We start from the raw sequence: 57,671 nt of genomic DNA, 5'->3' as shown, positions 1-57,671 counted from the left end.
CTGTAGAAACGATACCCCTTCGCCTTCCAGGATAAATACATCGGATCAAGCGGAATGCAGTGGCCTCCAATACCCGGTCCTGGATAGAACGGCATAAAGCCGAACGGCTTCGTTGCTGCAGCGTCGATCACCTCCCAAATGTCGATGCACATCCGATCGCACATCATCGCCATCTCGTTAATGAAGGCAATATTTACGCTGCGGAATGTATTTTCCAACAGCTTTGACATTTCCGCCACCTTCGTTGAGGATACGGGTACAACACTTTCCACAATATTTCCATACAGTGCAGTTCCCAGCTTGAGGCATACTGGCGTTGTTCCGCCAATTACCTTCGGCGTGTTAAACGTATTAAATTTCGGGTTGGACGGATCCACACGCTCCGGAGAGAAGCAGAGGAAGAAGTCCTCTCCTGTCCGGTATCCTAAAGAGGCTTCGATTTCATGTTGAATCAGCTCCTCTGTCGTGCCTGGATACGTTGTACTTTCCAGTGTGATCAGCAGGCCCTTCCGCATATATTTCTTAATTTGTTCCACAACGCGTGTAATATAGGAGGTGTCCGGATCTTGATTCTCACTAAGCGGTGTCGGCACACAAATACTGACTGCATTCAGCAACTGAATATGACTGAATTCGCTCGTAACGAACAATCGACCTGTGTTCATGCACTGTGTCAACGTGTCATCGCTTATATCCTTAATATAGGAATGTCCGTTATGGATACTCTCAATCTTGCGTGAATCAACGTCAATTCCGACAACCTGGAAGCCTTGCTTGCACATTTCAATGGCAAGTGGCAGGCCGACATAGCCTAACCCGATGACTCCGACTACAGAAGTTTTGTGTTCAATTGCGTGTTGTAAATTTGCAGCATACATGTTCACAGTTGTTCACCCTTCCATCCACTAGTTAATTGTATATAGTTATGACAAACAGCGGCTAAGCCGTTCATCAAGTTCTACCGGCGAAAATGGTTTTGTAATATAATCGCTGACGCCCTGCTCGAAGCAGTAATCAATCGTCTTCCCTACCCGCTGTTCGGACAAAATCACGATCTTCGGCTGCTTCTCCAAATTCATCTTCTGAATGTGCGAAATGAACGGCAGACCGTTTATTCCATATAAATTCAACTCCGTTAAGATTAAGTCGAATTGCCCTCCATCAATGAGATTCAGCGCCGTCAAAGCATCTTCTGCCTCGTGCACCTCGTAGCCCTGCATCGTCAACCATATATTCAAGAACTCTCTTACACTAGCATCATGATCCACGACCAGAATCCGCTTCGCAGCTTCGAGTTCAAGTTGATCATGGAGAATCCGAATATGGGAGGAGTCTGTAGCCGGCCACTCGTTCCAGCGACCAAGAATAATGTCCTCTGCCTCCTGAGAATCCGCCACTGCTGCAACCGCACATACAATTGGCGTTCCTGCCAATTGCTCTTCTACCATGCTCTTCAGTACAAGCGCATAGTAGTGGGTCTGATCCAGCGTCGCGCGCGGCAGCATTACAGCAATGACTTGCTGGGCATCGGCAATCATTAGCTCGAATGGGATCTGCTCTCTCTCCAGCGCAGAGCGGAGCTCCTTCTCCCACGTCTTGCCGAGCGGATTCGCATGGATGAAAATAATGCCTACGTCATGTCCGGGATAGCTCATCACCAGATGATTTACGGTTTGCTTAAATGTCGGTACAAATCCAAATTCCGCATTTCGTTCCACCAATTGCAGCATGTGCCGTTTCCACCTTTCCCATCGCCTGTTAGGCGGTTTTCGTTTGTTCTCCTTCTTCCTTCCAGCTTTGGCGCGTCATGGCGCCCCAAGAATTGTTCTTCTGGAAAAATTGAATATGTCCTTGAATGCGCCACAGGCTGCCGAGCTGCCGGTATCCGAAGAACATCAGCACGCTGAACACAAGCATACGCACGAGATCACTGATGCGCGGATATCGCTTGAACGCAATCTCCTCCAACAGAAGTGAGCCTACAGCCAACAGTAAACCTGATAAGAAGTTTATTAGCATAAATATCAAGACAATTTCCCAATGGGTCATGTCATACAGCGCATAACCGATCAGGGACATCAATCCCGTCACTTTAAAATAAGGATTGAGCGCTTCAAAAATAATCGTGTATGGCATCGACAGAAGTCCAAATACCTTATATTTCGGCCTGAACGTCATATCATAGTTTTCGATCATGTTCTTCAAATTGCCTCGACCCCAACGCTTCCGCTGGTTTGATAGGATATGATACGTATCGGGCGCTTGGGTCCAGCAGACTGCCTCCGGACAGAAGGCAATTTTATAAGGCAATTTATTTTCCAGCATATAGCGGTGAAGCTTGATAATGATGTTCATGTCCTCGCCGGGATACCCATCTCGGTACCCGCCAACCTTGATTACGTAATCCTTGCGGAACAGCCCGAATGCCCCCGATACAATAATGAGTCCATTGAGCGCACTCCAGCCGATCCGCCCCCCAAGGAACGCCTTCAAATACTCCAGCGTTTGAAACATTGGCCACCATTTCTTCGGCAAACGAACTTCCTTCACCGTTCCATTTTCGATCGTGCATCCGTTGGCAATGCGCACATTGCCCCCAATCGCTACATATTGTTCCGGATCGGACATATACATGGTCGTCATTTGAATCAAAGAATCTTTCTCCAACAGCGAATCCGCATCAATTGAAGAAATAAGCGGATAATGCGAGAAGTTAATCCCTGCATTCAAGGAATCCGCTTTGCCCCCATTCGCCTTATCAATGACGTACAGGAACGGATATTCCGGATTATGATAAACCGCGTTAATCTTCGTGCAGTTCACGGCGTACCGAATAGACAGGTTATCCATCCGATATAAGCCAAACTCTTCAATCAGCACGTTCAAGGTCTCATCATTGGAGCCGTCATTAATGACAATGACCTCGTATGTCGGATAATTAAGTGTCATTAACGACTTCACATTTTCAATAATAGTCAGCTCTTCATTATAGGCAGGCACGAGCAGCGAGACAGGAGGAACATGCTCCGATCCCGCTATCGTTCCGCTTAGTGCGTATCGCTTCCTGCGAACGATCGAGAATATATTTTTAAAAGAGAACAGCATAATGCCGAAATAAATACTATTAACGACGATGACATAATACATGGCGAACAGACCATATATGAGAAGCAAATCTCTAAGCAGAATAATCGCCTCCTACACTTCGGAATATCGGTGCGGCCGCTGCCTTGCCGAAATACTGTTCATACAGCATCCGCTTTGTCGCTTGGCTCGCCTTCTGCTTGCGTCGCTTGGCAAAATAGTGCTCGCGCAGCAGCTCCTCGTGGATGCGGTCTTTGGCCATATCCGATTTGTAAGGGTCGTCTTTTTCGAGCGCCGCCTCACACAATGCCCGGAAGCCCTCATCCCCCATCGTAGCTAAGCTCTTCGAACTGTAGTAACGAACCCACCAGTTGGTGTCGGTCAACGCTTCCTTCAGAATGACAATACTAACAACATGGTGGTATGTACCGAGCGACTCCGCAACCGCCGCCCGAACCTCCCATTCCGGATCCTTGAACCAACTGCATAATCTATCTTTCGTCAGTACGCTGCCAGTACGAACGAGCAGTTTAATTGCCAAGGAACGAATATCCTTATCTTTGTTGTCCGCAAGCTTGAGCAGCGCCGGTGAAAGCTCCGGTCCCGCATGCCCGCGCAATGCAAGCAGAACCGTTTTGACCAAACAATTATTGTTATCACCTAAGCATTTGACAAGAAGCGGAGTAACATCTATAGATGATTCCTCCAATATTTCAGCGGCAAACAGCTCATTATGCTGCTCGCGACCCGCAAGCTCACGCAGCATCACTTCCAAGGAAGTTGCATCGTCCGCACATTTGGCTATCGCCCGGGCAATGACACGCACCAGTTCAGCCGCCTTCTCTTGTCTTAGCAGTTCCAGCAGCTGTGGTACCGCTTGGGGCGATCTCATGCCTCCCAAGCGGAAGGCTGCTTGCATTTGCTTCGCGTAGAACATACTGTTCAGTTTCTTCAAATCTGCTTGAACGAGCCCCATATCCTCACACAGCCTCGTCAGCTTTTCCCGCTGCTTTCCACGGAATCTCTCTATCCATTCCATCAGTTTGTCCTGGATGACCCTAGCCTCCAATTGAGTTACCGCCCCCTTCGGCGGCTGGAAGGAGCCTTCGTCCCCAATATGGCGCTGCAAATAAATGAAATAGGGTTTGAATTTCTTCATAATCGCGTCCTGTTGCTGCATCAGACGTATATTCCTAGCTTTCATGATGAGCAGTATGAATACGCCGACACTAATAAGGCCAAGGCAAACGTAGATGAAAGATACAGCAAAGTCCAACTTGGTATACATGTAACGTGTGCCTCCTTTGTTTCACGAAAAATGACAGTCCTAAAGCTCCCTGTTGGCCTTGCAAGCTGCATGGAACTCAGAACATCATTAGGAAATCGTGTGCAGCCTACATATGGCCGCTTATGTCATGGAAGACGATGAAATATTTCCTTCATGTCGTAATAACTTTGCTTCAAGCGTTCAGTGTAACCAACTTTATCCCACTGTTTCCATGTGTAAACTTGGATATTGTGTAAAGAATAGTTCTTCAGTGCACGTGTCTGTGCCCCAGCCATGGATTTCGTTTCTTTGTCGACTACCCAAGGCAAAAATCGAATGCCTTCTGTCTGTATCGTTGACAGATCGCGCTTACGCTCTACTTTCCCGTAAGAAATCACTTGTTTCGTACTTGGGTCGGCGAAGCCAAGCAGCATCCACGGAATTCGAATTTCGACGATGTTATCCTTCGCATTCCAAGTTGCTAACGAATTGTATGACTTACTGTTCGGATCGTTCGTCCCTCTTATCAGCTTGCCTACGACGATATCCTGGAATGGATGGGCAGATCTCGTATCCGGCGGCTCCATTTTCAAACTGACGGCCAGCTTCCATGGATTGAACAGTCCTGAGTTATCCTTCATTTCCTCCGGCTTTGGTTCAACCATCCAATAGCCGGAAGGGCCATATAAACGGTTGTTAAAGTCATAATTTGAAGCGATGCGCACCTCGCTATTTTTACCGATAACGGTCAGCGTTTCCAGCCCTTCATCCAGCTTCAAGCCAGGAAGCTCCTTCATCGCGCGATTGCCGCCAGTCTGCGTATGCGCTCCGATGTACAAGGTCTGCTTCTCTGGATCGAACGGCTTATCCAACTTAAGCATCGTATATACATAGCCTTCGTCATGGGTCGCCCACATCTCCTGGACACCCGGCAAATCTGGCTTCAGCAGCATCTTCTCTTCGTCAGGAATTGCATCCCAATCCTTCGCGTCGCCATCAATAACAATGGCGTCTTCCTTGCTCGGATACATTCCTAGTAGCCCGAACATTTTCTCATTCGTCAATACGTTGAGCCAGTATGGCCTGCGATCGGCTGGAACTTCGATTTTCATCGTATTCCATGTCTTCTTAAACCACTCGTCCTGCCACATGAACAATATGGCTCCCGCATAATGCTCATCATAAATATCCTGCGTGAGCGAAGCATCGATACGCCCTTGTTCCCGCTCATCATGGCCGCCTTGATTGCGCCCACCCATGCCTAAATGGGAGATTCCAATCGAAGACGGTACGCCATATTCCGTTATCATGACTGGCAAGTCCTTGAACTCCGCCTTCAGCTTGCGCAAATAAGCCTTATACGTATTGAACTGTCCCTGCTTATCGCGTATCGTCTGCAATGAAGCATCCAAGTGGAAGAAGTCCGGGTAATACGGATAGACGTGATAGGCAGCAAAATATCCCGCATTCCAAGCCTTCGGCTGAATATGTCTTGCATCGACACTTACCATATCTTCCTGAAACAAGGGCTCTCCCGGATGCTTTAGCACATCCGTCGTCACCCAATTCGTGAATGTCATCGGATGATGCCAACCATATTCGTTCTCCACCGCGGCAGTGTAATCAAGCATTTCGGCGAGCCAACTCTCGAATGGACTCGCTTGCCTTGTGGCGCTAAAATGAGCGCCGGTATAGGCCTCCACTTTGTTATGCTTCTTATTCGTCTGATCAACCATCACAGGATCCCACTCTGTGCCGATATGCCAAGCCATCAAGTAGTCTCCTGCATTTGTTCGGTACTTGCCCTTCGCTGTCCCGGCATTGTCGGGGAGCGTGACATCTCCGTATACGGCGCGAACGACCTTTTCGATTTCACGCTTGAACTTATCTTTGATGTTCGGCAAATAAGCATCCTGAGATTCGATAAGCTCTTCTTCAGGTGACCATATGCCTTGAATAAAATAGAGCGGGCGCTCCGCCTTATCGCGGTTAAACTTTACAAGCGCTTCGTAAAATACCGGATTATGCACCGTGTATACCCGAATCACATTCGCGCCCATATCATGTATCTGTTGGAACCAGCGCAGATAATCCTCCTCTTGAATCGGGAATTCCCCGGGGAAATAACCTGGCAATGTTGCGCCTAAGTTGACTCCCTTGGCAAAGATCGGCTCAAAGCCGCCTTCTTTGTATTCCAGAATGCGGTCGCCTTCCGTCTTGAATTTCAGCTTGATGCCATCCTCACCAGCATAGGCAACAGGCTTGGAAGACAGCAATTCCGGCATCCAATACAATCCGCCTGCAAGTATGATCACAATCGGCATCAGTATGCCTATTATTAGATTTCGTTTTTGTCTACGGTTCATGAATATTCGCCTGTTCACCCTCTCTGCGAGTGTTGTCCGCAACCTTATCTACTATCTAACCAAGTTTTTTTCTGGAATAACATGGTTATTTAGTCGCGTTTTGAAAACTAGGACCCTGATTTTCCATGATTAATTGCAGCGTTGAAGTAGTGAAAAAGCCTATTGTAAAGCGATTTATCCCCTCCTTTCTCGATATGATAAATGGATCGTTTGGAGAATTTGTAAATCGACTTCATTTGTCATCATTAGACGCTGCAAAAGCAAAAAGGTTTCGTTTTTGTAACCATTTTACCAATAATATGTATTTCTCTCGGACTTTGGTCACCCCTTTTTTAGTAAAGATCCGTCCATCTGTACCACAGCCATTTGGTGCACACAAAAAAACAGGAGGACAGCTCCTCCTGTTTTATTCACCCTTTTTCCGGCTGTACCATAGCCATACGCGCGCAACGTCCTTTTCTGAAAAACAATTCGCGGTATAGGTATGTCCGCTCATAATCGTAACACGCAGAGAGCGGATGCACCACTGCCGCTGAAAATAATTGTCCTTCGCCGAGATAGATACGATATGCGGTCTCAGCATGTAATGCGACTTTCTCGCGATCGCGCGAGTACGAATCATGAGCTGCTTGTCCTGAATCCCCATTCCCGCGTCCTTTAGTCGCAGTGTCCCCATTCCAAGCAATATCGGCATCAAGAGCCACAGCCAATGGGCCATCGTCCCCTGCCACCAATAGAGCAGGCCATAAGCAATGAAGAAGAGCAGCAGTTCCATGCGAACATAGTACCACCAAGACCGTCCAGGAGGCCGATGCTGCACTGTATTCTGATCCATATTGACTTGGGGTACAAAATGAGCTACTAAGTCCGGGATATCCCGAACTCGCACAAGCGGATGAAGCAACAGCGATTCCTTCTTGTCCGCTGACAGAACTCCTACCTCCACCTGCGCATAACCGAGCAGTTGCCGAAGCATGCCCTCTTTCACGATAATCTCTTGTACACGTCCTGGTTTAAAGGCGTTCACCTTTTTTTCGAACAGCCCATAGGAAATGACGATTTCCTCTCCCTGTACAACTGCCGTAAAGCGGTAGTATTTCGCAACGAAAAGCAGTGTTGAGATGAACCAGGCAAGGATAAAGCCCCCAACTCCGAGCACAATGTAAGTCAGGTGACTTGGAAGCAAGGACATGACCTGATCCATAATTTTTTTGAGAAGTCCTTCGGGCAAAATCAACTTCAACAAATCATCTGCGAAATTCGTAATCGCCACATAGAAGGCAAGCAGCATGCCCAGATGGATCGTTGTCGCCGAAGAGAGGAATAACGTTCCTATCCCCAGCCTTATGTCCCGTGCCGAGAAGCCCGTGCCCTTCGTCTGCCTGTCCTGATCCATCTGATCCACGCCCGCTGTCGCACGGACATTGTTACTAGACTGCGAATCAACGGCTTCCGCTATCGTCATAGTTGTAGGTACATCGCCGCGTTCCAGGCCGATATGCTCGGTTCCTTGCTTGCGCAGCATCAAGACTGTACGCAGCTCCTCAGCATGTGCAAGCGACAATGTAGGCAGCACGCCGTCTCCATCCGCCTCTCCGCCAGGTGTTTCGATCTTTAGTTGAGCCGTACGGCTTAAGCGCTGCAGGAAGGACTGCTCCAAGCGTACCGAGTGAATGCGCCGATAAAAAATCGTTTTTTCTTCCCGAACAAAAATTCCTTTATTGATGACGAGCTTATCTTCCTCAAAGCGGAAGGTAAACCTTCTCCAATCCAGCACCGCATCTATGAGCGCATAGACAACAATGGCAGCAAAAAGCATCTGTATCCACAAATGATCCTTAGCCTTCCATGCGTAGAGAATGAGGAAAGGCCATATGGCCTTGGCTACCTGTAGAATCGAAAATCCCATGTGCAGCGGATGAAGGCGCATCTCCTTATTCTTCATGGTCATCCACCTTCGCCAACTGTGCGATTCTTGCTTTCAACCACTGGGCCTCCTCCTCCTGCACTGCAAGAATATGATGCGTAGTGGCTGCCGTCACAACAGATACCTGCGACAGTCCAAACTTGCGGAGTAGTGGGCCGCGTTCTGTCTCCACATGCTGTACCCGATTCATAGGTACAATCGTATGTTTCAAATAAATGACCCCTGACTGAATATGCAATTCTTCCTCAAACACTTCAAATGCAAAATAACGATAGGTTAATGACGGCTCAATCCATACGAACCAAACGAATGATAATCCCCATAAGCCTGCTGCAATCCATGCAGGATACAATATCCAGCCCTGTATAGAAGCAATTATGGCATATGCAGCAATAATCGCAGCCAGTATGACGTGGGCAATTACACCTGCAATTCGAGATGCTTTCTTATAATCAGGATGCAGCCTGTGCCGTAGCTTGATGTCCATATCCATATCCATATCCATCCCCTTCACCAGCAGGAAACTTATTTGCTCATACCCTCTGCAATCTTGATCAACTCTTCTTGTCCCACATCCGGATTTGTAGGAATTAATGTATATCGGAAGCCGCCTTCATCCCAAGTTAGCGAGTGTATTTCATCCCAATACCATCCCGTCGTACCGCGTACCTCAACTGCCGTCCCTCGATCCCTTTTGGAGTCGGCAGGCGTTTTGAACAGACTTTCATTTATATAAGACACATTGTTTTTATCATACTCCAAGGAGATTTCCGTGCGCTTCATTTCTCCCTCCAACTGCGTCAACTCCGTCTTCTTTAATGAAAATTCCTTATCTTTTATTTGTAGAAATGGGGCTCCTGCCGCTTGCTTCGCTTCTTCCAAGGATACCAGCTTCACCGGATTCAGCTCATTAATATCACGTACCGGAATGTCTTTCGGTATGCTCAACTGGAACGTACCTGCCGTAAACTTCGGCGCCATATCCAGCTTCGTATATTCGAACATGGATTTGACCGCACCGCTATCGATTTTGCTCTTTATCACCATCCAAGAAGACTGATCGACCCATAACTCCATTTGCTTCAGCAGGGCATCCTTCTTCTTGGATGCAGCCTTAATATGAACCGTTTGATGCTCGCCGACTTTCTCTTTCCCCATCGATTCAATATGATATGATTTGTTTAAATGCTCCAGCATACTTTTCAACTGCTCCCGCTGTGACATCGGCCGCATCCCGTCGCCTACTTCCATTTTGAACGCCTGCTGATTATGCTCATCCCATACCGTAATCAGCTTGCCGTCACTCACAGATACAGCCCGTTCGTTATCCTTGATTACTTCTTCTCGTTTTTTCTTCGTCTCTGCATCCGACCACTCCTTAATCGCATAACGCTCTGTTTCCTTCCCGTTCTCGTACGTGACCATGACCCCTTCCGCATAGTACGATAGTTCTCTTTTTCCTGCTTCCAGCGCCTGGCTAACGAGCTGCTCTCCGCTCCATTTCGCACTATCGGCACATCCGGTAAAGATCAAGCTGCTTGCCAGCAATAAGCTTCCTGTTATTCGGAACATCTGCTTCATCCTTCCTCTATTTCTGATTCCCGTTCGGACGAAAATCGACATGCTAACAACGTGCCATGCGGTGCGGCCGACCAAACGCCAATGCACCCGCCATGCCGCTCTGCAATCATGCTTGCGATACTAAGTCCGAGCCCCGATGATCCCCCAGTATGAGATTTTGTCCTTGCCCTGTCAGCCTGGTAAAATGGCTGGAACAGCTTCTCCAAATCCTGCGGCGCGATCGGCTCCCCTTCATTCTGAACGAGCAGCACTAATGAATTTCCTCGCCAAGCTTGTACACTGTCTGCAAATTCCGGGAACAACCATTCCGGCAATGCCTGATTCTCTGAAAAGGCCCCCAGCCAAATCCTCTGTTCGCACGGTGTATAACGTATGGCATTGCCCATCAGGTTATCTGTCAGCCGCACCATCTGCTTCGCATGGAACGGGTAGACACCCGACACCTCATTGCTCACTTCAAGATGAATGCTGCGCTGCGCGCATATCGCATCATAACCCGAAAACAGCATATCGAACAGTTCTTCTCCATCGACGAAAACACGCTCCTGCTCATTTCCTCTCTCTGAAGTACGAAGCGCTGTGTAGGTTGCCAAATCGTCCAGCATCTGTTGCATGTAGCCGATTTTGTCGAACATAATGTCGAAGTATTCCCGCTTCTCTTCCTCCGTTACCTGCTTGTCCTGCTGCAACGATTCTGCATACGCTCGAATCGAGGTAAGCGGCGTCTTCAAGTCATGGGACAACGATGCGATCATATAGTCCCGCTCCCGCTGTTCCGCAGCAATTTGCCCTCTGGCCTGCTCAATCTGCTCCTTCATGCCGTGAAAATGTGCGATCAAGGCCCCCATTTCGTCCTTTGTAGTGCGGCCCATATCGGGAACCGGTTCATTGCGGGCAAAGGCTGTCATTTGCCGCATCAGTTGCTTCATCGGCTGATTCAGCTTTCGCTGAATAACCACGAGCGCACCGCCATACAGGGCAATAAAGAACAGCACGGCACAGCCGATGACGGTATACGTGCGGTACTGGAAGGCATTAAGCCACTGTTCGCGCACCATCGTGATTTCATAGAACCCAATGAGGGTTCCTTTCTCGAACACCGGCTTTTTCACCATATACGTATCATGGCTTTGCTCCAGCTTGTACAGGTTCTCGTACAACTGCTCCGGATTAACACGGTATATAGAAGGAAGCAGCCTGTTCTCCATTGAAGTGAATACTTGAACACCATCTGCTCGATACAGCGTGATCTTAAGCGAGTGGCTTGCGACTCTACTGACCGTTAGGAACTTATCCTGCGGCTGGATGTGATACAGCGAAGGTGATTCTATCACCTGCTCTACTTCACTTAGGCGCTTCATCACATCCATATATTCGGCTAGTCCCTTCGTCTCATCATAGGACTGCAGCAGCCCAAATAAAGCAGCGAATGCCACAAGCGGCAAAATCATAACGACAAGACAGGTGATCATCAGCCAATGAGTAATTTTCATGTGCACCGCTCACCAATGAATCGATAGCCCGTTCCCCATACCGTCTGTATATATGTGGGATTGCGCACGTCATCCCCGAGCTTCGTGCGCAGGCTCTTAATATGAACGGACACGGTATTGTTGCCTTCCGCATCTGCCTGCTTCCATACATATTCATACAATTCCTTCTTCGTAAAGGCGCGCTGTGGATGATGAGCAAGAAGTACTAGAAGCGCCCATTCCTTGACTGTTAAGGCGATGGGCTGACCTCCCACGCTAGCGAGTTGCTGCTCTTCATCAATGGCGAGTCCGCCTTCGAAGGACAATCTGTTCGTTGAGACCTCAGACCCATCCGCGTACCGTTTGAATCTTCGCAGGTGCGAATCAATTCTAGCCGTAAGTTCGGACAGACTGAACGGTTTTGTTACGTAATCATCTGCTCCGAGCTTCAAGCCCTGCACCTTTACCTCATCCTCAAGCCGGGCACTTAATATAAGAAGCGGAGCGTCGCTCGACAGCCGGATATTTTTACATAATGTGAACCCATCCATCTCCGGCAACATCAAGTCAACGATAGCCATGTCATACGAACCGCTGCGAAAGTCCTCCCAGCCCTCCAGTCCTGTGGAAGACCAAGTAACTTTGAATCCTTCCCGGCGCAAATGATCTCCAACAATTCTCGCGATTTCTCTATCATCTTCGACAAGTAATATGTTCGCTTTCATGTGTCCCTCGCTCCTTGTCTACATTATAGTTGTCTCTGTGCGCATTCTTTCGGATTTTATACTTTCTTTATAAGCGATCCGAATTAGATGCTGACATAAATACCTGCGATCTCTTTTACTTTCGAGCAAAATAATAGATATAGCAGATCCAACTTTCGGTTCCTATTTCTGTAATTCTCTTATTTCCATTTCCAACCATAAGATATCCATACTTCCTATCATAAAAAATGGGCCCGCCCAGCAAGTAGATTCTCTACTTACAAGACAGCCCATTCGTATCTTCCTATAAATATGTTACATAAGTGCCGTATGCTTACACGTTCTCAAAATAAAGCTGCTGCTTTACCTCATAGCGTTCAAGCGCCAGTTGAATCAAGCGATCCAGCAGCGCACCGTACGCAAGCCCTGTTTCCTTCCACATGAGCGGATACATGCTGAACGGCGTAAAGCCTGGCATTGTATTTACTTCATTGATGAACACCTGCATATCTGAACGGCGTACAAAGAAGTCTACGCGAGACAAGCCGGAGCCATCTATCGCACGGAATGCGGTAACTGCCATCTCACGAAGGCGATCCAACAGCTCTTCGTCCAGCGGCGCAGGAATGACAATTTGAGATTTGCCGTCGAGATACTTTGCCTTGTAATCGTAGAACTCACCCGAGGACACAATTTCCCCTGGCACGGATGCGTCTGCTTCGTCATTGCCAAGCACGCTTACTTCTACTTCGCGAGCATCTACGAACTCCTCTACAATAACCTTGCGGTCATAACGGAGCGCAACCTCAATCGCTTGTTTCAGCTCCACATCATTGCGCGCCTTCGAAATGCCTACCGACGAGCCCAGGTTAGCTGGCTTAATGAAGCATGGGAAGCCAAGCTCTGATTCAATATTAGCCATAACATCAGCCTGATGATTCTTCCATTCACTGCGAATGAAATGAACATATTTGCACTGAGGCAAGCCCGCATGCGCAAATACCTGCTTCATCACGGCCTTATCCATACCAACAGATGATGCCAGTACGCCTGCGCCGACATAAGGTACGTTTGCCATTTCAAACAAACCTTGGATCGTGCCATCCTCTCCATTCGTTCCGTGAATCAGCGGGAACATGACGTCGATCCGCTGCTCCGCTATCCCATTGCGATCCACTCGAGCGAACAGCATTTCCATTGCATCCTTCGTGTGCCCAGCAGCCTCTTCTAATGTAAGTTCCGATTTATCGCTAAACGGTTGATGGCGCACTTCTCCTATGCGCCATTCCCCTACCTTCGTAATATAGAAAGGAATAATTTCATATTTCTCGTAATCCATTGCTCCCATAACGGCAAATGCCGTCGATAATGATACTTCGTGTTCTCCTGATTTGCCGCCGTACACCAAGCCGACGCGCATCTTCTGCTGTTGTCCCATAATTCCCTCCGTCAGCGCATCAAGCGCCTGTTGTCCCCCTACGCTGTCTTCATTGTCCTTTTATAAGGCATCGACAATATGAAGGAAGCGATATTGCGTCGCCTCTGTCCACGCGTAAGAATCCTGATAGTCCCAATAACGGTGGCGGCTATTTGTCGTATGTGCATTGATGAGCGGCATGCCGTTCACATCAAATGCGGTAACGATCGTTGTATGTTGGTAATGGCCGTTGCCATCCCAGTCATATGCGATAATATCGCCGAGCTGCAGCTCTGTTGGCTGTTCAACCAGTTCCGCCCGCAAACCAGTTCCACTATTCGCAAGCAAACGCTCCAGGCTGTTTGCAACTGCCCAGCTATAGCTCCAACCTTCTTGACCGTTGACCATCCCTTTATACCACCAGCCCGCTTCTCTTCTACCAGTATAGTTCATAGGCACTCCCCCTGCAAAGAGACATTGGGAGACATAATTGGTGCAATCGACCTCAAACGACAGAAAACGGGGATTGGGCTCATTCCACCACTGCTCTGCATATTGTACAGCCTTCTCCCGGCGATACGGAACTGATTTCTGAGGCCGCATATTACCTAACACATCACGATTTAATAAAGGTACAGAGCGGCTCTGCTTTTCGGCATAACTTCTCGTCTCTACTAGTTCGCCTTCTACTTGATTGCCATGACGCTCATAGGCCGGTGTTTCTACACGAGTAATAATCCACCTGTCACCGTCACGGTTCAAAATTAACCGCTCGATATCGATTCGCTCATCGAATAAGGTCACGCCCTGCTGGTCATATTCGCGCTGGACATGAAACTCTAAATCAACAGCTACCTCTCCGTCGCCTTCATGCTTGCGCACAATCTTCGCCTTCGTCTCACTTTTCAGCGGTGTCGTTCCGCGTTCGCGATACCACAATTTCAATCTTCTAGCCCGCTCGCTTGCCTTCATGACATAATCCATATCTTCAATAGGAGCCTGAACTGCGTAATTCCGATCATCCACTTCAGATCGATTATGTTGATCTACATATAGGTACAGCGTATTCTTCCAATCTTGCCGCATGCTACTGCCTCCTTGTACGGGCGCGCCTCCGGCGGACAACCGTCCTTGAAAGCCGCGGTATATTGCTACCATTATATGCATCTATCACATCGCTCATGTCGTGAGGATATTTGAAGCAAAGAGCACGTACATTTAGGCATTTTTATGCAGAAAAACCTCTTTACGCTCATACGGGAACACGCTATACTGGAGATGTGAAGCAATTATGAAATTATGTTTCATCTGGTGAAACAGAAAGAAAAACAACTACCTGTAATACCTACCAACATACTTTGATTCAGCATCACCAAGCAAGAGAACACAGAACCAAGAAGGAGGTTTCTCTATGGCAAGAACAGATGCTTTTTCTACAGCACGCGAGCTAACCGTCGGCAATCATTCCTACCGTTATTACAGCTTGGAGGCGTTCGAGGCGCAAGGCCACGATATTTCCCGCCTTCCATTTTCGATCAAGGTGCTGCTTGAAGCAGCCCTGCGCCAATTCGATGGCCGCGCCATTACGAAGGATCACGTGAACCAAATCGCCAATTGGGCGAATGGCCGTGATGAGAATAAAGAGATTCCATTCATTCCAGCACGTATCGTGCTTCAGGACTTCACGGGCGTACCAGTCGTTGTCGATCTTGCAGCGATGCGGGATACAGTGAAAAAAGCCGGTGGAGATCCGAAGCAAATTAACCCGCTTGTTCCGGTTGATCTCGTAATCGACCACTCTGTCATGGTTGATGCATTCGGCTCAAAGGATGCTCTCGAATATAACATGAACGTGGAATTTGAGCGCAATGAAGAGCGCTACCGCTTCCTTCGCTGGGCGCAAACCGCGTTCGACAACTTCCGTGCAGTACCGCCTGCAACAGGTATCGTTCACCAAGTTAACTTAGAATACTTGGCTTCCGTAGCTGCTACGAAGCAGGTCGATGGCGTTACCGAAGTATATCCTGACTCGCTCGTTGGCACAGACTCGCATACGACGATGATCAACGGTCTTGGCGTTGTAGGCTGGGGTGTCGGCGGTATTGAGGCAGAAGCTGGCATGCTCGGACAGCCGCTCTACTTCGTTACGCCAGAGGTAATCGGCTTCAAGCTGACAGGCAGCTTGGCGGAAGGCGCTACGGCGACTGACCTTGCACTGACGGTTACCCAAATGCTGCGCAAGAAGGGCGTAGTCGGCAAGTTTGTTGAATTCTTCGGCCCAGGCCTTGGAAACATCAGTTTGGCCGACCGCGCAACTGTAGCGAACATGGCTCCAGAATACGGAGCAACGATCGGCTTCTTCCCAGTTGACCAAGAGACATTGAATTACATGAGATTGACTGGCCGCTCCGAAGAGCAAATCGAGCTCGTTAAGGCGTATTATACAGCTCAAGGATTATTCCGCACGGAGGCTACAGAAGATCCGGTGTTCACGGATGTCATTGAATTGGATCTCGGCTCGATCGTACCAAGCTTAGCAGGTCCAAAGCGCCCGCAGGATCGTGTGGAACTGACGAACATGAAGCAATCCTTCCTTGATATCGTGCGTACGCCGATTGATAAGGGCGGATATGGACTCAGCGACGAGAAAATCGAACAGCAAGTTACTGTTGCTCATCCGAACGGTGAGACAACACAACTGAAGACAGGTGCTGTTGTGATCGCAGCAATCACCAGCTGTACGAATACTTCCAACCCTAGCGTAATGATCGGCGCAGGACTTGTTGCGAAGAAGGCGGTAGAGCGCGGCTTGAAGAAGCCAGCTTACGTGAAGAGCAGCTTGACTCCTGGTTCGCTGGTCGTTACAGAATATTTGAACAAATCCGGCTTGATCGAGCCGCTCGAAGCGCTTGGCTTCCACGTTGCTGGCTACGGTTGCGCTACATGTATCGGTAACTCTGGTCCGCTTCCTGACGAGGTAAGCAAGGCGATCGCAGATGAAGATATGACCGTTGCAGCTGTCTTGTCCGGTAACCGCAACTTCGAGGGCCGTGTCCATGCACAGGTAAAGGCGAACTACCTTGCTTCTCCTCCGCTCGTTGTGGCATATGCACTCGCAGGTACAGTCAACATCGACCTTGCGAGCGAGCCACTCGGCTACGACAACAACAATGAGCCTGTATTCTTAAAGGATATTTGGCCTACATCTGAAGAAATTAAAGAAGCTGTTGCCCAAGCGATTTCGCCAGATATGTTCCGTGCCAAATACGAAAATGTATTTACGCAAAACGAACGCTGGAACTCCATTCCAGTTCCAGAAGGCGAATTGTATGAGTGGGATGAAAAGTCCACGTACATTCAGAATCCCCCGTTCTTCTCGAACCTCGGTTCTGAATTGAACGATATTGCAGATATCCGCGACGCGAAGGTATTGGCGCTGCTCGGCGATTCCGTAACAACTGACCATATTTCTCCAGCCGGCAATATTAAGGCAGACAGCCCAGCAGGAACATACTTGATCGATAACGGTGTTGCTCGTCAAGACTTCAACTCGTACGGTTCCCGCCGCGGCAACCACGAGGTCATGATGCGCGGTACATTCGCGAATATCCGCATCCGCAACCAGATTGCTCCAGGCACAGAGGGCGGCGTAACGAAGTACTTGCCTACGGATGAAGTCATGTCCATCTATGATGCTTCCATGAAGTATCAATCGGAAGGGACGAACCTGATCGTTATTGCAGGTAAGGAATATGGTACAGGAAGCTCCCGTGACTGGGCTGCTAAGGGCACTTATTTGCTCGGCGCAAAAGCTGTTATCGCGGAAAGCTTCGAACGCATCCACCGTTCCAACCTTGTCGGTATGGGCGTGCTCCCGCTGCAATTCCAAGACGGAAACAGTTGGAAAACACTTGGCTTGACGGGAACAGAAACCTTCAGCATCGTTGGCTTGTCCAACAGCGTAGAGCCGGGACAAACCCTGCAAGTGCAGGCGACACGCGAAGACGGAACGCAATTCGAATTCCCGGTTACCGTTCGTCTCGACAGCATGGTTGATGTAGACTACTATCATAACGGTGGTATCCTGCAAACGGTGCTCCGCCAAATGATTGCGCAAGAACGCTCGCACGCGTAAACATAAATAAGATCGGCCCAACATTGTAAATGAAAGAGCACCCCTTACAACAATATTGGCAGGGCACCTTATGTGTTCATCCAATAAAGTGTAAGGGGTGCTTTTTAGTTCAAAGAAAAAAAGAGAAGTATAACTCAATAATTTACGGCTGTAATGATTGAATGATTGTAATGAAAAACTCAGCAATGGCAGCTTCAGCTATCTCCCTTTTCTGCAAGTTTTCTCTGTATGGAGAGCTGTTCACGTCTCAACTCCATCTGTTTTCTTTGAGAGTCACACACATCTAAACGCCGACCGAATCCGAAAGGAATCAACCTTAGCCTTCTCGTTTCTATATAAACGTCAACCTGAGATTACTCTGCAGGAATCGTTAGGTCGATTCCGAGCGTTTCTTTCAAGCCTGCCGCCCCCGACTCCGTTATATGAATGGCCCTCGTATCCGGCAGCCTCTTTATCCAGCCCAGCTCCAGTATTCTTTCCGCATCAACCTATGGAAACGAGCAAACAAAAAATCGCAACAAAACACATTCAACCGAAAATCCTCTATTATGGAACACCCGTTATTTTATTGAGCACCTTAAATGAAGATGGAACTGTCAATATTAGCCCCCTGTCCTCCTCTTGGGCGTTAGGGAATTGCGTTGTGCTCGGAATCGGGCTAGAAAGCAAAGCAATTGAAAATCTACAGCGTCATCAAGAATGCGTCATCAATTGCCAAGTCCTGATTTGTGGGGAAATGTCGAAAAGCTGGCGCCTTATACAGGAAAGCAGCAGGTTCCTGAATGGAAGCTGCCGGTAGGGTTTTCTTATTATAAGGATAAATACGAGGCAGGTGAACTGACGCCGATTGAGTCATTTGCCGTACAGCCTACACGCATTGCGGAATGCCCGATTCAAATTGAAGCACAGGTGAGACATATCCGTATCCCCGAGCATACTTCGTTTATGGCAATTGTCGAGACGGAAGCTGTTCATGTGCATGCCCACCAGCATATCCGCATCGACGATAATCATATCGATCCTCGGAAATGGAGTCCTCTGATTTATAACTTCCGCCATTACTTCGGATTGAGTGCTGAGCTGGGTAAGACATACCGAGCAGAAACATAAATCAGCAAAAAAAGCCGCCGTACCGGAAAAGTAAGATCCTTTTTCCGGTCAGCGTATTTATCATTCCAAGTTGAACATGTATGTGAAAATTGTGCATCTTCCCCTTTGGAACTGCCCTCGCTGCCCCTTGTTCTTTTGCATACTCTATTCATAGAGTCTATTCACGGCATATTGCAACTGAAACAATCTGCAAAAGGAGGGCTGGAGTGATGAATATATTTCCGAATCAGACTTATAAACGAACCCGAGACTGGGCTGCCGGAACCGCTCTTAACCTTCAACAATTTCAAGAACGATATCGTGTGATTTATCCTAGTGAAACGATTATGCTGCCCCCGCCCAAAGGAGTGGACACGCCTCGATGGGGATCTATCTGTCACTTTGATGAGGCATTCGTGGCAGTAATACCGGGAGGAAGGGTCATGACAGGGAGCGGTCACGTCGTAACCCCCGACCATTTCCGGCTTCAAGACGTTGAACTTCCCCCTTATCCTTACCCGTTCAATGAGCTTCCTGAGCCGCAATATACGCCAGAAACTGTAGCCACATTAATGTGGGGCTGGAATATTCCCGGCTATGCATATCACCAAGCTATTTTTGGGCATTGGTTTTTTGATTATTTGCCTCGCATTCATTTGCTGGAGCAGAGCGGAATCGCTATCGACAAGTATTTGGTTGGCCAACTGACGCATTCTTTCCAATATGAGTCGCTGCAAATGATCGGCTTTCCGATGGAAAAGTTAATTCAAGTTGACCGCAACGATTTCCATTTGGTCGCAAACAAGCTGGTCGTGCCGGCCATCCCGTTCCTTATTGGCGGGTGTCCACGCTGGGCCAATCAATTTATTCTCACCCGTTTGAAAGATACTTCCATCGCTCCCCGTCCTGGCTATGAACGAATCTATGTCAGCCGCCAAGATGCATTCGCTCGTCACGTCATCAATGAAGAGGAAGTCATGCAGGTTTTGGCCGAGAAGGGCTTTGTCCGCATTGTGCTTACACCGCTGTCCACGGCGGAGAAGATTGCAATCTATTCATCCGCGCAAGTTATCGTCTCGCCGTTCGGAAGCGGAAGCATTAATACCGTGTTTTGTAATCCAGGCTCTACATTGATCGAACTGACGCCGATAACGGTTATGGATGGATACTTTTGGAAGATAAGCAATCATGCAGGGATGAATTACTATGAGGTTCTATGTGATATCGAGCAGCCGCCAAAACCGCTCGCTGGCTTTGATAATCTGATCGTCAACATCGACAAGCTAAAGCACGTGCTTCATATGGCAGGCATTTAAGTATCTAAGTATTTTAGTATTTAAGGCATGCCTGCCATATGGTAGGCCAAGATCCCAGTGAGGATTAGGGGCCAGCACAGGACAAGATCAATAAACGCAACATCCTTATCGATTACAAAAAAGAAAGCATTGCTTTATACCCACTGTGTGGAATGAAGCAATGCTTTCTCTTCTAATCGGCACTTTTCCGTTTCCGATTCCTAAATCACTCATTAAAGAATGGGAACGGAAAAAACGTAATGCTATTAATCCGTAATTTCTACCACGACAACATTACCGCCAAACGGATCCAAGCGATATTGCCCTGGAGCCAAGCCCTGGGTTATGATCCCCGCCGCCATATACGTATGTATTTCCTTTGACCTTCACGTTGTTCAAATGAACATCGCCTTCACCAACTTGTTTGCCGATAATCAGGTCCCCGTCAATAACGGTGTTTTGCAGTGTTACTCCTGCCGCATTGATGAAAACCGTGCCTTTCAATTGCTGCTCTCCCGTTGTGGGACCGTGTACACCTTCCGCACCAATCCATGTGCCATAAGCATCGAAGACACGATCGAGCAGTGTAATTGCTTCAGCTCGCGTGATTCCTTGATTCGGGCGGAAGGAGCTATCTGCATATCCCTTCATCAGCCCTTGTTCGGTTACCGCGGCAACCGCCGCTTGCGCCCATGTCGCGATCCGCTTACTGTCCTTCCAAGGCAAGTTGCGCTCAGAGGATGCGAGCTTCATTATCGTTTGCAAGGACACTTCCGCCTCTTGGCGCGTTAATGTCTCTTGCGGTTTGAATTGCTTAGTGTCATGCCCTTTCATATAGCCTGCGTTGACAGCTGCCGCTATATCTTGGGTGTACCATTTCTTCTCTGCCACATCGATAAAGCCCGGCTGCTTGCCTGGCTGTGGCTGGAACATGCGTCCTAGCAGCGCTGCCCACTCCGCTCGCGTCACCATTCGATTTGGGACAAAGGATTGCGCCTCATTGCCTTGCACAACACCGCGCTTGCTCCATTTTAGTGCCGCCTGCTGCGCCCAATGGCCTGACAAATCCGTGTACAATACCTTCGAATTGTCATTGTCCTCCTGAATGCCCCCCCATCCTACTATCCTTCGAGTCATTCATTGCCGCATGTGCCGGTGCAGCCATGGTGAAGAGCAAGCTGCTGACTAGCAAGCTGGACAACCATGTTCTCCAATTGTCTTTCAATTCTTTCATCCCCTAACGTATATCTAAGCTGCTATATTAGTTCCAAATACTCATTTCATTCTTTTTTAACATTTATGAATAAGTATTTAGACCTTCTCACTCCGTACAGGAAGAGGTTCTTTAGATCTACCCCTTTTTGCCTTACTTGTTATTGGAAAGTAGATTGAAAATGTTAATATGATCGTTAAAATTTCAACCATTATCATGACCATATGATAGGTATTCGCATAGGATAAAACACATAATTCGAAGTGGCTTCACGCTTCCGAAATCTATGTTAACGCTTGCAATATTTTTTGGGGAGGCGATTCCATTGGATGTCACGCTTGTCGGGATACACTGGTTGTATCTCTTGTTCATTGGGCTTATTATTGGCTTTCTCATCATGCGGAGGGATACAACAATCGTATGTATGGCGGGGATTTTCCTGCTGGGCTTGCTTGCGACTGCCTCAGTCAGCTCAGCGGTCAGCGGCATTTTCACCAGCTTCATTTATGCTATTAGAGAATTACTTGGCACCATTCTTATCATTTCTATTATTGTTGCGATGAGCCGCGTGCTTCTCGCATCCGGCATTAATGAAACAATGGTTTCACCGTTCACCAAGCTTATGCGCGGACCCGCGCTTGCCTACTGGACGGTCGGGATCGTTATGGTTGTCATCAGCACCTTCTTCTGGCCCTCTCCCGGCGTTGCCCTTATTGGCGCTGTCCTGCTGCCTGCCGCGATTCGCGTAGGGCTGCCGCCGCTAGCTGTAGCAATGGCTATGAACCTATTCGGTCACGGGATCGCGTTATCCGGTGACTTCATTATTCAGGGAGCTCCGAAGCTTACCGCCGATGCTGCCGCATTGCCGGTGAAAAGCATCCTTGAAGCAAGTGTCCCGCTCGTGCTCGTAATGGGAATCGTAACAACATTCGTTGCTTTCTGGATGATGCGCCGCGATATGGGACTCGGACGTCTGACTATGAGCACGGGAATCGCTAAAAACAACAACCGCAGCAGCTTCGAAGTGACCCGTATCCCCTTATCCCCTGTCGCAAAAATGATTTTAGCCATTCTTATTCCCCTCCTCTTCGTTATCGACCTCATCATGTTGTTCCAGCTAAATCTTCAGGGCGGGGAAGCAACTGCGCTTGTCGGCGGGACGGCTGCAATTATCCTCATCGCGGTTACTCTGCTTACGCATCGCTTGCAAGCATTAGAGCAGACGACCAGCTATCTGGTTGATGGCTTTCAGTTCGGCTTCAAGGTGTTTGGCCCCGTCATTCCGATTGCAGCCTTCTTCTATTTAGGCGACTCTGCCTTCTTCGAAATCTTCGGTAAAACCCTGCCCTCCGCTTCACACGGCATTGTGAACGATTTAGGGATTGCGCTTGCGCACAGTGTTCCTCTCCATCCGGCTGCCGGCGCAATTACGCTCACCATCGTTGGTGCAATTACAGGACTGGATGGCTCGGGATTTTCAGGCATCTCGCTCGCTGGCTCCATCGCAGCTCTATTCGGTACCGCCATTGGCGGCGGAACCGACACCCTGACTGCTCTTGGCCAAGTAGCTGCAATCTGGGTCGGAGGCGGAACACTCATCCCTTGGGCGCTCATTCCCGCTGCAGCTATATGCGGAGTCAGCCCATTCGAGCTGGCGCGCCGGAACCTCGTTCCGGTTATCATCGGTTTAACCGTGACGACATTTGTTGCGATGCTGCTGCTTTTCTTATAACAACAAGTCCCGCCTGCCACCACTTTACAGCAACGACAGGCGGGACTATATATATGTCTAATCCAGCATTATCTTGACTCTTTTCAGCGTATTCATTTCAATTATGCCTGACAGATTCCCAGTTTACTGTTCATCATCATTTATTGTGCTTATCCTCGCTTTTGTGTTTGCCATCCCCATTACTTCCATGATCCATTGACTTGTTCATACTGCCATTATGCATGCCGCCATTTTTCATTCTCTCTTTTCGCTTCAAATAGCGTTGGTGGGATATTTCATCAATTTCCTTCCACGTTGCTTCCTTACCCTTTAGCGCTTGATTGTCCGACACGAACTTCTTTGCCGCGTCCTGTGTAGCGAACAACGCATAGCCATATTTCATCGGTGTCTTAATTTCCGCCTTTACCGGAGTTGAATCCTTCGCTGACACCCATTCCAAGGTACTATAATCTCTTACCCAGGATGCGGCCGGCTTCTCTTTCATATCTCGCTCATAATTCAATAAGCAGCCGACATCGTCAAAATAGAGATGCTGGCCATCTGCTGTCTGCATTTGCGCTGTAAACATCCCCATATCTTCTTCTCTCAAATAGATTTTCATTTGGCAAAAGGCGCATAAGTCCTCATGAGTTGGCTCCTCCGCATGTGGTGCAGCCAGCTCTTGCTTGGATTGTGTCTTATTTTCAGTTGATTGGCTAGCGAGTTCCTTCCCCGTATTCGAAATCGCTGCTCCTTCAACTGGTGCCGCAGCTTGTCCGCCCTTCTCTCCCGCATGGTCTGCACCGCCGCATCCAGCCAGCATACTCAGCATTATGATCGAACAAATAAAAATAGTTAACCCCTTTTTCATATAACACCCTCCACGATGGAATTCATTGACAAAACAAATGCTAGCAAGCAATTGTGAGGAGATTGTGAAGGAAGTGAAATGAATTGTTGAACTTTATGTTGCAATTTTCCAAAAAGAAGTACAAAACTTCATAGATTTGATCAGATTTTATGTCTAAAGCCGCTATAATGTTGCTATATTCCATTTTTTGAATAACAGGAGGAAGCGCCTTATGCGCCCTGCATCTCTCATACTCAAGCTGCTGCCTATGCTTGTGCCGCTCGCTCTTGCTTTTGTTCTTGCCGGGTGCGGCAAGGAGCATTTCCAGCCCGTAGAGCAGCAGCCTATTATCGCCAGCGCCAATGTGAAGGATCACAGTCTCACCTTCCTTGATCCTTCCCGTAATAAAGTGTCCGCAACCTGGCAGCTTGATTTTCCGCTAAGCGGCGCCCTATTCCTCGGACAAGATCAGTTACTTGTCTACGGCAAGCAAGCGGACAAGGCCCTTATTTATCAATTGTCTACAGGAAAGCAGATCAAGACGTGGAACGTAGGCAAAGGTGTGGCTAATGCGCTGCTGTCCCATTCGAAGCAGCTTGTCTATGTTGTCGATCAGCACCATAAATCCATTCGTGCTTTCCGCCTGGACGGCACGCTTGAGTACGAGGTGCCTGTCGGCAAGCAGCCCCTGCATATGTATGAAGCGAAGGACGGAAGCAGGCTGTACGTCATCAATTTTGATGATACGACAATGTCCATTATCGACACAAAATCACACAAGGTTGTACAAACTTTCGGCATTAATGAATCTTCAGCTGGCGGACTGCTCTTGGACGATCGACGTGAGCTGTGGGTTGGCGGCCACGGAACCGGAGCAGAGGTCGAGTCGGACATCCATGTGTACAACATGGATACTGGGTTGCTGATTCGACGCATCCCAGCTCCTTATATGCCCGTAAGCTTCGCTCAGACGAATACAGGCATATTTGCATTGAGCCACGGTTCCAATACGCTCCGCAAGTTCGATCGGAGCGCCGGCGCTGAGCTTGGCACGCTCAAAATTGGCGCCAATCCTTTTGAAATGAAGGCCATTGGCAGCTACTTATACGTCGCTAGCTATGACAGCAACGAAATCTATATTATCGATCCCGAGTCACTCACCGTCAGCTCAATCATTCCCGTGGGTCAGGGGCCATTCCAGATCCTGTCCAACTCATAAGCACAAGGAGGAGCAAGCATGAACCAAACTCGATTGCTCATCATTGATGATGAAGATGATATGAGAGCACTCGTGCAAATGTACTTAAAGAACTCCGGATTTGAGGTGCATCAGGCCGCGAACGGCGAGGAAGCACTGGAAGTCCTGTCTGCCATGCCCATCGATCTAATTGTTGCCGATGTCATGATGCCGGTACTCGATGGCTTTACGCTCTGTCTGAACATACGCCAGTCCTCTAACGTCCCGATCGTCTTCTTGACCGCAAGAGGAGAAGAATGGGATCGCGTCTATGGCCTAAAGATCGGCGCCGACGATTATATCGTAAAGCCGTTCAGTCCAAGCGAACTGATCGCACGTATCGACGCGGTTCTGCGCAGAGTGCACCGGGAATCCGCAGAAGACAAAACGGTTCAACAGTACGGCCAGATCGAAATTAATGAACGAGGAAGAACAGTGAAGGTATGCGGCGAACCCTTATCTCTTACCTTGAAAGAATTTGAGCTGCTGCTCTTCTTATGCCGCCACCGTGGACAGGCACTCAGCCGTGAGCAGCTTCTGGAGCACGTGTGGGGCATCGATTACGAGGGCAGTGTTAGAACTGTAGATACGCATATCAAAACACTGCGCATTAAGCTCGGCAATGTGGGGGAATTCATTCAAACGATGTGGGGCATCGGATATAAACTTGAGGTGTAAACGCATGAAGCAGCTTACCTTAGCACAGAAAATGTGGCTTATTGTGTGCGCGGCGATTATCGGAACCGTGTCTTTTTCGTATGCGCTCACTCACTATTTCTATGAAAAATACTATGTCGAAAAGGTAGACGAGGGACTGCGGCTGGAAGGGCTGCGGCTTGCAAGCAACTATAGCGGCGGAGAAGTAACCGCCAAGCTGCGCGATCAGATTGATTGGTACAACAAGATGTCAGACTCGGAGGTGTTTCTTGTCACGAATCCTCGTGAGTTAAGCGCCTGCCTTCCTTTTGAAATTGAATACGACTCTCTCATCAGCGAGCAGGATCGCCAGCAGCTCCTTCAGGGAAAACCCGTTACCAAATCGGGGTTCGAAGAACGATTCGGCCGTACGATTTTATCTGTCAGCATCCCGCTTCTGGACGAGAATCGCCTACAGGGCATTTTGTTCCTGTACATCCCGCTTGCAACCATTATAGAGATGAATAAGGAACTGACCAGTATTTTCATTCCGATCACCGTCTGCTTCGTGCTCCTGTCTCTTGTGCTGGGCAGAACATTAATCAATCGCATCACGCAGCCTCTTCGCCGCTTGGAGGCTGCCGCCCATGAGATGGCTCTCGGCAATTATGAGCAGCGCGTTCCAATTACGACACATGACGAAATCGGCAAGGTGGGACAAGCCTTCAATCAGATGGCGTGCGCTGTTGCCCTGGAGGATAATCGAAAGAAAGAGTTTCTCGCAAACGTATCCCATGAGCTGCGAACGCCGATCAGCTATGTGAAGGGTTACAGCGAAGCGATTCTCGATGGGGTTGTAGAATCCGTGCAAGACCAGCGCAGCTATCTTGGACTGATCCATCGTGAAGCTGGCCGCATGCAGCGGCTGGTTCATGATCTGCTGGAGCTGGCCAAGCTGGAGAACAATGCCTATCCGCTTGCCATCACCCATCTTGTGTATGCACAGCTTATTGAGGACGTGCTGATGACATACAGGCCCATCCTGTCCCAGCAGCAAATTACACTGGCAACTGAGCTTGATCCGGAGCTTATCATTGAGGCCGACCAAAATCGAATTGAACAGGTTCTCCATAACCTGCTGGACAATGCCATAAGGTATACGCCTAAGCACGGGACAATCAGAATCGGATTGCGTGCAACCTCGAACACCCATTGTGAGCTGAGCATTAGCGATACCGGCATTGGCATTGCCCCGGAACATCTGCCTCACATAAGCGAGCCGTTCTATCGAGCCAATAAGGCGCGAACCCGCAAGGACGGCGGTACTGGTCTGGGGCTTGCCATCGTGTCTAATATTGTCGCTATGCATGGCGGCACGCTGGCTTTGCACAGCATCGAGCATGAGGGCACGACCGCGACGATTGCACTGCCGCGATACAGAGAGACATGAAGACTTGCGGGTTGTCATGCTCCGTTCACACATTCTTTCATCTTTTCACACAATTGTGTCGTAATGTAGGAGCCAAAGGAATGAAGATGGGAACAGGATGGTGGCCAATTGTGACTAATTGCAGGCAAATGAACAGAAAGACGCTGCTAGCCGCTCTAGCATTGCTATTGTTTCTCCTCACCTGCTTCCCAGGCACAAGCAAGCTGTATGCCGCTAACGCTAACGGGAAAATGCTCATCGTTCGTGCCGGAGATTCGATCCAAAAGGCCATTAATGAAGCTGAACGAGACGCAACCATTACTGTACAGGAAGGCAGCTATCATGAACAGCTTGTCATTAATAAGCCGTTGAAGCTGCAAGCTGCCAACAATGCCAAAGTTATGCTGAGCGGCAATCATCAAGGTCATGTCATCACGATTACCGCCTCCGGCGTTTCCTTGAGCGGATTTCAGATTAACCAGAGCGGAAATAAAAAGCAGGATGCGGGTATTTATATCGCCTCCTCGGACAATTTGATCGTGTCCAATACGCTGTCTCGCGTCCAAAATGGCATCTATGTCAACAAAGGACACGGCAATCAGATTGAGAACAACACAATAACGAGCAATAACAATCGTATCTCTAAGCGAGGCAACGGCATTCACCTGTTCTACGGAAGTGGCAATGTCGTGCGAGGCAATGATATTTATAATGTGCAGGATGGCATTTACATCGACTTCGCGGCCGACAGCACGCTAAGCGATAACACGATATCCGATTCGCGCTACGCTATTCATCTCATGTTCGGCAAAGGCGGTCTCGTATCAGGCAATCAATTCACGTACAACATTAATGGAATGATGGTCATGAGCTCCTCCTCCTTTCGAATTGAGCAGAACATCATGCAGAAGCAGCTTGATTATCGTGGTTATGGAGCGCTCCTCTATAACACCGATCGCATCACTATGCGGGGCAACCGCATAATGGACAACAGCAACGGTCTCGGGCTGGAGGATGCAAGAGACAGCCTGATTGCAGACAATGTCATTGCAGGCAATCATCTTGGCCTTAGTCTGCTGAAGGGCAATACCGGAACTACCCTATCAGGCAACCAGTTCATCGGCAATGTCGTACAAGCACGAAGCTTGGACGACAAGCAAGCCATTGATGACGGCACATCAGGAAATTACTGGGACGACTATTCCTCCTTCGATCTTACCGGTGATGGCATCGGGGAGCTTCCTTACTATGCAAGCTCCATCTATGACAAGCTTCTGCCGAAGCAGCCGCAGTTGCAATTCTACTTCGAGAGTCCTGCCATACAGCTGTGGAACGCTGTCAATCGCATGCTGCCTGCTACTAGCACTGCGAGTGGAGCAGATCGATTTCCGCTTACACAGCGGCCCGTCCCTCAACCGATTGCAGACGGTACAGCACAAGCAGGCCTGGAAGGGGAGCTTCCTGCAGACAATCGCCAACTTATCGGCATCGCGGGATGCTTGTTCCTAATTGGCGGCATATTTATTCTTGCACAAGGGAGGATTCAGAAATGACTTGGAGATTCGGGACAATCGTAGTGGCAATCGGCCTTATGCTCGTCACTTCATGCGGTAAGCCAAGCTATGAACCGCGACCGATTAACCCTGATATCGATGTATGCATCGTATGCAATATGAGCGTAGCGAACGAAAGCTACGCAACAGAGGTTGTATTAACAGACGGCAAGATTATGACCTTCGATGACATCGGCTGCATGATGGATTATATCCAAACGTATCATAATGCAGATAATCCAATTGCTAAATCCTATGTATACGCCGCAAGCAATTGGGTGGAGCTGGAGCAGGCTTGGTTCGCCTACCATCAAGACTTCTGGACACCAATGGCGAATGGCGTGCTGGCCTTTCCAAGCAAGGAAGAAGCAGAGCACTACGTGTCACAGGAGGGCAAAGGCAATGTGTTGTCATTCCCTGACCTGAAGCAGCATAAATGGGACGGTCACCAATGAAGCACATAGGTTCAATTGCGAAGCAGGAAATGAAGCTGATTATCCGCAGCCGCTGGCTGGCTAGCTTCTCATTATTATTTACATTACTGGCGCTATTCATCGTATTCTTCGGCAGCGCCGGCTATCAATCCGGGTATGAAGGGTTTACGAGAATGACAGCCGGACTTTTGAATTTATCCCTGTTTCTCGTTCCGCTGCTCACCCTGTTAATGGGCAGCACAATGCTCGCGGGAGATAAGGAGGACGGGGGCTACCAGCTCCTGCTCACCTATCCGGTATCGTCTACCTCTATTGTACTCGGCAAATATATAGGCATGCTGGGAGCCATAGGAGCCGTTATCCTAATCGGCTACGGCATTGTCGGAACTGTGCTATGGGTCACGAACCGCACTGGCATATTTGCCGCTTCCTTGTTTTTTCTCTTCATCGCCCTGACCCTACTGCTTGCAGCCGTCTTTCTGGCAATAGCTTCGGTCATCGGCGTATACGCCGGTACGCGCTTCCAAGCGCTCGGCATCAGCATTCTGACATGGGCGCTCTGCGTGCTCCTGTACGAATATATCGTGATGGGTATCTCCAGTGTTGTCCCTTATAATTGGATCATTACGCTCTTAACCACATCCATCCTGTTCAATCCAGTCGAGCTGATACGGGTGTGGAGCATCGTTCAAATGAAGAGTGGCATGATATTCGGGCCGACGCTTTATGACTTTACGATATGGGCTGAAGGAAGCGCCGGACAAATTGCCCTCTGTCTGGCGGCTGCAGCGTGGATCATTGTCCCGCTTGTCTTATCCATCATCATTGTGAAGCAGGGGGTGCGCATCCGCGAATGACCACGAATGCGATGATTCAATTCGATAACGTATCCAAGATTTATTCCAAGCAGAATCAGGTGCGTAATATCCACTTCTCAGTTGGTCAAGGCGAATGCTTCGCCTTATGTGGAGGCAATGGCGCTGGGAAGAGCACGATCATTCAGATGATGATTGGAATCGTAAAGCCGACGTCAGGCAGCATTTACTTGAACGGGCGCATGGTATCGTCGAAGGACAACGCCTATAAATCCACATTCGCCTATATGCCGGACAATATGGTATTTCCCCGTTCCTTAACGGGATACGAGGTGCTGCACTTTTTCTCCAAGCTTTTGCAGGTGCCGCGGAATCGCATCGATGAACTGCTCCGCCTCGTTGGATTGGAACGGGATAAACATAAAAAGGTAAGCCACTATTCCAAGGGAATGCAGCAGCGGCTCGCTCTCGCACAAGCGCTGCTGCCTGAAGCACCGATTATCATTCTGGATGAGCCAACTAACGGACTTGATCCTTATTGGGTACATACGTTCAAGGAGCTGCTCCATGCAGAACGCAGGAAGGGAACAACAATCCTGTATTCGACTCATATTTTGTCTGTCGTGGAGGACACGGCCGATACTGTCGCTTTCATGAACGAAGGAGTCATGGTCGCCTGCGATTCAGTTGCTAGGCTTTGCCGTACAGAGAATGGACATCGTTCCTTGGAAGCCGTATTTTATGATACGTGCCAGCGCGTAGCCACTAGTTCGTAATTCGTGCTTCTTCTCTTGTAGTAGAACGATGTCGGTACTTGCTTTAACTGGCGCAAGGTTCGTATCATTCACAGTGCATGCTTAATCATACAATCCCTTAGAAGCATTTCGCTAAGGAAGACCGAATCATTCGCTGTCATTCAAGCCCATCGGCCTGATCATTCCGATAAATGGAATCTCCTTCAGGTTCAATAAATGAATAGGCCCCTCTTCCGCGTCAATCAGAAGAGGGGCCTATTTACTTTCGTGTACGCTGCCCAAGTTCGATTACCGGAACATTACTGCATCGTAAGTAGCATTGTACCCATACGCCGAGCTGTCTCCATCATCTGCGGAGCAAAGGAAACAAGTGTCTCTGCCGACATTCGGCTAACTGGCCCCGATACCGATAAGGCCGCCACAAGCCGCTGGTTCCGATCCATGATCGGAACAGATACAGCCGCCGCCCCAGGCTCGCGTTCTTCCAAGCTCACTGCATAGCCCAAGCGTCGTACTTCCTCAAGCTGCTTCATATAGCTGTCCTTATCAATGGACGATGGCCAGCGCGGATCACGCAATGCGGCTTCAATCTCATGCATTTCAGCAAAGGCAAGCAGCACCTTGCTGGAAGCTCCCACGAATAACGGCAATCGTACGCCTACCGGCGCTACTCGACGAATTGCCTGATTGCTCTGAACAGCCTGAATCCGTATCCGATCATTGCCATCTCTCACATATAAGCTAACAGTCTCATCGAGTTGATCACGCAGATGCTCCATTTCCGGCTGCAGCAGTTGGGCTGGATCATCTACCTGCGTCAAATTCGCTGCCAGCTCCCATATCCGATAGCCAAGGCGGTATTTATCGCCATTTTTAAGTACGAATCCCCGATCCTCCAGGGTTGTCATCAGCCGATGAACCGTGCTTTTATTCAAGCCAACACGAGTGGCGAGCTCCGTCAGACTCATGTCCCGCTCATTGGCAAAGCACATTAATATATCGAGTGCGCGCTCCACAGCGCGTACAGTTAGCTTTCCTCGTTCTTCCACCATGTATCTCCCTCTTTAGTTCCATAGTATGGAACGGCGTTACAACTAGTATAACTCTCTTCCTCGTTTTCGTAAAGAATCTCATGCCCTGCACTTATCTCCTACGAACGTCCTTTATTTCGACATGATTTTACAGGGAGATTGCAATGTTACGGTACGATTACAAACACCTTACAAATCACGCAAATTCGTTGACCCTATGCGGATTCCCGCATACGATGATGATATGAAGATACCGATTACACGAATAAGCTCCTATCGGGACTTTTGTTCTATATAAATTTCTTTTGCTCGACATTGTTCTTCATTGTTATTCCATCATCGAAGGAGGTCACCCCCATGAGCACACCTGTCATTACATCTCCCGCGCTTCAGCCTGAATGGCTTGGCCCTTCCGGGGCCGCCCCTGCCGCGGCCCGCAGACTTCGAGTGAAGCATGTAGCGATTGCGCTGTCCTTATCGACCTTCTTCGCTGCAATAGTCATTTTTCTCGCCCTGCATGGATTCATTGCCTGGATGTTCGCCAATCCGCAGGTGCCTCCTCTGTTTTCGAATCCGATGGAGGCCAAGGGCATGAAGTATGAAACAGTATCATTTCCCGCTCGTGACGGTCATACGCTAATCGATGGCTGGTACATTCCATCCGAAAAGCCTTCCAAGCGCACCTTGATATTCAGTCATGGTTACGGAGCCAATCGCGAAGAATACTGGGTTCCGATGTACGATCTTGCCAAGTTCGCCCATAGACTTGACTACAATGTGATCATGTTCGACTACGGCTTTGCGTCCGAACAGCACCCTACCAAAGCTACAGGCGGCCGTTTGGAGAAGGAACAGCTACTTGGCGCAGTGAAGCTGGCGAAGGAGCGCGGCGCAGAACATGTCGTCGTTTGGGGCTTCTCCATGGGAGCCGGAACTGCGCTTCAAGCGGCCCTGCTCACGCATGATATTAATGCTATGATTCTAGACAGCACCTTCTTGCTGGAACCGGATACGTTATATCATAATTTACAGCAGTACACTTCGCTGCCGAAGCATCCATCGCTTGACTTGCTGCGTACGTTCTTCCCAGCGGTAAACGGCACGAGCCTACAGCAGATTCCATACAATGAAGTGAAATCGACGAACTATTCGATACCGATTTTCTTCATTCATGGTACAGCCGATTCTAAGGCGCCATTCGAAATCGCAGAGGGTATAGCTGCTCACCAGTCCAACAAGCTTTCAGAGGCATGGATCGTTCCTAATGCGCAGCATGAGCTTATCTATCGTACCCAGCGCAAGGAGTATCTGTCGAAAACATCCGCATTTTTGAATGCGGCCTATCATTCTGATCCTGGCTTCTATATTGCTCAGAACTAAACTTTCAGCTAACTCGTTCGGTACCAGGTTAAGGTTTATCCTGTTTAGCCAAAATCGAAGCTGATTATAAAAATGAAATATGAACCGCAAGCAGCCAGCTTGCGGTTTTTTTATACCCTTTTACATAGGTCAACCTATGAGGATAATACAATAAAAAGAACCACCTTAATCAGAAGGAGGGAGAACATTGCAGCTCATTTACGGGCCGCTTATGCCTGTTCGTGTGTTAGAAGAGAGCACGTACTGGAAACAGCAGGAGAAGAGAAATACAGAAGTTATCCGGGCTGCTGTGCCGCAGCTGGAACCCGAATATGTGCAGCTGCTCGCCCAATGGGAGCAGGTGCTGTCGCAAACGGAGGCGGCGGCCAAGGCCCAATTGCGTACCGCATTACAGCGGCCAGACGCCCTTCAGCCCGAACAGCTTCAACAGCTTCAGGAATTGCTGCGCGCCTCTGTCTATCAGTCCGAGCAATTTGTCCAGCATCTAGAAGCCATCAAGCACAGCAGCCAAGCTGTGCAGCTCACCGAGCACGCCCCTGTCGTCTTGGATCACATTGCAGAACGGTCTCAATATTTCCTCCAAGCAATCAAGCCTGTATTTTACCCAGCACAAGAACAAGGGAGCAGCAGTCCTGTTCGCTCAAGCCATAACACTGAACCACCCGCTCGTATTCACTCTACCGATGTGAACGAGCCTTCTTCCAATTGGCCTCCATATCCACCTTATCAGCATCAACAATATCCACAGCACCAGCAACAGCAGTATTCCATGCAGGGCATTCACGCATTTATAGGCAATTCTCGCAGTTCACAGTTTGAACACAGTGAAGAGTCAGATGATGAGTCCTTCGTTCCTATTGGGGGACACAAGCTTCCACCGCTCCCCTATCCGTATAATGCACTAGAGCCATATATTGATGAAATGACAATGCGTATTCATCACGACAAGCACCACAAGAGCTATGTCGATGGCTTGAATAAGGCTGAAACGGCACTGGCAGAGGCTAGACGCACGAATAAGTTCGAACTCGTGAAATATTGGGAGAATGAGCTAGCCTTCAACGGAGCAGGACACTACCTGCACACTATATTTTGGGATGTAATGAGCCCACAGGGAGGCGGCAGACCAACAGGCCCGCTGCTCCGCCAGATCGAGCACGACTTCGGCAGATATGAAGCCTTTCGGAAGCAATTTACGAACGCTGCTGAGAAGGTAGAGGGAGGCGGCTGGACGATACTTGTCTGGAGTCCGCGCAGCCGCAGATTGGAAATATTGCAGGCAGAGAAGCATCAGAACCTATCCCAGTGGGATATCATCCCACTGCTGCCAATCGATGTGTGGGAGCATGCCTATTATTTGAAGCATCAAAATGAACGGCCGAAATATATCGCTGATTGGTGGAATGTTGTGAATTGGCCTGTAGTTTCTGATCGATTTGAGCAAGCTCGTACCTTAAAGTGGACTCCATTTTAAGTTTGCAACACTATTCGATGAATGAGGAGCATACTTCCTATTTTTCGAGCTTATTCGCCGTTGCGCCGCGCCCTTTTCGTTCTATACAATAATAACTGGAAAATAATTGGGTCATGTGCGGTTCTGCGCCGTGCTTTCCTTTTGTACCAGAACTATGGGTTATCGACATCGAAAGGGGTGAGGCGAATTGCTCAGACCTATTGTGAAATGGGCTGGCGGCAAACGCCAATTACTTCCCTGCATCCGTCCCTTGCTTCCTCCGGCAGACTGGACGCGAGCAGCCTACTTCGAGCCGTTCATCGGCGGAGCGGCGTTATTGCTAGCATTAACGCCAGACAACGGGGCCATTAACGACGTCAACCAAGAGCTCATCAACGTGTACCAAATGATAAAGCAGCAGCCAGACCGACTTATTGAAGAACTGCGCAAGCACCGCAACGACGAGGACTATTATTATGAAATACGGGCCTGGGATCGGAACTCAGAAGCATATACCTCCATGTCCCCTATTAAACGTGCTGCAAGACTGATCTATTTGAATCGGACATGCTATAACGGATTGTACCGAGTCAATGCAGGCGGACAATTCAATGTTCCATTCGGGAAGTACAAGCGGCCAAATATTATACGAGAAACCGCCATTCGCAGCATGTCCGCTTATTTGAATCGCGCTAATATTCGAATGATGGATGGAGATTTCGCTGACGCTGTGCAGGAGGCACGAGCAGGTGATTTTGTCTATTTCGATCCGCCCTATGACACCTTGACTCCAACTGCTGCCTTTACTTCTTATGCCAAAGGTGGATTCGGCCGCCCCGAACAGCAGCGGTTAGCCAATGTATTCAAAGAATTAAGTGAGCGCGGCGTGTATGTCATGCTGTCCAATCATGCAACAGACTATATTCAAGAGTTGTACAAGGGATATCGGATACATACGGTAAAAGCGAGGCGAAGCATTAATTCCAAGGGCGACGGGCGTGGTGTAATTAATGAGGTCATTATTATGAACTACTGAAGTGAATAACGTGATCTGGATATAGGTCTACTTGATGTGCACGTCCCAGCATCATGCCGGCATCAATCCATCTCGTACTTTTTCTTCGCGCGTTCGTAAGCTTCCTGGGCGCGATCCCGCCTAGGAAGCTTACTGTTAATGCGCAGAAGGAGCAAAAGATTGCAGCAGAGCAAGATAAGAATGAGCAGTTCTAACATAATTCCCATTCAGCTCCCTCCTGAACTCATATTGATAACGATGAAAAAGTGAACTGACCTTCCATAATGGATACGGCCGTTCCTGTTAATTGTACGCGCTTCTCTTGCAGTTTCAGCTTCACAATGCCTTCTCTAGCAGAGCATTGACGACCGACAAGCGATGATTTGCCAAGCTTGGCGCCCCAATACGGCCCCGTTGTACAATGTGCAGACCCAGTAACCGGATCTTCATTCACACCAAGTCTTGGGAAGAAGCAGCGTGATACAAAATCAATCCCCTCATGGGCCGATTCATCTGCTAGTGCTGTAACAAGCACGCCTATCTCTTCATGACCGCATGCCTTCAGCTGCTCCCAATTGGGCTGTAATGATCGTACGGTCTGCTCCGAATCGACGGCAGCCACCAGTTCATTCCGGCTTCTGAACACCTCATGAACGGAGCAGCCTAGCGCCTCTTCCAGACGTATGCACAATGCTTCGTCGTCAACAGGCGTTAGCGTAGAAGCAGGGAAATCCAGCGTAATTTCACATTTGTCCCCGTCCTCCTTATATTCTGCATGGAGTATCCCGCTTAGGGTATCGAAGGAGATGCTCTTACCACGAGCAATTCCGCATTGCCGCAGCACATGAGCCGTTGCAAGCGTTGCATGTCCGCACAAGTCAACTTCGACCTCTGGCGTGAACCAGCGCAGTCCGAGGATGTGTCTATCCCCCTCAGGCGCAATACGAACAAATGCCGTTTCTGATAAATTCATTTCGGATGCAATATGCTGCATCAACGTCTCATTCCATTCCTGCTCGACGAGACATACCGCAGCGGGATTGCCGCGGAATGGCGCATCTGTAAATGCATCTACGATGTATACCTTCATATCCATACCTCCCTAGCTAAGATACCATAGCTTACGATTGGGAAGGCCCGAAACTGTTCTATTTCTGTTCTATTTCATTTCTATTGTTGAACCTATTCCATGCTAATGCTTTTTCGATTCACAGCGTCGTCTCTTGCTGCGCTTATCGAATGGATCAGGCTCGGAATCACCTGATCTCATCCTTTTTGAAAGATGTATGTCTCCTGCGGAACCTCTGCTATCCATGGACTTGGCTGGCCTACACTGTACACATGCAGCTCATGCATCGCCCGCGTGCAGGCCACATACAGCAGCTTTTGCTCATTTGCTCGCCCATAAACCGCTTCTGAAGCATCATAAATGACGACGGCATCAAATTCTACACCCTTGGCCAAATACGATGGAATGACAAGCGCTCCTTCTTCGAACGAAACCGTATCTTGTTCCACAAGATAAATAGGAAGCTCGTTCCGCAGTGCCTCATACGCCTCTCTGCTCTCCTGCGCCGTCTTGCAAATAACAGCCACATTGCGATGTCCATTCTGCAGCAGTTGACGTACACGATCCGCTGTCATTCGATTACGCGCTGCACCATCCTTCGCTACAGTTACGGTAGGCTTGCTTCCAGCACGATCGAACGGTTCAATATGCTGACCATCAAGCGCAAGATAGCGGGCAAATTCCATAATCGGACGCGTTGTTCGATAGCTGCGCGTCAAGTGGAAGGTTTCCGTTGGCGAGGATCCTCCTATGTCCGATGCTCTCCAACTGCTGTTCATATCCCCTTCCCCGGTATGCGGATATATCGCTTGCTCCCAATCTCCAAGCAGTGTTATGCCGCAGCGCGGAAACATCCGTCTCAGCAGAGCGAATTGGAACGGTGAATAATCTTGTGCCTCATCAATGAACAACTGCCGGATTGAGGTATTAACACGAAATCCCTTAATGCATTCATTCAAATACAAATATGGCGTTGCATCCTCAAACGGCATCTCTCCTGAACGAAGCCGCGCTTCCGTGGCATCACATATCTCATTCCACTCCGCAGGCAAGATTCCAGCAGGCGCACAGCGCTGCGATACTTCTCGTTCTGCAAACAGTTGCCGATATGTGCCTGCCATATCAATGAATTCAAGCTTCTTCACCATCGCGTACAGCGACTTGAATTGCTCATTCACAATGGCAGCAGCAAGCCAATTGCGCTCGCGTTGGAAGTCATCGAATGTCTCCTCCGAGAACTTCTTCTTGCGCTGTAGCTGCGTGTAAGCCTCATGGTATGCATCATCATCGAGCATCTCTACTTCCTCATCCACCCACGGCTTCGAACGTTCTTCTTTGGCTGCTCGATGCAGTTCCCCACGCAGCCATTCCGCCAGCAAGCGCAAGCGATTCGGCAGCGGAAGCGATGCATCATAACGGTAGAGCTGGTCGCATATTTGCTCAGACGTGATCAACACCGCATCGCGGAAGCGAATATCATGGAACTGCAGCCCTTCTGTCCCTAGCCACTTCACATATGCATGGATCATCTCCACATAGCCTCGACCCGCCTTAAAGCGAATCGATACCATACGTGCCGAATAACCCGGATCTCCTGCAGCTGTTAACGAATATTCCATTTGCTCGAATGGATGCTCCAGCTTGAAGCTGTTACTTAAGCGATGCTCTAAATAATCCTGGAATGTCGTCTGCTGCATGTTCCGTTCCCCAAGCTCCGGCAATACGGTCGATACATAACGGTTAAACAAAGGGTTCGGAGAGAACAGGACGATCTGCTCTGCTTGTAGAGTATCCCGATAACGGTAGAGCAAATATGCGATACGCTGCAGCGCAGTTGACGTCTTGCCGCTTCCTGCAGGTCCCGTCACAATGAGTATGCCGCTTCGTTCATTTCGAATAATTCGATTCTGTTCCTGCTGGATGGTCGCGACGATACTCTTCATATGCTCGGCAGAAGGCTGGCTCAGCATTTGCCGCAGCAGCTCATCGCCAATGGTGACCCCTGTATCGAACATCCCTCGGAATCGTCCCTCCGAGATGAGAAATTGCCGCTTCAGCTCCATCATTCCATCGATTTCCCCTACCGGAGTCGAATAATGAGCAGGTCCTGGAGGGTAGTCATAATACAAGCTGGATACCGGCGCACGCCAGTCGTAAACGAGAAATTCACCTTCTGAATTGCGGAAGGATCCGATACCTAGATAAATCTGTTCGCTTCTTGATTCTCCCGTTTCCTTAAAATCAATCCGGGCGAAGTAAGGCGACTTCGACATGCGAGTCAGCACATCCAATTGACGAGCGGCATGCCGATGTCGATGCTCGCGTTCTGTCAGCACCTCTGCCTGCTGCTTCATGCTGGCAAAGGTTTCGATAGCCTCATTGACATCATCCATGTTGATTTTGACATCGTCCCAAAATGTCTTGCGGAATTCGACTACCTCATGCTTGATAGTGCCGATGTCCTGCTGCAGGGGTTCAATGTGCTGCTCAATAGCCTCCATCACTTGAACCGCTCGTTCCTCTTCCAGACGCCATTGTTCTTCCTTCGTACTCATGCAACCACCCGCTTCTTAGAAATATAATAAATTTAAGTTGACAGCATGCGATTCGATATGATATTATATATTTGGGATAAAATATTTTAATTACATATACCCATATCGCATATTTGATCATAACATAACCGTCCTCTGCTTACAAGACGTTGGTTTGGCAATTGCCTTGTCAACTTTTGTCTGCAGAGGACGATTTTATTTGAACGATACAATTGTCTGAATGCTATCCATGTACGATAATCTTTTTCTTCGCATACTTCTCAAGAAGCTGTATGAGCTGCGTTTGCTCTGTTGGGGTGGATAAGCAGGCTAGAGGGATAATATGCGCCTGCATCGAGCTGATGAAGATATACAAGTAGTCTTTGGTCATCCGAATCTCCGGTATCGCATCCCAGTTGTAATGAGCGTTGCCAACTGGAGTCGTCTCATCAATCCCCTGCTCCGTAATCTCCATCGTATGATCTCCAAGCCAGGCCGCATTTTCTTTGGAATCAGCCCATCGCATCACTTTTCTTTTAATCGAAAAATACATAAATACGTTCAAGAGTGCACCCAGCGCTACCCCTACGAGAATCGAGTAGGCCCATGTTTTGCCGATAACTTTAAAAATAATGCTGCAAAAAATAGGCAATCCAATTCGATTTAAGAGCATGATCTTCCGATATTTCGGCATGCTGTACATGACGAATTTATTGAATCTCCAGTAGTCTTCCTTCGTAATATGCATCGAAATTTTCATAGCATAACTCCTTTGTCATAAAAGAATAACTTGAACGCCTGTCCCTCTCATTATACATGCAGCGATAATGTTAGGACACCCAACCTTGCTGACCTGGAAAATCCCCCCAACCTAACTTAACTAGCTTAAATTAACAAAAAAAGAAGACATCCTCCGCCTTACAACGAAGAAATGCCTTCTTTCGATTCTCGATTCCTTTAGGACATATAACATGTATAACGTTAATAAATGAGTTCCTATCCTTCTTGCTTGGAGAAATAATCGAACAAATCTCCACGCGCTTCTTCCAAATACGCAAGATGCGGCTCGCGCTCTATACGAATTTTCAGGCGTTGTGCCGTTTTCTCGAATAAATCAACGCATTCATTCGTGCGAATAATAAGCTTTTGCGGACGCACGCCCTGCTCTTCAATGAGCTGCAGGAAGTGATTTAGGAATTCCTGTTCAAAATTGTCATCATAGGCGACATGGAAACCAACGGCCGCACGTGTAGTACGGTCTACCCACAAGCAGAGGCGCGGATAGTACGGACGCTCTCCTTCACCCTTAACGGCAACAGGAGCATAGAAGTATTCCGTTTCCCACTGGCCCTTCTTATTCGGGAAACGGTTCATAACATCATTCAGGCGGTCTCGATCTTCGATTTCGACTTTCACAGGACGCTCCAATACGAAATCAGGATCCATCCAACGATCAGTCCATTCCCCATTTTCCAGTACACGAACCAATACTTGGCCGGATTGCGGCGCAGCCATCAATTCATTATCCTTCTTCACACGCGCTGCCAGATCCATCGCTTGTTCTAAGGCGATCGCCAAGAAACTGACCTGCTTCTCATCAAGCGTCCATGGAACAAACCCCGGGTCATACGCGCGGAACATTGGCCAAGCATTGCGACCGCGGAAGCGGAACCCAAGCTCCTTGATCTGCGCTAAATCGTGCTTTTCCAAATCCGTACGGTCTTCAAAAGTGACCATAATGCATTTTTGGCGGTGCAGCCATGCATTCTGCTCATGATTATCCAGCATCATGCTGTTCAGGCTCTCCAGCCCTTCGCCGCCGCGGAACAACGACAAGCCGAATAAGTAGTCTGTCCCATTCATAATCGTGCAATAGCCTACTTCTCCATCCTCCGGGTTGCTCACGCCAAAAATCACGTTCTCCGGCATCCACTCCCAGCTCGCCTGCTTCTTGAACGCAGAGGCTGCTTCATATAATCTAGCCCACAGCATCTGTTCCGCAGTCAATTCCACTTCTTGTTCTGCATTCTTTTGTTCCGGCTTCTTCTTTGCTTCTGTCATGTGACTTGTAACTCCTCCTGTTCAATTTCCTGTTCTTTCCGAAAAAAACCCCGTCCCATGCCCGGAACGGGGTTCATCAGTTCTCAGTTCACCCACATGCATCACATTACTGCTTAATCAGTGACAAAAATTCCGCGCGCTGCGCTGCATCCGTTCGGAAGCTTCCGCGTGTTGCCATTGTTACCGTCTTGCTTCCTGGCTTCTTTACGCCACGGGCGCACATGCACAAATGCTCGCCTTCCACGACAACCATGACACCGTGCGGCTTGAGCACCTCATCCATAATGTCAGCAATCTCGCTAGTGATCCGCTCTTGCACCTGCAAGCGACGGGAGATTGCTTCCACCAAGCGAGCGAACTTGCTAAGTCCAGCAATCTTGCCGCTTGGAATATATCCGATATGCACCTTCCCGAAGAAGGGCGCCATATGATGCTCACATTGGCTATAATACGTAATATCCTTTACTATGACAAGCTCTTCGTGATTTTCATCGAATGCAACCCCGAGCGCATCACGAGGATCTACCTCATAACCGGCGAAGATCTCCTCATACATGCGAGTTACGCGTGCTGGCGTGTCCAGCAATCCTTCGCGCTCAACATCTTCTCCGACGAGCCTCAAAATTTCCTTAATATGATGCTCAATCTGCTCGCGATTCGCATCAACCTGTGTATTCACATAGTCCTTCAAACCAGCCACGAACGTTCCTCCTTCCGCCGCGCTTGTGAGCATATCTCGTTAACTTAGCGGGATTTCTTGAAATTCTTGTTCTTCATCATTTGCTGTGCTTGCTGCATCTGCTTCGAATTCAGATTGTAGCCCATTTGCTTCGCCATTTTCTGCAGCATTTGAGGGTCGGACTGCATCTTCGTCATTTGGTTACGCAGATAATATACGCCGCCAGCAAAGCCGATGATAATGCCTACAATTAGTGTTACGATCGCCGTAATTACTGTCCACATCTTCCCATGGTCACCCCAACATCGTCAAGTTTTGCTCATTGCTTCTATATTTCAATAGGTACAGATTCATTGAATGATCCACCGAAATCCTCATCTAGAAAAATAAAAAGGTATCGATGTGCCGTTCCACTTCAAATTTACCGTACCGCCACTATGATAGCACGTACCATCAATCGTGACAAATATCCCCTGTTCCAATTATGGAGCAATCAGCAACCGCTCTTCATTCGCCTGCATGCCCTCCAGCTTGAGCAGCGTAACCTTCTTGTCCATTCCGCCGCCGTACCCGACTAAGCGACCGTCCGCACCGATTACGCGATGGCATGGAGCAATAATCGGAATCGGGTTGCGATTGTTCGCCCCACCGACTGCACGTACCGCCTGAGGGCGTCCAATTGCCTCTGCGATCTGCTTATACGATCTTGTCTCCCCGTACGGAATATCCATAAGAGCGCGCCATACATCACGCTGAAATGCCGTCCCTTGGAAATCAAGCGCCAAATCAAACGATTTCCGCTCTCCTCTGAAATATTCCTCCAATTGGTGAATCGCCTCCTGCAGCCGTTCCGGGTGGCGTTGTAAAGCTGCGCGTCCATATGTGCGCTGTGCCCATGCGTTCAAGCGCGCCGATGTATCAAGCACACTTCCAAACTCAATGGAACAAAGTCCCGTTGCGGAAGAGGCAATGGTTAGCATCCCCAGCGGCGATTCCATCTCCTGAACATAGATAGGCTCCACATGATTGTCGAATTGCTGCAATGCAGCTTCTATCGCTTGCACAACCGCATCCTCCTTTTCACGATTCAAGCCTGACAGCAGCGCCTGCTTCGCTTCGAGGCCGCCTATCTGGCCAAGTGCCCAAGCGGCTGTCGCACGAATATCGTAACGTGTATCCTCCCGAAGCAGCGATCTCAGCTCGCCTACCGCGCTTCGGTCACGGAAGTTGCCGAGCGCAACGATCGCATTGCGCTGAATCGGCTTCTTGCCTCTCCAGGCCGCAGATAACGAGCCAAACTGCTCCTTGAACTCACGATTTGATAATTGCAGCATCGGAACGAGAAGAGGCTTTGCCTTCTCAGAATCGGGCTGCATCTCAGGGTGGTGCGTCCAGTTCATGCCTTTATTTTTCGGACATACGATCTGACATGTATCACAGCCGTACAGCCGATTCCCCATCTTGGTCATCATTTCATGACTCAAGAGATCCTTAGATTGGGTCTGAAATGAAATGCACAACTTTGCGTTCAGCTGTCCTGGGCCTACGAGTGCGCTCGTTGGACAAGCATCGAGACAGCGCGTGCATTCTCCACAGTCTTCTGTGACAGGATCGTCTGACGGAAATGGGATATTCGTTATCATTTCGCCCAAGTAAATCCATGATCCCCACTGCGGTGAAATAATGGAACAGTTCTTGCCGCTGAATCCAATTCCTGCACGTTCTGCAACTGCCCGGTCGCTCAGCTCGCCGGTATCTACCATACTGCGAACCTTCAGCTCTTGATCCGGCACACGCTCACGAAGGAACGCTTCCAGCTTCGCAAGCCGATCCCGCAGCACAAGATGGTAATCGAGCCCCCAAGCCGTTCGCGCGAACATTCCCCGATAGGAGCCCGCCTTCGACTTCGGCGATTCCTCCAGCTTGGAAGGATAGGCAACAGCGATTGCAATTATCGAGCGTGCATCCTCCAGCAGCAATTCAGGGCGGGTACGCTTGTCCAAATCAGGCTCTTCAAAGCCCGAGGCATAGCCTTGATCGATGGAATGCTGCAGCCGCGCCTTCAATTCAATGAATGGGTCTGCCGTCGTAAAGCCCACCTGATCGATCCCCAAAGACGGGGCTGCTTCAATAATGTCCTGCTTCAACTTGCGCCATCGGTCCTGGGTATGAGCTAATTTTTCATGCATCCCATTCACCTCCTTGTCGTCACATGCTCCATACATTCTTAACATCCATTTCTTGCACTGCAATAGCCTGCTTACACCAGCCGCTAACATCGGAAACGGCACCTTGCATTCCAGAAAACGAATTCTTGGAACAGGCGCCGTTCACCGAGCGTGATACCCGCTATTATTCACGAGCTTCGTCTAACAACTGCTTCCATTCTTCGTAATACCAACGTACCGTGTCATCATGGAAAGGAGTACGACTCTCCTTAATGTACTCCAATACCCGATCCAGGCCAGCCTTCACCTTCTGCTCGACAAGCTCTGGGTAATGATAGGCTAAGCGATTGTGCTCATACTCATCCTGATCTACTACCTGAACCTGCCCATCCGTCATGCGAATGACATCCAAATCATAGTCAATATAAGTGAAAATATTGCCACACCGATAAGGAGGCGATGCTATATTGCAATAATACCGAACACCGCATTCCTCAATTAGAGCAACTACGTTGAACCACTGCTTCGGGATAAAAAATGTAACAGCAGGAATCTTGCTAACCCACTGCTTCCCATCCGACTCCCGAATCGGCGTCTGACTGTTGATGAGGACATACATGTCTTCCTTCACATGATCAGGATGCCGCATCGTTGCAGGCACAAGCCAATTTTCGAGCCATACCCGATGCAGGTGACCGTCGTGCTTGAAACTTTTCACAAGAGCTTCCTCATAACGATTCATGCTAATTCCTCGGCTTTGCGTTCATTTCGCTTTATTAATAGAAAAGCATATCTTTCACCCGAATGCAACGGTTGAGAAGATATGCTTCCTTGTACAATGTTTGGCTATAATCAATCGTGTATCGCCACTCTGTTCCGAGTGAGGCCAATTGCAACCTCGCAATTCATCTGCAAGTAGAATTGCGCAGCGTTAGCCTGCAACAATACGCAACTGTGAAAGGGAGCGCAGCATATCCTTTGCTCCGTATCCCAAAGCCTCAAACCATGGCAATACGACTTCTGTATGCTCGTCCACAGCAATCATAATGTTTTTGACGCGGCGTTGTTGGAATTTCTGCTCCAATCCCGCTACCAATGCTTTGCCTACTCCGCGATTGCGATAATCCGGATGTACGGCAAGGCGGTAATAGTAGCCGTTGTTACGATCAACGGTTCCGATGACAAGTCCGACAATGGCTTGCTCTCCGCTAGCTTCTTCATGTTCTGCGATGAGCACAAGCTCTCCGTCCAACGATAACTGACGCGCGAATGCTTCCAGCGTCTTCTCACAACATTCATCTGACAGCGATTCCTTCAACAACTGGGTTGCCGGAAGATAATCCGACAAACGAAAGGATCGAACATTCATGACTTACTCTCCCTCATCCTGAGCTTGGTTTCGTGATCGGTTGTCTCTCTGTCTAACACCTTTCTACGCCTTTACATTAAATCTGTATCTTGTGGGTTATCTACAATAGATTGTGCAATACCTTTACAAATACGACAAAAATCGCGAAAATCCTTCTTTATCATGCAACTTCCATAAAAAAGATCGAAAAATCTCCCGAATTCTCTTGTAAACGCTTTATTTAAAGCGTTTACATTACATAAAGAATGAAAACATTATAGAAATTGTAAAGAATTCGCATTCATTTCAAGTCATAATCAACCCTTCCCCAACAGAACATTTGTTTGAAACCACCCATTTTCGGGTAATATGATAGCGGTGGCGGTCAAACAACAACTGTTCGCTATCGAAGGCCTTTTTTTCAACGCCTACTTTTGCAACATTTATGTTGATTTATTCTTCCGGTTCATGTTTAATTAGGTTAGAAGTAGATAAGATGCTACATAATTAATTAGGAGGTATGACACAATGGCACATCAATTACCAGCTCTTCCTTATGCCAACAATGCTTTGGAACCACATTTCGACGAAACAACAATGATGATTCACCACGATCGTCACCACAACACCTATGTGACGAACTTGAACGCAGCTTTGGAATCTGCTCCAGAATTGCAAGATAAATCTGTAAACGAACTGATCGCTAACTTGGATGCTGTTCCTGAGAGCATCCGTACAGCGGTACGCAACAATGGCGGCGGCCATGCGAACCACTCCTTGTTCTGGGAAATCATCGGCCCTAACGGCGGCGGCCAGCCTTCCGGCAAATTGGCTGATGCCATCAACAATGAGCTTGGCGGCTTGGACAAATTCAAAGAAGATTTTGCAAAGGCTGCAGCTACACGCTTCGGCAGCGGCTGGGCATGGCTTGCAGTAGATGCTGACGGCAAATTGTCCGTATACAGCTTGCCTAACCAAGACAGCCCGGTTATGGAAGGCAAAACGCCTATCCTTGGCTTGGATGTATGGGAGCATGCATACTACTTGAAATACCAAAACAAACGCCCTGACTACATCGCTGCATTCTGGAACGTTGTGAACTGGCCAGCAGTTGAAAAACGTTACGAAGATGCTTTGAACAAGTAATCGGGAATAAAAAAACAGCCGTCCCCTGGCAGTCTTTTGCCTCAGGACGGCTGTTTTGTTGTCTACAGGAAGCCGACTCAACTCTTAGTTCTCGAACAGCGGCGTTGACAGATATCGCTCCCCCGTATCCGGAAGAAGCACCACGATCATCTTGCCTGCATTCGACGGTCGCTTTGCCAACTGTGTTGCTGCTGCCAAAGCAGCGCCGGAGGAAATCCCAACTAAGAAGCCCTCCTGCTTCGCCAACTCACGCGCTGCAGCGAATGCTTCTTCATTCGTCACGCGAATAATTTCATCAACAATATTGCGGTCGAATGTATTTGGAACGAAGCCCGCGCCAATCCCTTGTATCATATGCGGCCCCCGATTCCCACCTGATAGAACCGGTGAATCAGCAGGCTCAACCGCTGTAATTCGTACCGATGGCTTGTTTTCCTTCAAAACACGGCCCACACCGCTGATCGTACCGCCAGTGCCGACCCCAGCAACGAAAATATCCACTTCTCCATCTGTATCGCGCCATATTTCCTGTGCTGTTGTCTTCTGGTGCACTTCTGGATTCGCCTTATTATCAAATTGTTGCGGAATGAACGAATTCGGGATGCTTTCCGCAAGTTCCTCTGCCTTCCGAATAGCACCCTGCATGCCTTCTGACCCAGGTGTAAGCACTAACTCCGCCCCTAGCGCCTTCATCATCTTAATGCGCTCTACACTGTACGTATCCGGCAGCGTTATAATAATTCGATATCCAAGTGCAGCCGCGGCACTCGCCAATGCAATGCCCGTGTTGCCGCTCGTCGGTTCGATAATAACCGAGCTGCGGTCGATAATCCCCTGCTCTTCGGCAGCCTTGATCATCGCATAGCCAATCCGATCCTTCACGCTTCCGCCTGGATTGAATGCTTCCAGCTTCGCGACAATTCTCGCCCCAAGGTCATGCTTGCGGTTATAATTGTTTAGCTCCATTAAGGGTGTATTGCCAATGAGCTGTGTAATGTTTGATACGATGTTGGACATGTTCCACTTTTCCTCCATAACAATATAATCGCGATTCTTATGCCGCTACGTGCGACTACGCCTTGTCCGGCTTCTCTCTACGACTCGATGTATTCCATAAATGCCAGCTACATACACGGCATATAGAAGCAAAACGACCGGAATCCTTGTCCAGTCTTGAAGCAATTGCTCCCCGACATAGGCAAACAAGAACATAACGGGCAGCTTCCCCAGTACCGTTGCCACCATGAAGGTTCGCAGCGGGATAGCTAGCATCGCCGCATACGCATTAATTGCCACAGCCGGGATAATGGGAATCATCCGTCCGATAAGCACAGCTGCGAACGCGTTGTGTTCCATTAATTGATTAAAGCTTCGCAACAAGTGAATTCGTTCCATAGCTTGTCTTCCCTGCTTAGACATTCTGCATCGCACAGCCAGGAACATGAATGCAGCACCTAATGTCGAGGCCGCCACATTGATCCAGCCCCCGATCCAGAAACCATAAGCGGCGCCAATAATTCCTGCCACAACACCGAAAGGAATCACAGGAACTAAGGATATGGCGACAGCAGTCAAAAACAAAATGACGAGCGTACCTGTACCAGGCTCCAAATGGCGAAGCATAGCAAGCAGCTTCTCATGGTACATCAAGATGATTACAGCAGCGAGAACATACAGCCCGAGAGATATTCGTTTATCCAATGTACCCCCTCTGGCATCGGCTCCCGCTTCCGGTTGCACACGCTGCCTGCTTTCTTACGTTAATAATTCCATATTAATATATAGAAGCCCCCTGCCACAAGTTTACTGAACTTTCTACAGCCTTCCTTATATACGTAAACAATGAAGGCGGTTACATCAGAATGCAGCAAAAACCTTCATTTTTTAACATGAACGAGAATTACACCCGCATCTCCACATTTCCCATCCCCTAATCGCAAGCCCGTCATCATAATTTCAAAATAGAATAAACTCCTTTTAAGAAACCATTCCCCTCAATTTATCGCACTCATCACATACAGTCAATTATACATTTTCGAAAAGTTTATTCCAAAATGAAATTAAGTACGATATACTAACGCTATAATACGATTGAAACGAAGGGATAAGGAACTCCATGAACCAACACGATCACCGTCCCGCGCTGCACGTGAACAAGCGCTCTCTTCTCCTTCAGCTATTCTTGACCTTTAGCAAAATTGGGCCGACTACCTTCGGTGGCGGTTATGCGATATTGCCCGTCATTGAGCGAGAAATTGCGGAGAAGCGTCAATGGCTACAAGAAGACGATATGGGAGAGATTACAGCTCTTGCAGGGGCGGCCCCTGGCGGGATAGGCGTTAATGTCGCCGCTCTTGTCGGCTACCGAATTGCTGGGTTATCTGGCTTAGCTGCTGCAGTTATCGGCATCTCTTTGCCTACCATCGCAATTATGCTGCTTTTATGCATAGGAGCAGCTGGATTTCGCGACCAACCGTATGTTCAGGCTGCGTTGACCGGTATTAAGCCTGCTGTCGTTGCACTCATCGTGTATGCAGCGATTCGACTTGGCTCACGCACTTTGCACCATGGCTTCGCTTGGGGAATCACTCTCACCTCACTTGCGCTGCTGTTTTGGACATCGATCCATCCCATTCTTGTCTTAGTCCTTGGCGCATTCGCCGGTATTGTACTTGAATGGGTGAACCGCGGCAGCTTTCTGCGAAATCATCCGCATGACCACTCCAAGCCCCCACGTTCAGGCAGCAGTGCATCTCGCTCCCGCCAGACTAAGCAACGCAGCAATCGAGCGGTATAAGACGCTGTATCAGCCTCCCATATTCGAACGAGAAGGAAGGATGCACCATGCTATGGGAATTATTTTGGACTTTTTTTAAACTCGGATTCGTCTCCTTCGGCGGCGGTTATGCGATGCTGCCCGTCATTGAGCATGAGGCATTGTCCCATCAATGGATGACAGCCGAACAATATACCGAGGCTATCGCGCTTGCCGGCATGGCTCCCGGACCCATTGCCATGAACAGTGCTGTATACGTGGGGTATACTGCATCAGGCTGGATCGGCAGCATCGTCGCATCGCTTGGCGTAGTCTTGCCTTCGGCCATCATCATGCTGCTTATTGCCACTATTTTCTACCGCGTGTATGATAATCATTGGGTGCAGTCTGCACTTGACGGCATGAAGCCAGCCGTAATTGCCTTGATCGCTTACGCAGCGGTCAATATGGCGATGCCTTCCGGGCTTGCAGCAACGTGGACATTGTCTTCACTTCTTCCAGTCGCAATTTTCGCTTGCGCGCTGCTTGCGCTGATGAAGTTGAAGCTCCATCCAATAGCCGTCATTCTATTGTCAGGAATAGCGGGGATTGTTATTTATGGATAAATCTTTGGAACAACATATCGCTTCCTCCAAAGCGAAGGAAGTATTTCAATTCATCCGACGCACTGATGAAATATCAAAGCTGGATTTACTTCAGTACAGCGGGCTTACCGTTAGTACGCTGACGCGTGTACTGGAGGAACTGACTGCGCTCGGGTTAATCGCGGAGTGCGGCTTCGGTGCTTCTACCGGCGGGCGCAGACCCATTCTGTACCGTGTCGTTCCTGACTACGGATATGCCTTCGGTCTGGATATTTCCCGCACCTCTTCCCGTCTTGTCATGATCAATGCAGCAGGAAACAAAATCGACACGGCGGAATGGCCTATGACTGCCCATATGACGCCGGAATATGTAATAGTGGAAGTAACGAAGCAGATTAAGCAATGGATGAGTACGCATAAGCTCAGCACGGACAAAATTATCGGTCTTGGCATTGGCGCTGTCGGTCCGCTGGATCGATTTGCAGGAACGATTCTGCAGCCAAGCTTCTTCCCGTCTTCAGGCTGGGAGAATGTCTCTATTGTCAGTGAACTGGAACGTCAATTGAACATCCCCATTATGCTCGATAATGGAGCAAATACAGCGATAAAGGCAGAAGCATGGGCCAATCGTTCCAGAGATGTACAGCATATGCTGTATGTGCATGTTGGCATTGGACTGCGCTCTGCAATGATGTCTGAAGGGAAGCTTATTTACGGTGCTGTCGATATGGAAGGCTCGCTTGGACAAATGATCATTCAGGCTGATGGCATTCCCCCTCGTACTGGAGACGGCAACTACGGCTGTCTGGAGTCCTATGCCACTATATATGCCATCGAACGGGAAGCGAATGCGCTCATCCGTATGGGCCGCCGCAGTCTGCTTGAGCAAATAGCCGGTTCAGGGAACACTGTCACCTATGCACATATTATGGAGGCTTTGCAGCGGCGTGATCCGCTTGCCACAGAGATCGTTACGCAGGCGGCTACTTATTTCGGCATCGGGCTTGCGAACCTGCTCAATATACTCCATCCGGAGAAGGTGGTATTAGGCGGGCCGCTCATGAGCGCGAATGATTTATTTTTCTATACTGCAACGCAAACTGCGATTCGCAAAACCTATCATTATCCGCAATATCAGGTCGTATTCAGCAAGGGCAGCTATGGCGATGAGGCGCTGGCCATCGGTGCGGCCTTGATGATACTCGATAAAATTACTGCATAAGAAGACTTGCGGCAGGTATATAAGATACTCTCCCAAAGCTGATGCGGACTAAATAGTTAATTCATCCTTGCTGCTCTTGCAAAGGTTCATTTCACCATTCACCTTGAACGGAGCAGCAAGCCTTGCTCTATCGCTAGCAGCTTGCAAGAACGATACAAGAGCGATGTTCCGCTTCTATAGTGGGGCTGCTGCCAACTTCTATCCCAGCTTCAAATTTCCCATGTATAGGAACGGATTGAATAATGGGTTACGGTCGGAAATCCCCGTATGTACGAAAAAAGGACAGTGCTCCCGCACCATCCTCACCTCAACCCTTCCGTGCTTCTTTATATATAACCCCGCCGCTTCAATAATGAAAGACACCTTACATAGTACTCGTTATCCAACGTGCATACTTCGGCAATGAGTTTAATCGATGAGTTGCTTGCCGATATTTGAAATGCATGAACGATCCCCTTAGGCATGCTGTTCGGGTGATGCCAGCTTTAATGCATGGAGCAGCGGCAAATGCTGATGATTCGCTCCATGAACAAGATAGTCATCCTCGACCCGATCAATGAACAGCACGCCGTCCAAATGATCCATTTCATGCTGGATGCAGCGTGCGAGGAAATCTTCGCCTTCTAAAGTAACGGTCTCACCGTCTCGGTTCATCGTTGTTATTCTAATATACTGGTATCGCTTTACTCTGCCGTAGTATCCAGGATAGGACAAGCAGGCTTCCATCCCTTCTTGCTCGCCGGCCGTCTCTACCACCTCAGGGTTAATCAGTTCGATCAAGCCATCTCCAACGTCCATGACGATGACACGACGCAAAATCCCGATCTGGGGTGCAGCGAGTCCCGCTCTCCCCTTCTTCGCATATAAAGTATCCTTCATATCATTCAGCAGCGATATCGTGCGTGCATTCAGCTCCGTTACCGGCTTGCACTTTTTGCGCAATATCGGATCTCCGAAAGGAAGAATAATACGCTCAGCCATTTCATGTCGCCCCTTTATCCTCTGTCATTTCATTAATCAAGCTAATCGATTCGATAGAGTGCATCGCCTGCACACCTCGTTGTGCTGCGATCCATTTTCGATTAGTTGCTCTTTCAATTCTTATTTATGTGATGCTTCTCGCTTCATTTTACGCTGTTCATCAAAGTACATGATAATCAGAATATAATCAATATAACATAAATGAAACGTTATTATATTTTAACCCAATTACATTCCTGCCCAGTGCCTTGATAAATCAAACAAACATGGCATAAAAAAAGCCTCCCAACTTCCCACCGACCAAAGTCGGCGGGAGTCGGAAGACTCGATTAAATCTTTGACACCTATTATTGGGCAGACACATTCTTAATGCCTTGCACCTCGAAGCCGTAAATACGAGCTGCTGTATCTCCGCCTTGTGTTGCTTTCTCTACGTTAAGGCGTGCATAGCGTGCTTTTGTTTTGGCAATCGCATGCTTGGATGTACCCTTCTCGTTGTCCGTTACCTTCACAGCATCCGTCCAATTCTCGCCGTCTGTGCTGAGTTGGATCGTAAATGCGCGTGTGTTGAAGGAAGCGGATTCACCGCCTGCTTCCGCATGGTGCACGATAAATTGCGTTACATCGTACTCCTTGCCCAAATCAACCTTCAGCCAATGCTTTTCATCGCCGACAGCACACCATTTTGTATGCATTTCGCCATCAACGGCGAACTGGGGCGCCTCACTATCATTAACGAAGCTGGATGCTTCCGTTTTTGCACCCTTGGCCAAGTCCTCAGCACGGAAAGCTGCATCCTTCGATACCGTAATAAGCTGCGACTTCGTCATCACATCTTCACCGACCGCGTTTTTCGCGATCAACTTCACTTCGTACGTGCCTTCTTTCGCGAAGCTTACCTTCGGATTGCGTTCCTTGCTCGTTTCAGGTGTTCCTCCCGGGAAGCTCCATTCCCATTCTGTTGTCACTTCAGAGGATTTATCCGTCAACTGAACTTCTTCCCCTGGCGCCACGAACGTCTTATCGGCCTCGAAGTCTGCCTTAGGGGACGGGTATTCAGGCCAATCGAACGAAGTCATTGCCATTCGTCCTTCTTCATAGTGACGGTTCACAGGAACAACTGCCAGTTGTGTCGTCTCCTCCATACCGTTGCGCTTCATTTCAGACACATAGTAATAATTGTTGCCTGTTGCGCCCATGAACTCACGGGAGCCGTCCGGCTTCACGCGATACACTTGATAGTACTGCACATCATCGCCAAGCGCTGTCCATGTCAAGCGAGCATCTGCATAAATGCCGTCGCGAACGTCATTTTCGATCACACGAACATCTGATACTTGACCGAGAGCAGGCGCCTTGTCATTCTGATCACGAATTGTAAGCTCTCCTACATTCGCTTCGTATAGATTGTCATTGACCTTGCCCTCTACTTGAATGGATACGCCAACGATTTTTTTGCCAGCATATGGGCTCAAGTCATAGGTAGCCTGAGTCCAGTCGCCCTTCGCGCCAGCAGCCTTCGTTGTAGAAGGCTTCACGAATGTATACGTATCCGGTGCTCCCTCAAACGCAACGCCAATGTTCAAATTAGCAGATTTCGGATCGTTTGACCGATATGTAAGCGACATTTGCAAAGTAGAAGTTGCCTTTACATCCGTCTTGTACAGCTTCACATTGGAGGATGCGCCTTCTGCAACCTTGCCTTGAAGCTTCAAGGAACTGCCGCCATAGAAGGAATCCGTGAAGTCGAAACTAGGTGCAATCTTCTGACCTGATTCATCCACCATCCAGCGCCAAGTCGGTAAAATGTCCTGCAAACTGCGGTTAAACCATTCACGGTCGCGAACCTTCTTGCCGAACACGCTGAACTGCGTTCCGTTACCCGTATTGAAATGCGTCACGAAATCCGATTTCGTAATGACCGTCTTATCTACGATATCATGCGCAATGCCGCGCCAAGCCCAATCATTGGCCTTCGTCTTGGAAGGATCGAGGCTGTCGCCTACCCATAGACGCTGCTCCTTTTGCATGAATTCATCATTCGTCTTTGTCGTATTGAACGCCCAGTCCGGGCGATACAAACCAAGCGATGTCACCGCATCCTGTCCTTCCGGGAACAATACCGGGAAGTTGTACTCGCCTTGATATCCGCCGCCGCCTTCCAAGTCCATGCCCGCAAACAATTCATGGCGATCCCGCTTCAATTGCTCAGCTATCTTCGGCGAGTTCTGGAATGGCGTTATGAAATCATACTTGCCTTCCTTCTTGAACTGCCAACGGAAATCGATGAACATATTGTCCGCTACGCGCTCTTCCCCGTCTTGGAAGAACATTTTATTATTGTCCGTCAGTCCACCTTGCCACTTCACAGGACCATCCTTCACCATGGAGTCATACCAGATAATTTCCATATTAGAAGGCTTAATTTTCTGCAAATATTTCAAAAACTTCTGCATGTTCTGCGCATCTTCCGGTGTGCCGCCCTGTGTCTCCTGGTTAATGAACCAGCCATCGAAGCCATAATATTTTGCAACTTCAATCAGCTTATCTGCAACCGGGAATGTTCCGTCCTCACGCTGCTGGATCAGATCACGCATCCATTCGATTTTTCCGCCGTGCTCCTTTTGTGGAAGAAATACAGTGCCATATACCGGTACACCATTCTTGTGCGCTGCATCAATTACGTCCGCACTCGGAGGAACGATCAAGCCTTCCCCGGCAGAGCCGCCCCACATAATCAGCTTGTCTACATACTGCCAGTAGCTGAACGCATAGCCATGGAAGTTGTCATTGCCTTGCGATGGCGCACCGCTCGTATTTTTGTACATCGAAGCAAGCGCCATAACTTTCGCGTCTGTCTTCGCATTCGGGTTCACCTTCGCTCCCTGCACACGGGAAGTGTCCAGCTTTACAGAGCTGCGGTTGAATGCCGCATCCTTGTCAGTCTGTGCCGACCACGACAAGAGCGTATTCGGATACCAGTATGAGGAAAGCGGCTGCGCAGCCTCCGCCTGACCTGCAAAGCCTACAAGCGACCCGGCGATCATCGCCGTGCTGAGCATCAAGGCAAATTTGCGTTTTATCTGACCTCGGGAAAGTATAGTCGGTTTCAATCGTTTCATTTAGAATCCCCTCCAAAGTGACGATCTTTCTCTTGATGTCGACAAATCCAATGTCTCAACGAGCGTATCCGAAGTATCTCCTAACTTTGGTAACGCTTCCACAATGTCGTCGTGACCATTGTAAACGTTTACGAAATAGAAAAAAAGGGAACTTCCGCCTAAACGGCAAGCACCCTTTAATTTGTCTAGTAAATCTTTAATATTTACACCAGAATATATGCCACGAAAGTAACTAAATGGATTACTGAAAGCGATTTTTTAACAATCGGACGAATACATTCGGAAAAGCAAGTTCCTCCATCTCTTCCGGGCCCGCCCATGTATATACTGTATTGTCCTTCGGCTTCAAGCTACGCAGAGTACAGCGATATACGCGCATCTGCCAATGGATGTGGCTGAACGTATGCTCTGCGTCCATCCAATGCTCAATCGGCACAACGTCTAACCCTTCTGCCAACAAAGAATGATGCAGAATCGCGAACGACTCTGTGTCGCTCATCCCGACAATGCCCACCTGCTTCGGCACAAGAATATGAGGCAGCTCCCACATTTTCGCCAGCAAACCGGTATCCGGCCGCTGACGCACGAGCACCTTGCCCTCATGCTCCCCTGTACCCTCGATCAATACTGCATATCGCAGCTCCGGTTTCGGCGGCTTGGCTTTTGTCTTGATCGGCAGAATGAGTTCTTCTCCAGCCATGCGGCCTTCGCAATGCTCCATAACCGGACAGAGCAGACATGAAGGGGATTTCGGCGTACATACTAACGCGCCAAGCTCCATCAATGCCTGGTTAAAGTCCGATGCGCAGCCTTCCGGAATAAGCTCCTGCGCTAAATGCTCCATATGCACGCGCGTAGATGGCTTCGCAATATCGTCATGCAGACGGAAATAACGCGACAGCACCCGCATCACATTGCCATCCACGGCCGGCTCCGGCCGATTGAAGGCGATGCTCATAATCGCACCGGATGTATAAGGCCCAATGCCTTTTAACGCGGACACCTTTGCTTTGTCATCGGGGACTTGTCCGCTGTATTTTTCCTTCACTTCCCGTGCCGCAGCCTGTAAATTACGCGCCCGGGAATAGTATCCGAGCCCTTCCCATGCCTTCAGCACTTCCTCTTCAGGCGCATCCGCCAATGCCTCGACGGTAGGGAATTTCCCGATAAAACGTTCGAAATACGGCTTTACTGTCTCTACACGCGTCTGCTGCAGCATAATTTCAGATACCCATGTGTAATAGGGATTCGATTGACGCCGCCAAGGCAGATCCCTCTTATTCGCCCGATACCAGAGCAGAAGCTCGCGGCTGAAATATCTCTTTTGCTCGTCCATGACGGCCTCCTGTCTCTTATCTCTTTTCTATACAATTTCTAGCAGGTCTATATGGTATATTCGTAGTCTCCCTGCCCATTATACATGAAGGGAGCCAGTTGTGAACGTTCTGCCAACAATCCACATCAGAGCTTGCAGGAGGGGTACTGGAATTTCTATACTTATAGTAAAGAAATGTCCCAATAGAAATGGAGGGCATCGTTCGTGCCAAAACGTCGAATGTACACACGCTTCATGCCAATCATCGCTGGTATTGCCCTGCTTGGACTGCTTGCCGGATGCGGCGGTGGAGCAAGCGGCGGCAATGAGAGCAGCTCAGGAAATGCCAAAGAATCAGCGGCGCTTGAAGGGCCGGAAGAAGTTGTCACGCTATATAAAAACAATTGCATGCAGTGTCACGGCACTGAGATGCAGGGGATGATGGGGCCAGAGTCAAACCTGCAAAAGATCGGCAGCAAGCTGACGAAGGATGAAATTGCAAATACGATTGAAAATGGCGGAAAGCTCATGCCTGCACAGGGCGGACGTCTGGAAAAGGAAGAGATCGACAAAATTGCCGATTGGCTCGCCAGCAAAAAGTAGTTCATACTTCTGCACTAGAAATATCTTGGCAATGTAACAAGACGGCGGAAAGCCGTCTTTTGCTTTGATTGGCCTTTATTTTCAACTATAATAGTAAAGAGGCCAAGAAGGCCTGCCTCCCCACCCCGCTCACGATGAGGTGATACAGCTTATTCGCGAAGGCAAGAAAGTATCCGCCATCAAAAAAGCGAGAGAAGTGCTCGGCATGTCACTC

At 48.8% G+C, this 57,671-nt stretch carries 49 protein-coding genes and 1 pseudogene (2 of these 50 cut by a window edge); 20 read left to right on the top strand and 30 right to left on the bottom strand.

The features are described 5' to 3' along the window. From NO352_RS24480 to NO352_RS24425, 12 genes are all read right to left on the bottom strand, one after another. On the bottom strand, positions 1 to 884 hold the 5' portion of the coding sequence (locus tag NO352_RS24480; protein WP_412071047.1) for a nucleotide sugar dehydrogenase. 505 nt of this gene lie to the left of the window's left edge; the window shows 884 of its 1,389 coding nt (coding positions 1-884); it begins with the start codon at positions 882 to 884; the stop codon falls past the left edge of the window. 39 nt (positions 885 to 923) lie between these two features. Further along, entirely contained in the window at positions 924 to 1,730 is an 807-nt protein-coding gene (locus NO352_RS24475) for a response regulator (protein WP_268598947.1), read from the bottom strand. A 28-nt stretch (positions 1,731 to 1,758) separates the two neighbouring features. Further along, complete coding sequence (locus NO352_RS24470) at positions 1,759 to 3,147, bottom strand: glycosyltransferase family 2 protein (RefSeq protein ID WP_268621290.1); 1,389 nt, start codon at positions 3,145 to 3,147, stop codon at positions 1,759 to 1,761. A 31-nt stretch (positions 3,148 to 3,178) separates the two neighbouring features. Continuing rightward, positions 3,179 to 4,372 (bottom strand): HEAT repeat domain-containing protein, encoded by a 1,194-nt coding sequence (locus NO352_RS24465; RefSeq protein WP_005543288.1) that lies wholly within the window; start codon positions 4,370 to 4,372, stop codon positions 3,179 to 3,181. A gap of 125 nt (positions 4,373 to 4,497) precedes the next feature. After that, positions 4,498 to 6,717 (bottom strand): hypothetical protein, encoded by a 2,220-nt coding sequence (locus NO352_RS24460; RefSeq protein WP_289356975.1) that lies wholly within the window; start codon positions 6,715 to 6,717, stop codon positions 4,498 to 4,500. 406 nt (positions 6,718 to 7,123) lie between these two features. Next, positions 7,124 to 8,662, bottom strand: coding sequence for a PH domain-containing protein (locus tag NO352_RS24455; protein ID WP_289356974.1), 1,539 nt, complete (start codon positions 8,660 to 8,662; stop codon positions 7,124 to 7,126). After that, positions 8,652 to 9,137 (bottom strand): PH domain-containing protein, encoded by a 486-nt coding sequence (locus NO352_RS24450; RefSeq protein WP_040735244.1) that lies wholly within the window; start codon positions 9,135 to 9,137, stop codon positions 8,652 to 8,654. The genes NO352_RS24455 and NO352_RS24450 overlap by 11 nt, the downstream gene beginning before the upstream one ends. 32 nt (positions 9,138 to 9,169) lie before the next feature. Beyond that, complete coding sequence (locus NO352_RS24445) at positions 9,170 to 10,216, bottom strand: LolA family protein (RefSeq protein ID WP_262866377.1); 1,047 nt, start codon at positions 10,214 to 10,216, stop codon at positions 9,170 to 9,172. A 5-nt stretch (positions 10,217 to 10,221) separates the two neighbouring features. Next, positions 10,222 to 11,718: a HAMP domain-containing sensor histidine kinase gene (locus NO352_RS24440; RefSeq protein WP_268598949.1), complete on the bottom strand. Its 1,497-nt coding sequence runs from the start codon at positions 11,716 to 11,718 to the stop codon at positions 10,222 to 10,224. Then, entirely contained in the window at positions 11,715 to 12,422 is a 708-nt protein-coding gene (locus NO352_RS24435) for a response regulator transcription factor (protein ID WP_289356973.1), read from the bottom strand. The genes NO352_RS24440 and NO352_RS24435 overlap by 4 nt, the downstream gene beginning before the upstream one ends. 313 nt (positions 12,423 to 12,735) lie before the next feature. Further along, complete coding sequence (locus NO352_RS24430; RefSeq protein WP_289356972.1) at positions 12,736 to 13,839, bottom strand: D-alanine--D-alanine ligase; 1,104 nt, start codon at positions 13,837 to 13,839, stop codon at positions 12,736 to 12,738. A gap of 60 nt (positions 13,840 to 13,899) precedes the next feature. Next, entirely contained in the window at positions 13,900 to 14,904 is a 1,005-nt protein-coding gene (locus tag NO352_RS24425) for an amidase domain-containing protein (RefSeq protein ID WP_268621287.1), read from the bottom strand. Positions 14,905 to 15,229: 325 nt separating this feature from the next. Between NO352_RS24425 and acnA the strand changes: the two genes are divergently transcribed. The 3 genes and pseudogenes from acnA to NO352_RS24410 all read left to right on the top strand — a co-directional run bounded on the left by acnA (position 15,230) and on the right by NO352_RS24410 (position 20,358). After that, positions 15,230 to 17,953 (top strand): aconitate hydratase AcnA, encoded by a 2,724-nt coding sequence (gene acnA, locus NO352_RS24420; RefSeq protein WP_289356971.1) that lies wholly within the window; start codon positions 15,230 to 15,232, stop codon positions 17,951 to 17,953. 490 nt (positions 17,954 to 18,443) lie between these two features. Continuing rightward, positions 18,444 to 19,063: pseudogene (locus tag NO352_RS24415) on the top strand (flavin reductase family protein). Positions 19,064 to 19,272: 209 nt separating this feature from the next. After that, positions 19,273 to 20,358 carry a glycosyltransferase family 61 protein gene (locus NO352_RS24410; protein ID WP_268598952.1) on the top strand — a complete coding sequence of 362 codons (1,086 nt, stop codon included), beginning with the start codon at positions 19,273 to 19,275 and terminating at the stop codon, positions 20,356 to 20,358. Between the two features lie 273 nt (positions 20,359 to 20,631). Here NO352_RS24410 and NO352_RS24405 read toward each other — a convergent pair whose 3' ends face one another. After that, complete coding sequence (locus NO352_RS24405) at positions 20,632 to 21,474, bottom strand: S-layer homology domain-containing protein (RefSeq protein WP_289356970.1); 843 nt, start codon at positions 21,472 to 21,474, stop codon at positions 20,632 to 20,634. A gap of 401 nt (positions 21,475 to 21,875) precedes the next feature. Here NO352_RS24405 and NO352_RS24400 point away from each other — a divergent pair, with 401 nt between their 5' ends. Continuing rightward, the gene (locus NO352_RS24400; RefSeq protein ID WP_289356969.1) at positions 21,876 to 23,282 is read left to right on the top strand and encodes a hypothetical protein; all 1,407 of its coding nucleotides are present in this window, start codon (positions 21,876 to 21,878) and stop codon (positions 23,280 to 23,282) included. Between the two features lie 136 nt (positions 23,283 to 23,418). On the opposite strand, the gene NO352_RS24395 is transcribed toward NO352_RS24400, so the two are convergent. Continuing rightward, complete coding sequence (locus NO352_RS24395) at positions 23,419 to 24,132, bottom strand: nitrous oxide reductase accessory protein NosL (protein WP_268621278.1); 714 nt, start codon at positions 24,130 to 24,132, stop codon at positions 23,419 to 23,421. 211 nt (positions 24,133 to 24,343) lie between these two features. Between NO352_RS24395 and NO352_RS24390 the strand changes: the two genes are divergently transcribed. The 7 genes from NO352_RS24390 to NO352_RS24360 all read left to right on the top strand — a co-directional run bounded on the left by NO352_RS24390 (position 24,344) and on the right by NO352_RS24360 (position 30,991). Next, positions 24,344 to 25,330, top strand: coding sequence for a YncE family protein (locus tag NO352_RS24390; RefSeq protein ID WP_005543307.1), 987 nt, complete (start codon positions 24,344 to 24,346; stop codon positions 25,328 to 25,330). An 18-nt stretch (positions 25,331 to 25,348) separates the two neighbouring features. Then, positions 25,349 to 26,026, top strand: a complete 678-nt coding sequence (locus NO352_RS24385; protein WP_005543308.1) for a response regulator transcription factor — start codon at positions 25,349 to 25,351, stop codon at positions 26,024 to 26,026. Between the two features lie 4 nt (positions 26,027 to 26,030). Further along, positions 26,031 to 27,434: a sensor histidine kinase gene (locus tag NO352_RS24380; RefSeq protein ID WP_289356968.1), complete on the top strand. Its 1,404-nt coding sequence runs from the start codon at positions 26,031 to 26,033 to the stop codon at positions 27,432 to 27,434. A gap of 80 nt (positions 27,435 to 27,514) precedes the next feature. Then, positions 27,515 to 28,966 carry a right-handed parallel beta-helix repeat-containing protein gene (locus tag NO352_RS24375; RefSeq protein WP_289356967.1) on the top strand — a complete coding sequence of 484 codons (1,452 nt, stop codon included), beginning with the start codon at positions 27,515 to 27,517 and terminating at the stop codon, positions 28,964 to 28,966. Continuing rightward, a complete protein-coding gene (locus NO352_RS24370; RefSeq protein WP_289356966.1) occupies positions 28,963 to 29,421 on the top strand; it encodes a nitrous oxide reductase accessory protein NosL in 459 nt (152 codons plus the stop codon). Before NO352_RS24375 ends, NO352_RS24370 begins: the two co-directional genes overlap by 4 nt. Continuing rightward, the gene (locus NO352_RS24365; RefSeq protein ID WP_289356965.1) at positions 29,418 to 30,257 is read left to right on the top strand and encodes an ABC transporter permease; all 840 of its coding nucleotides are present in this window, start codon (positions 29,418 to 29,420) and stop codon (positions 30,255 to 30,257) included. Before NO352_RS24370 ends, NO352_RS24365 begins: the two co-directional genes overlap by 4 nt. Then, positions 30,254 to 30,991 (top strand): ABC transporter ATP-binding protein, encoded by a 738-nt coding sequence (locus tag NO352_RS24360; RefSeq protein WP_005543313.1) that lies wholly within the window; start codon positions 30,254 to 30,256, stop codon positions 30,989 to 30,991. The genes NO352_RS24365 and NO352_RS24360 overlap by 4 nt, the downstream gene beginning before the upstream one ends. Positions 30,992 to 31,269: 278 nt before the next feature. Here the strand turns inward: NO352_RS24360 and NO352_RS24355 are convergent, their stop codons facing one another. Continuing rightward, positions 31,270 to 32,019, bottom strand: coding sequence for an IclR family transcriptional regulator (locus tag NO352_RS24355; RefSeq protein WP_040735265.1), 750 nt, complete (start codon positions 32,017 to 32,019; stop codon positions 31,270 to 31,272). 339 nt (positions 32,020 to 32,358) lie between these two features. Between NO352_RS24355 and NO352_RS24350 the strand changes: the two genes are divergently transcribed. The 3 genes from NO352_RS24350 (at position 32,359) to NO352_RS24340 (ending at position 35,870) form a co-directional block, all read left to right on the top strand. Next, positions 32,359 to 33,381: an alpha/beta hydrolase gene (locus tag NO352_RS24350; RefSeq protein WP_005543315.1), complete on the top strand. Its 1,023-nt coding sequence runs from the start codon at positions 32,359 to 32,361 to the stop codon at positions 33,379 to 33,381. Between the two features lie 187 nt (positions 33,382 to 33,568). After that, the gene (locus NO352_RS24345; protein ID WP_268598959.1) at positions 33,569 to 34,855 is read left to right on the top strand and encodes a Fe-Mn family superoxide dismutase; all 1,287 of its coding nucleotides are present in this window, start codon (positions 33,569 to 33,571) and stop codon (positions 34,853 to 34,855) included. 187 nt (positions 34,856 to 35,042) lie between these two features. Then, positions 35,043 to 35,870 carry a DNA adenine methylase gene (locus NO352_RS24340; protein WP_005543317.1) on the top strand — a complete coding sequence of 276 codons (828 nt, stop codon included), beginning with the start codon at positions 35,043 to 35,045 and terminating at the stop codon, positions 35,868 to 35,870. Positions 35,871 to 35,932: 62 nt separating this feature from the next. Here the strand turns inward: NO352_RS24340 and NO352_RS24335 are convergent, their stop codons facing one another. The 10 genes from NO352_RS24335 to NO352_RS24290 all read right to left on the bottom strand — a co-directional run bounded on the left by NO352_RS24335 (position 35,933) and on the right by NO352_RS24290 (position 45,729). Continuing rightward, on the bottom strand, positions 35,933 to 36,076 hold the full coding sequence (locus NO352_RS24335; protein ID WP_163974398.1) for a hypothetical protein: 144 nt from the start codon (positions 36,074 to 36,076) through the stop codon (positions 35,933 to 35,935). Between the two features lie 17 nt (positions 36,077 to 36,093). Beyond that, entirely contained in the window at positions 36,094 to 36,939 is an 846-nt protein-coding gene (locus tag NO352_RS24330) for a PhzF family phenazine biosynthesis protein (protein ID WP_289356964.1), read from the bottom strand. 176 nt (positions 36,940 to 37,115) lie between these two features. Then, complete coding sequence (helD, locus tag NO352_RS24325) at positions 37,116 to 39,473, bottom strand: RNA polymerase recycling motor HelD (protein WP_289356963.1); 2,358 nt, start codon at positions 39,471 to 39,473, stop codon at positions 37,116 to 37,118. A 223-nt stretch (positions 39,474 to 39,696) separates the two neighbouring features. After that, positions 39,697 to 40,212 (bottom strand): YcxB family protein, encoded by a 516-nt coding sequence (locus NO352_RS24320; RefSeq protein WP_005543321.1) that lies wholly within the window; start codon positions 40,210 to 40,212, stop codon positions 39,697 to 39,699. 236 nt (positions 40,213 to 40,448) lie between these two features. Then, positions 40,449 to 41,513: a DUF7309 domain-containing protein gene (locus NO352_RS24315; protein WP_005543322.1), complete on the bottom strand. Its 1,065-nt coding sequence runs from the start codon at positions 41,511 to 41,513 to the stop codon at positions 40,449 to 40,451. Positions 41,514 to 41,619: 106 nt separating this feature from the next. Further along, complete coding sequence (gene folE, locus NO352_RS24310; protein WP_005543323.1) at positions 41,620 to 42,213, bottom strand: GTP cyclohydrolase I FolE; 594 nt, start codon at positions 42,211 to 42,213, stop codon at positions 41,620 to 41,622. Positions 42,214 to 42,257: 44 nt separating this feature from the next. After that, positions 42,258 to 42,476, bottom strand: coding sequence for a YneF family protein (locus NO352_RS24305; protein WP_005543324.1), 219 nt, complete (start codon positions 42,474 to 42,476; stop codon positions 42,258 to 42,260). 198 nt (positions 42,477 to 42,674) lie between these two features. Then, positions 42,675 to 44,381 carry a tRNA epoxyqueuosine(34) reductase QueG gene (gene queG, locus NO352_RS24300; protein ID WP_289356962.1) on the bottom strand — a complete coding sequence of 569 codons (1,707 nt, stop codon included), beginning with the start codon at positions 44,379 to 44,381 and terminating at the stop codon, positions 42,675 to 42,677. A gap of 163 nt (positions 44,382 to 44,544) precedes the next feature. Next, complete coding sequence (locus NO352_RS24295; protein ID WP_005543328.1) at positions 44,545 to 45,102, bottom strand: DUF402 domain-containing protein; 558 nt, start codon at positions 45,100 to 45,102, stop codon at positions 44,545 to 44,547. A 189-nt stretch (positions 45,103 to 45,291) separates the two neighbouring features. Next, a complete protein-coding gene (locus NO352_RS24290) occupies positions 45,292 to 45,729 on the bottom strand; it encodes a GNAT family N-acetyltransferase (RefSeq protein WP_005543330.1) in 438 nt (145 codons plus the stop codon). Positions 45,730 to 46,236: 507 nt separating this feature from the next. Here NO352_RS24290 and NO352_RS24285 point away from each other — a divergent pair. Then, entirely contained in the window at positions 46,237 to 46,854 is a 618-nt protein-coding gene (locus tag NO352_RS24285) for a superoxide dismutase (RefSeq protein WP_268598962.1), read from the top strand. Between the two features lie 84 nt (positions 46,855 to 46,938). On the opposite strand, the gene cysK is transcribed toward NO352_RS24285, so the two are convergent. Together cysK and NO352_RS24275 are read right to left on the bottom strand one after the other, a co-directional pair. Then, positions 46,939 to 47,871, bottom strand: a complete 933-nt coding sequence (gene cysK / locus NO352_RS24280) for a cysteine synthase A (RefSeq protein WP_005543332.1) — start codon at positions 47,869 to 47,871, stop codon at positions 46,939 to 46,941. Between the two features lie 45 nt (positions 47,872 to 47,916). Next, the gene (locus tag NO352_RS24275) at positions 47,917 to 48,555 is read right to left on the bottom strand and encodes a TVP38/TMEM64 family protein (RefSeq protein ID WP_268598963.1); all 639 of its coding nucleotides are present in this window, start codon (positions 48,553 to 48,555) and stop codon (positions 47,917 to 47,919) included. A 415-nt stretch (positions 48,556 to 48,970) separates the two neighbouring features. Between NO352_RS24275 and NO352_RS24270 the strand changes: the two genes are divergently transcribed. The 3 genes from NO352_RS24270 to NO352_RS24260 are packed head-to-tail and all read left to right on the top strand — an operon-like array spanning position 48,971 to position 51,436. Further along, entirely contained in the window at positions 48,971 to 49,651 is a 681-nt protein-coding gene (locus NO352_RS24270) for a chromate transporter (RefSeq protein WP_171416670.1), read from the top strand. 47 nt (positions 49,652 to 49,698) lie between these two features. Next, a complete protein-coding gene (locus NO352_RS24265; protein ID WP_268598965.1) occupies positions 49,699 to 50,235 on the top strand; it encodes a chromate transporter in 537 nt (178 codons plus the stop codon). Further along, the gene (locus NO352_RS24260) at positions 50,228 to 51,436 is read left to right on the top strand and encodes an ROK family protein (RefSeq protein WP_289356961.1); all 1,209 of its coding nucleotides are present in this window, start codon (positions 50,228 to 50,230) and stop codon (positions 51,434 to 51,436) included. The genes NO352_RS24265 and NO352_RS24260 overlap by 8 nt, the downstream gene beginning before the upstream one ends. Positions 51,437 to 51,892: 456 nt before the next feature. Here the strand turns inward: NO352_RS24260 and def are convergent, their stop codons facing one another. From def to mutY, 3 genes are all read right to left on the bottom strand, one after another. Beyond that, positions 51,893 to 52,417, bottom strand: coding sequence for a peptide deformylase (gene def / locus NO352_RS24255; protein ID WP_171416676.1), 525 nt, complete (start codon positions 52,415 to 52,417; stop codon positions 51,893 to 51,895). A gap of 347 nt (positions 52,418 to 52,764) precedes the next feature. Next, positions 52,765 to 55,539, bottom strand: a complete 2,775-nt coding sequence (locus tag NO352_RS24250) for an endo-beta-N-acetylglucosaminidase (protein ID WP_268593654.1) — start codon at positions 55,537 to 55,539, stop codon at positions 52,765 to 52,767. A gap of 241 nt (positions 55,540 to 55,780) precedes the next feature. Beyond that, positions 55,781 to 56,875, bottom strand: a complete 1,095-nt coding sequence (mutY, locus tag NO352_RS24245; protein ID WP_005543339.1) for an A/G-specific adenine glycosylase — start codon at positions 56,873 to 56,875, stop codon at positions 55,781 to 55,783. A gap of 204 nt (positions 56,876 to 57,079) precedes the next feature. Between mutY and NO352_RS24240 the strand changes: the two genes are divergently transcribed. Together NO352_RS24240 and NO352_RS24235 are read left to right on the top strand one after the other, a co-directional pair. Next, a complete protein-coding gene (locus NO352_RS24240; RefSeq protein ID WP_163974427.1) occupies positions 57,080 to 57,457 on the top strand; it encodes a c-type cytochrome in 378 nt (125 codons plus the stop codon). A 139-nt stretch (positions 57,458 to 57,596) separates the two neighbouring features. Beyond that, positions 57,597 to 57,671 carry the 5' portion of a ribosomal protein L7/L12 gene (locus NO352_RS24235; RefSeq protein WP_238555729.1) on the top strand. It continues 42 nt past the right edge of the window, so only the first 75 of its 117 coding nucleotides appear in the window; its start codon is at positions 57,597 to 57,599; its stop codon lies beyond the right edge, outside the window.

Source organism: Paenibacillus sp. S-12 (genome assembly GCF_030363895.1).
In the GTDB taxonomy this organism is placed as follows: Bacteria; Bacillota; Bacilli; order Paenibacillales; family Paenibacillaceae; genus Paenibacillus_B; species Paenibacillus_B alvei.
Note: the sequence above shows the minus strand (reverse complement) of the source record. Positions and strands in the feature narration are given on the sequence as shown.

Bases quoted from the DNA above. Each gene is read 5' to 3' on its own strand.
- NO352_RS24330 (WP_289356964.1), bottom strand. From the start codon at position 36,939: ATGAAGGTATACATCGTAGATGCATTTACAGATGCGCCATTCCGCGGC.
- cysK (WP_005543332.1), bottom strand. From the start codon at position 47,871: ATGTCCAACATCGTATCAAACATTACACAGCTCATTGGCAATACACCC.
- NO352_RS24290 (WP_005543330.1), bottom strand. From the start codon at position 45,729: ATGAATGTTCGATCCTTTCGTTTGTCGGATTATCTTCCGGCAACCCAG.
- NO352_RS24375 (WP_289356967.1), top strand. From the start codon at position 27,515: ATGAAGATGGGAACAGGATGGTGGCCAATTGTGACTAATTGCAGGCAA.
- def (WP_171416676.1), bottom strand. From the start codon at position 52,417: ATGGCTGAGCGTATTATTCTTCCTTTCGGAGATCCGATATTGCGCAAA.
- NO352_RS24295 (WP_005543328.1), bottom strand. From the start codon at position 45,102: ATGAATCGTTATGAGGAAGCTCTTGTGAAAAGTTTCAAGCACGACGGT.
- NO352_RS24425 (WP_268621287.1), bottom strand. From the start codon at position 14,904: ATGCGGCAAGATTGGAAGAATACGCTGTACCTATATGTAGATCAACAT.
- NO352_RS24260 (WP_289356961.1), top strand. From the start codon at position 50,228: ATGGATAAATCTTTGGAACAACATATCGCTTCCTCCAAAGCGAAGGAA.
- mutY (WP_005543339.1), bottom strand. From the start codon at position 56,875: ATGGACGAGCAAAAGAGATATTTCAGCCGCGAGCTTCTGCTCTGGTAT.
- NO352_RS24450 (WP_040735244.1), bottom strand. From the start codon at position 9,137: ATGGATATGGACATCAAGCTACGGCACAGGCTGCATCCTGATTATAAG.
- NO352_RS24470 (WP_268621290.1), bottom strand. From the start codon at position 3,147: ATGTATTATGTCATCGTCGTTAATAGTATTTATTTCGGCATTATGCTG.
- NO352_RS24410 (WP_268598952.1), top strand. From the start codon at position 19,273: ATGAATATATTTCCGAATCAGACTTATAAACGAACCCGAGACTGGGCT.
- NO352_RS24475 (WP_268598947.1), bottom strand. From the start codon at position 1,730: ATGCTGCAATTGGTGGAACGAAATGCGGAATTTGGATTTGTACCGACA.
- NO352_RS24320 (WP_005543321.1), bottom strand. From the start codon at position 40,212: ATGAAAATTTCGATGCATATTACGAAGGAAGACTACTGGAGATTCAAT.
- NO352_RS24360 (WP_005543313.1), top strand. From the start codon at position 30,254: ATGACCACGAATGCGATGATTCAATTCGATAACGTATCCAAGATTTAT.
- NO352_RS24270 (WP_171416670.1), top strand. From the start codon at position 48,971: ATGAACCAACACGATCACCGTCCCGCGCTGCACGTGAACAAGCGCTCT.
- NO352_RS24435 (WP_289356973.1), bottom strand. From the start codon at position 12,422: ATGAAAGCGAACATATTACTTGTCGAAGATGATAGAGAAATCGCGAGA.
- NO352_RS24405 (WP_289356970.1), bottom strand. From the start codon at position 21,474: ATGACTCGAAGGATAGTAGGATGGGGGGGCATTCAGGAGGACAATGAC.
- NO352_RS24445 (WP_262866377.1), bottom strand. From the start codon at position 10,216: ATGTTCCGAATAACAGGAAGCTTATTGCTGGCAAGCAGCTTGATCTTT.
- NO352_RS24455 (WP_289356974.1), bottom strand. From the start codon at position 8,662: ATGAAGAATAAGGAGATGCGCCTTCATCCGCTGCACATGGGATTTTCG.
- NO352_RS24350 (WP_005543315.1), top strand. From the start codon at position 32,359: ATGAGCACACCTGTCATTACATCTCCCGCGCTTCAGCCTGAATGGCTT.
- queG (WP_289356962.1), bottom strand. From the start codon at position 44,381: ATGCATGAAAAATTAGCTCATACCCAGGACCGATGGCGCAAGTTGAAG.
- NO352_RS24390 (WP_005543307.1), top strand. From the start codon at position 24,344: ATGCGCCCTGCATCTCTCATACTCAAGCTGCTGCCTATGCTTGTGCCG.
- NO352_RS24395 (WP_268621278.1), bottom strand. From the start codon at position 24,132: ATGAAAAAGGGGTTAACTATTTTTATTTGTTCGATCATAATGCTGAGT.
- NO352_RS24430 (WP_289356972.1), bottom strand. From the start codon at position 13,839: ATGGGACAACAGCAGAAGATGCGCGTCGGCTTGGTGTACGGCGGCAAA.
- NO352_RS24370 (WP_289356966.1), top strand. From the start codon at position 28,963: ATGACTTGGAGATTCGGGACAATCGTAGTGGCAATCGGCCTTATGCTC.
- NO352_RS24465 (WP_005543288.1), bottom strand. From the start codon at position 4,372: ATGTATACCAAGTTGGACTTTGCTGTATCTTTCATCTACGTTTGCCTT.
- NO352_RS24285 (WP_268598962.1), top strand. From the start codon at position 46,237: ATGGCACATCAATTACCAGCTCTTCCTTATGCCAACAATGCTTTGGAA.
- NO352_RS24380 (WP_289356968.1), top strand. From the start codon at position 26,031: ATGAAGCAGCTTACCTTAGCACAGAAAATGTGGCTTATTGTGTGCGCG.
- helD (WP_289356963.1), bottom strand. From the start codon at position 39,473: ATGAGTACGAAGGAAGAACAATGGCGTCTGGAAGAGGAACGAGCGGTT.
- NO352_RS24385 (WP_005543308.1), top strand. From the start codon at position 25,349: ATGAACCAAACTCGATTGCTCATCATTGATGATGAAGATGATATGAGA.
- NO352_RS24250 (WP_268593654.1), bottom strand. From the start codon at position 55,539: ATGAAACGATTGAAACCGACTATACTTTCCCGAGGTCAGATAAAACGC.
- NO352_RS24440 (WP_268598949.1), bottom strand. From the start codon at position 11,718: ATGAAAATTACTCATTGGCTGATGATCACCTGTCTTGTCGTTATGATT.
- NO352_RS24460 (WP_289356975.1), bottom strand. From the start codon at position 6,717: ATGAACCGTAGACAAAAACGAAATCTAATAATAGGCATACTGATGCCG.
- NO352_RS24305 (WP_005543324.1), bottom strand. From the start codon at position 42,476: ATGTGGACAGTAATTACGGCGATCGTAACACTAATTGTAGGCATTATC.
- acnA (WP_289356971.1), top strand. From the start codon at position 15,230: ATGGCAAGAACAGATGCTTTTTCTACAGCACGCGAGCTAACCGTCGGC.
- NO352_RS24315 (WP_005543322.1), bottom strand. From the start codon at position 41,513: ATGACAGAAGCAAAGAAGAAGCCGGAACAAAAGAATGCAGAACAAGAA.
- NO352_RS24265 (WP_268598965.1), top strand. From the start codon at position 49,699: ATGCTATGGGAATTATTTTGGACTTTTTTTAAACTCGGATTCGTCTCC.
- NO352_RS24365 (WP_289356965.1), top strand. From the start codon at position 29,418: ATGAAGCACATAGGTTCAATTGCGAAGCAGGAAATGAAGCTGATTATC.
- NO352_RS24335 (WP_163974398.1), bottom strand. From the start codon at position 36,076: ATGGGAATTATGTTAGAACTGCTCATTCTTATCTTGCTCTGCTGCAAT.